Annotated in this window: 53 protein-coding genes, 1 tRNA gene, 1 pseudogene and 1 riboswitch (1 of these 56 running past the window's edge); of the genes and pseudogenes, 30 read left to right on the plus strand and 25 right to left on the minus strand. The window is 55.9% G+C overall.

Features of this window, described 5'->3' with window-relative positions:
- Positions 1-78: 78 nt before the first annotated feature.
- The 7 genes from ACSZO1_RS02655 to ACSZO1_RS02685 all read right to left on the minus strand — a co-directional run bounded on the left by ACSZO1_RS02655 (position 79) and on the right by ACSZO1_RS02685 (position 6,760).
- The gene (locus ACSZO1_RS02655) at positions 79-915 is read right to left on the minus strand and encodes a phosphodiesterase (RefSeq protein ID WP_437609256.1); all 837 of its coding nucleotides are present in this window, start codon (positions 913-915) and stop codon (positions 79-81) included.
- Positions 912-1,931: an ABC transporter ATP-binding protein gene (locus ACSZO1_RS02660; RefSeq protein ID WP_437609259.1), complete on the minus strand. Its 1,020-nt coding sequence runs from the start codon at positions 1,929-1,931 to the stop codon at positions 912-914. Before ACSZO1_RS02660 ends, ACSZO1_RS02655 begins: the two co-directional genes overlap by 4 nt.
- Positions 1,928-2,728, minus strand: coding sequence for an ABC transporter permease (locus tag ACSZO1_RS02665; RefSeq protein WP_437609261.1), 801 nt, complete (start codon positions 2,726-2,728; stop codon positions 1,928-1,930). Before ACSZO1_RS02665 ends, ACSZO1_RS02660 begins: the two co-directional genes overlap by 4 nt.
- Positions 2,725-3,549 (minus strand): ABC transporter permease, encoded by an 825-nt coding sequence (locus ACSZO1_RS02670; protein ID WP_437609387.1) that lies wholly within the window; start codon positions 3,547-3,549, stop codon positions 2,725-2,727. The genes ACSZO1_RS02665 and ACSZO1_RS02670 overlap by 4 nt, the downstream gene beginning before the upstream one ends.
- Before the next feature lie 62 nt (positions 3,550-3,611).
- Entirely contained in the window at positions 3,612-4,631 is a 1,020-nt protein-coding gene (locus tag ACSZO1_RS02675; RefSeq protein WP_437609263.1) for an ABC transporter substrate-binding protein, read from the minus strand.
- A gap of 32 nt (positions 4,632-4,663) precedes the next feature.
- Complete coding sequence (locus ACSZO1_RS02680; protein ID WP_437609265.1) at positions 4,664-5,671, minus strand: LacI family DNA-binding transcriptional regulator; 1,008 nt, start codon at positions 5,669-5,671, stop codon at positions 4,664-4,666.
- A 129-nt stretch (positions 5,672-5,800) separates the two neighbouring features.
- Positions 5,801-6,760, minus strand: coding sequence for a zinc-dependent alcohol dehydrogenase family protein (locus ACSZO1_RS02685; RefSeq protein WP_437609267.1), 960 nt, complete (start codon positions 6,758-6,760; stop codon positions 5,801-5,803).
- A gap of 141 nt (positions 6,761-6,901) precedes the next feature.
- Here ACSZO1_RS02685 and ACSZO1_RS02690 point away from each other — a divergent pair, with 141 nt between their 5' ends.
- From ACSZO1_RS02690 to ACSZO1_RS02700, 3 genes are all read left to right on the plus strand, one after another.
- The gene (locus ACSZO1_RS02690) at positions 6,902-7,909 is read left to right on the plus strand and encodes a substrate-binding domain-containing protein (protein ID WP_437609269.1); all 1,008 of its coding nucleotides are present in this window, start codon (positions 6,902-6,904) and stop codon (positions 7,907-7,909) included.
- A 104-nt stretch (positions 7,910-8,013) separates the two neighbouring features.
- On the plus strand, positions 8,014-10,137 hold the full coding sequence (locus ACSZO1_RS02695) for an alpha-galactosidase (protein ID WP_437609271.1): 2,124 nt from the start codon (positions 8,014-8,016) through the stop codon (positions 10,135-10,137).
- A gap of 57 nt (positions 10,138-10,194) precedes the next feature.
- Positions 10,195-11,460 (plus strand): MFS transporter, encoded by a 1,266-nt coding sequence (locus tag ACSZO1_RS02700; protein ID WP_437609273.1) that lies wholly within the window; start codon positions 10,195-10,197, stop codon positions 11,458-11,460.
- Between the two features lie 48 nt (positions 11,461-11,508).
- Here the strand turns inward: ACSZO1_RS02700 and ACSZO1_RS02705 are convergent, their stop codons facing one another.
- Positions 11,509-12,135 carry a LysE family translocator gene (locus ACSZO1_RS02705; protein ID WP_437609274.1) on the minus strand — a complete coding sequence of 209 codons (627 nt, stop codon included), beginning with the start codon at positions 12,133-12,135 and terminating at the stop codon, positions 11,509-11,511.
- Between the two features lie 351 nt (positions 12,136-12,486).
- On the opposite strand from ACSZO1_RS02705, the gene ACSZO1_RS02710 reads away from it, so the two are divergent.
- The 5 genes from ACSZO1_RS02710 to ACSZO1_RS02730 all read left to right on the plus strand — a co-directional run bounded on the left by ACSZO1_RS02710 (position 12,487) and on the right by ACSZO1_RS02730 (position 17,649).
- Positions 12,487-12,636, plus strand: coding sequence for a Hok/Gef family protein (locus ACSZO1_RS02710; RefSeq protein WP_437609276.1), 150 nt, complete (start codon positions 12,487-12,489; stop codon positions 12,634-12,636).
- Positions 12,637-13,126: 490 nt separating this feature from the next.
- Positions 13,127-14,143: an ABC transporter substrate-binding protein gene (locus ACSZO1_RS02715; protein ID WP_437609278.1), complete on the plus strand. Its 1,017-nt coding sequence runs from the start codon at positions 13,127-13,129 to the stop codon at positions 14,141-14,143.
- Between the two features lie 77 nt (positions 14,144-14,220).
- On the plus strand, positions 14,221-15,219 hold the full coding sequence (locus ACSZO1_RS02720; RefSeq protein ID WP_437609280.1) for an ABC transporter ATP-binding protein: 999 nt from the start codon (positions 14,221-14,223) through the stop codon (positions 15,217-15,219).
- Positions 15,216-16,862 carry an ABC transporter permease subunit gene (locus ACSZO1_RS02725; RefSeq protein ID WP_437609282.1) on the plus strand — a complete coding sequence of 549 codons (1,647 nt, stop codon included), beginning with the start codon at positions 15,216-15,218 and terminating at the stop codon, positions 16,860-16,862. The genes ACSZO1_RS02720 and ACSZO1_RS02725 overlap by 4 nt, the downstream gene beginning before the upstream one ends.
- A gap of 16 nt (positions 16,863-16,878) precedes the next feature.
- Positions 16,879-17,649, plus strand: coding sequence for a DeoR/GlpR family DNA-binding transcription regulator (locus ACSZO1_RS02730; RefSeq protein ID WP_437609284.1), 771 nt, complete (start codon positions 16,879-16,881; stop codon positions 17,647-17,649).
- Positions 17,650-17,782: 133 nt separating this feature from the next.
- On the opposite strand, the gene ACSZO1_RS02735 is transcribed toward ACSZO1_RS02730, so the two are convergent.
- Positions 17,783-17,858 (minus strand) — tRNA-Ile (locus ACSZO1_RS02735).
- Positions 17,859-17,984: 126 nt separating this feature from the next.
- Positions 17,985-18,776, minus strand: a complete 792-nt coding sequence (locus tag ACSZO1_RS02740) for an SDR family NAD(P)-dependent oxidoreductase (protein ID WP_437609286.1) — start codon at positions 18,774-18,776, stop codon at positions 17,985-17,987.
- A 159-nt stretch (positions 18,777-18,935) separates the two neighbouring features.
- Between ACSZO1_RS02740 and ACSZO1_RS02745 the strand changes: the two genes are divergently transcribed.
- Both ACSZO1_RS02745 and mug read left to right on the plus strand, forming a co-directional pair.
- Positions 18,936-19,526 (plus strand): TetR/AcrR family transcriptional regulator, encoded by a 591-nt coding sequence (locus ACSZO1_RS02745; RefSeq protein WP_437609288.1) that lies wholly within the window; start codon positions 18,936-18,938, stop codon positions 19,524-19,526.
- Between the two features lie 12 nt (positions 19,527-19,538).
- Complete coding sequence (gene mug / locus ACSZO1_RS02750; protein WP_437609290.1) at positions 19,539-20,066, plus strand: G/U mismatch-specific DNA glycosylase; 528 nt, start codon at positions 19,539-19,541, stop codon at positions 20,064-20,066.
- 6 nt (positions 20,067-20,072) lie between these two features.
- Here mug and ACSZO1_RS02755 read toward each other — a convergent pair whose 3' ends face one another.
- From ACSZO1_RS02755 to rpsU, 4 genes are all read right to left on the minus strand, one after another.
- Positions 20,073-21,011 carry a glycosyltransferase family 32 protein gene (locus ACSZO1_RS02755; protein WP_437609291.1) on the minus strand — a complete coding sequence of 313 codons (939 nt, stop codon included), beginning with the start codon at positions 21,009-21,011 and terminating at the stop codon, positions 20,073-20,075.
- Positions 21,012-21,222: 211 nt separating this feature from the next.
- Positions 21,223-23,061, minus strand: coding sequence for an RNA polymerase sigma factor RpoD (gene rpoD / locus ACSZO1_RS02760; RefSeq protein WP_437609293.1), 1,839 nt, complete (start codon positions 23,059-23,061; stop codon positions 21,223-21,225).
- Between the two features lie 320 nt (positions 23,062-23,381).
- The gene (gene dnaG / locus ACSZO1_RS02765) at positions 23,382-25,127 is read right to left on the minus strand and encodes a DNA primase (protein WP_437609295.1); all 1,746 of its coding nucleotides are present in this window, start codon (positions 25,125-25,127) and stop codon (positions 23,382-23,384) included.
- 134 nt (positions 25,128-25,261) lie between these two features.
- Positions 25,262-25,477, minus strand: a complete 216-nt coding sequence (gene rpsU, locus ACSZO1_RS02770; RefSeq protein ID WP_001144069.1) for a 30S ribosomal protein S21 — start codon at positions 25,475-25,477, stop codon at positions 25,262-25,264.
- A gap of 304 nt (positions 25,478-25,781) precedes the next feature.
- Between rpsU and tsaD the strand changes: the two genes are divergently transcribed.
- The gene (gene tsaD, locus ACSZO1_RS02775; protein ID WP_437609297.1) at positions 25,782-26,795 is read left to right on the plus strand and encodes a tRNA (adenosine(37)-N6)-threonylcarbamoyltransferase complex transferase subunit TsaD; all 1,014 of its coding nucleotides are present in this window, start codon (positions 25,782-25,784) and stop codon (positions 26,793-26,795) included.
- Between the two features lie 120 nt (positions 26,796-26,915).
- Here the strand turns inward: tsaD and plsY are convergent, their stop codons facing one another.
- Positions 26,916-27,527: a glycerol-3-phosphate 1-O-acyltransferase PlsY gene (gene plsY, locus ACSZO1_RS02780; protein ID WP_437609299.1), complete on the minus strand. Its 612-nt coding sequence runs from the start codon at positions 27,525-27,527 to the stop codon at positions 26,916-26,918.
- Between the two features lie 108 nt (positions 27,528-27,635).
- Between plsY and folB the strand changes: the two genes are divergently transcribed.
- On the plus strand, positions 27,636-27,995 hold the full coding sequence (gene folB / locus ACSZO1_RS02785) for a bifunctional dihydroneopterin aldolase/7,8-dihydroneopterin epimerase (protein ID WP_437609301.1): 360 nt from the start codon (positions 27,636-27,638) through the stop codon (positions 27,993-27,995).
- Between the two features lie 137 nt (positions 27,996-28,132).
- Positions 28,133-28,954, plus strand: a complete 822-nt coding sequence (bacA, locus tag ACSZO1_RS02790; RefSeq protein ID WP_437609303.1) for an undecaprenyl-diphosphate phosphatase — start codon at positions 28,133-28,135, stop codon at positions 28,952-28,954.
- A gap of 33 nt (positions 28,955-28,987) precedes the next feature.
- Here bacA and ACSZO1_RS02795 read toward each other — a convergent pair whose 3' ends face one another.
- Both ACSZO1_RS02795 and ACSZO1_RS02800 read right to left on the minus strand, forming a co-directional pair.
- Positions 28,988-30,214, minus strand: a complete 1,227-nt coding sequence (locus tag ACSZO1_RS02795) for a multifunctional CCA addition/repair protein (RefSeq protein ID WP_437609305.1) — start codon at positions 30,212-30,214, stop codon at positions 28,988-28,990.
- 220 nt (positions 30,215-30,434) lie between these two features.
- Positions 30,435-31,055 (minus strand): TIGR04211 family SH3 domain-containing protein, encoded by a 621-nt coding sequence (locus ACSZO1_RS02800; RefSeq protein ID WP_437609307.1) that lies wholly within the window; start codon positions 31,053-31,055, stop codon positions 30,435-30,437.
- Between the two features lie 36 nt (positions 31,056-31,091).
- Here ACSZO1_RS02800 and ACSZO1_RS02805 point away from each other — a divergent pair, with 36 nt between their 5' ends.
- From ACSZO1_RS02805 to hldE, 4 genes are all read left to right on the plus strand, one after another.
- Positions 31,092-31,271 carry a hypothetical protein gene (locus ACSZO1_RS02805; RefSeq protein WP_437609308.1) on the plus strand — a complete coding sequence of 60 codons (180 nt, stop codon included), beginning with the start codon at positions 31,092-31,094 and terminating at the stop codon, positions 31,269-31,271.
- Between the two features lie 6 nt (positions 31,272-31,277).
- Positions 31,278-32,603, plus strand: a complete 1,326-nt coding sequence (locus tag ACSZO1_RS02810; protein ID WP_437609310.1) for a CYTH domain-containing protein — start codon at positions 31,278-31,280, stop codon at positions 32,601-32,603.
- 43 nt (positions 32,604-32,646) lie between these two features.
- The gene (gene glnE, locus ACSZO1_RS02815; RefSeq protein ID WP_437609312.1) at positions 32,647-35,493 is read left to right on the plus strand and encodes a bifunctional [glutamate--ammonia ligase]-adenylyl-L-tyrosine phosphorylase/[glutamate--ammonia-ligase] adenylyltransferase; all 2,847 of its coding nucleotides are present in this window, start codon (positions 32,647-32,649) and stop codon (positions 35,491-35,493) included.
- A gap of 64 nt (positions 35,494-35,557) precedes the next feature.
- Positions 35,558-36,988: a bifunctional D-glycero-beta-D-manno-heptose-7-phosphate kinase/D-glycero-beta-D-manno-heptose 1-phosphate adenylyltransferase HldE gene (hldE, locus tag ACSZO1_RS02820; protein WP_437609314.1), complete on the plus strand. Its 1,431-nt coding sequence runs from the start codon at positions 35,558-35,560 to the stop codon at positions 36,986-36,988.
- 36 nt (positions 36,989-37,024) lie between these two features.
- On the opposite strand, the gene ubiK is transcribed toward hldE, so the two are convergent.
- A complete protein-coding gene (gene ubiK / locus ACSZO1_RS02825; protein ID WP_437609316.1) occupies positions 37,025-37,312 on the minus strand; it encodes a ubiquinone biosynthesis accessory factor UbiK in 288 nt (95 codons plus the stop codon).
- A gap of 156 nt (positions 37,313-37,468) precedes the next feature.
- Positions 37,469-37,620, plus strand: a riboswitch (FMN riboswitch).
- Between the two features lie 110 nt (positions 37,621-37,730).
- Between ubiK and ribB the strand changes: the two genes are divergently transcribed.
- Positions 37,731-38,369, plus strand: a complete 639-nt coding sequence (gene ribB, locus ACSZO1_RS02830; RefSeq protein WP_437609318.1) for a 3,4-dihydroxy-2-butanone-4-phosphate synthase — start codon at positions 37,731-37,733, stop codon at positions 38,367-38,369.
- Between the two features lie 59 nt (positions 38,370-38,428).
- Here the strand turns inward: ribB and zupT are convergent, their stop codons facing one another.
- Positions 38,429-39,196 carry a zinc transporter ZupT gene (gene zupT / locus ACSZO1_RS02835; RefSeq protein WP_437609320.1) on the minus strand — a complete coding sequence of 256 codons (768 nt, stop codon included), beginning with the start codon at positions 39,194-39,196 and terminating at the stop codon, positions 38,429-38,431.
- A 148-nt stretch (positions 39,197-39,344) separates the two neighbouring features.
- Between zupT and ygiD the strand changes: the two genes are divergently transcribed.
- Positions 39,345-40,130 carry a 4,5-DOPA dioxygenase extradiol gene (ygiD, locus tag ACSZO1_RS02840; protein WP_437609322.1) on the plus strand — a complete coding sequence of 262 codons (786 nt, stop codon included), beginning with the start codon at positions 39,345-39,347 and terminating at the stop codon, positions 40,128-40,130.
- Between the two features lie 43 nt (positions 40,131-40,173).
- Here the strand turns inward: ygiD and ACSZO1_RS02845 are convergent, their stop codons facing one another.
- The 3 genes from ACSZO1_RS02845 to tolC form a co-directional block, all read right to left on the minus strand.
- On the minus strand, positions 40,174-41,334 hold the full coding sequence (locus tag ACSZO1_RS02845; RefSeq protein WP_437609324.1) for a glutathionylspermidine synthase family protein: 1,161 nt from the start codon (positions 41,332-41,334) through the stop codon (positions 40,174-40,176).
- A gap of 8 nt (positions 41,335-41,342) precedes the next feature.
- Positions 41,343-42,011, minus strand: a complete 669-nt coding sequence (locus ACSZO1_RS02850) for a DUF1190 family protein (protein WP_437609326.1) — start codon at positions 42,009-42,011, stop codon at positions 41,343-41,345.
- A 188-nt stretch (positions 42,012-42,199) separates the two neighbouring features.
- Positions 42,200-43,588: an outer membrane channel protein TolC gene (gene tolC, locus ACSZO1_RS02855; RefSeq protein WP_437609328.1), complete on the minus strand. Its 1,389-nt coding sequence runs from the start codon at positions 43,586-43,588 to the stop codon at positions 42,200-42,202.
- 213 nt (positions 43,589-43,801) lie between these two features.
- On the opposite strand from tolC, the gene nudF reads away from it, so the two are divergent.
- The 7 genes from nudF (at position 43,802) to ACSZO1_RS02890 (ending at position 50,796) form a co-directional block, all read left to right on the plus strand.
- Positions 43,802-44,437, plus strand: coding sequence for an ADP-ribose diphosphatase (nudF, locus tag ACSZO1_RS02860; RefSeq protein WP_437609329.1), 636 nt, complete (start codon positions 43,802-43,804; stop codon positions 44,435-44,437).
- On the plus strand, positions 44,434-44,859 hold the full coding sequence (locus ACSZO1_RS02865; protein ID WP_437609331.1) for a DUF1249 family protein: 426 nt from the start codon (positions 44,434-44,436) through the stop codon (positions 44,857-44,859). Before nudF ends, ACSZO1_RS02865 begins: the two co-directional genes overlap by 4 nt.
- A gap of 47 nt (positions 44,860-44,906) precedes the next feature.
- Entirely contained in the window at positions 44,907-45,734 is an 828-nt protein-coding gene (cpdA, locus tag ACSZO1_RS02870) for a 3',5'-cyclic-AMP phosphodiesterase (protein WP_437609333.1), read from the plus strand.
- A gap of 3 nt (positions 45,735-45,737) precedes the next feature.
- Positions 45,738-46,322, plus strand: coding sequence for an esterase YqiA (gene yqiA, locus ACSZO1_RS02875; protein WP_437609335.1), 585 nt, complete (start codon positions 45,738-45,740; stop codon positions 46,320-46,322).
- 54 nt (positions 46,323-46,376) lie between these two features.
- The gene (parE, locus tag ACSZO1_RS02880) at positions 46,377-48,272 is read left to right on the plus strand and encodes a DNA topoisomerase IV subunit B (RefSeq protein ID WP_437609337.1); all 1,896 of its coding nucleotides are present in this window, start codon (positions 46,377-46,379) and stop codon (positions 48,270-48,272) included.
- 249 nt (positions 48,273-48,521) lie between these two features.
- Positions 48,522-49,799 carry an acid phosphatase gene (locus ACSZO1_RS02885; RefSeq protein ID WP_437609339.1) on the plus strand — a complete coding sequence of 426 codons (1,278 nt, stop codon included), beginning with the start codon at positions 48,522-48,524 and terminating at the stop codon, positions 49,797-49,799.
- A 97-nt stretch (positions 49,800-49,896) separates the two neighbouring features.
- Positions 49,897-50,796: a LysR family transcriptional regulator gene (locus ACSZO1_RS02890; RefSeq protein WP_437609341.1), complete on the plus strand. Its 900-nt coding sequence runs from the start codon at positions 49,897-49,899 to the stop codon at positions 50,794-50,796.
- 45 nt (positions 50,797-50,841) lie between these two features.
- Here the strand turns inward: ACSZO1_RS02890 and ACSZO1_RS02895 are convergent, their stop codons facing one another.
- A complete protein-coding gene (locus tag ACSZO1_RS02895) occupies positions 50,842-51,423 on the minus strand; it encodes an NAD(P)H-dependent oxidoreductase (protein WP_437609343.1) in 582 nt (193 codons plus the stop codon).
- A gap of 195 nt (positions 51,424-51,618) precedes the next feature.
- Here ACSZO1_RS02895 and ACSZO1_RS02900 point away from each other — a divergent pair.
- Positions 51,619-51,885: pseudogene (locus ACSZO1_RS02900) on the plus strand (transporter substrate-binding domain-containing protein); the annotation flags it as partial.
- Positions 51,886-51,915: 30 nt separating this feature from the next.
- Here ACSZO1_RS02900 and ACSZO1_RS02905 read toward each other — a convergent pair.
- On the minus strand, positions 51,916-52,782 hold the full coding sequence (locus ACSZO1_RS02905) for a VOC family protein (protein WP_437609345.1): 867 nt from the start codon (positions 52,780-52,782) through the stop codon (positions 51,916-51,918).
- Positions 52,782-53,933 carry an amidohydrolase gene (locus tag ACSZO1_RS02910; protein WP_437609347.1) on the minus strand — a complete coding sequence of 384 codons (1,152 nt, stop codon included), beginning with the start codon at positions 53,931-53,933 and terminating at the stop codon, positions 52,782-52,784. Before ACSZO1_RS02910 ends, ACSZO1_RS02905 begins: the two co-directional genes overlap by 1 nt.
- 206 nt (positions 53,934-54,139) lie before the next feature.
- Between ACSZO1_RS02910 and ACSZO1_RS02915 the strand changes: the two genes are divergently transcribed.
- From ACSZO1_RS02915 to ACSZO1_RS02925, 3 genes are all read left to right on the plus strand, one after another.
- Positions 54,140-55,141 (plus strand): MsnO8 family LLM class oxidoreductase, encoded by a 1,002-nt coding sequence (locus ACSZO1_RS02915; protein ID WP_437609349.1) that lies wholly within the window; start codon positions 54,140-54,142, stop codon positions 55,139-55,141.
- Positions 55,142-55,160: 19 nt separating this feature from the next.
- Positions 55,161-56,318: an amidohydrolase gene (locus ACSZO1_RS02920; protein ID WP_437609352.1), complete on the plus strand. Its 1,158-nt coding sequence runs from the start codon at positions 55,161-55,163 to the stop codon at positions 56,316-56,318.
- An 88-nt stretch (positions 56,319-56,406) separates the two neighbouring features.
- Positions 56,407-56,651 carry the start of an SIR2 family protein gene (locus tag ACSZO1_RS02925; RefSeq protein ID WP_437609354.1) on the plus strand. It continues 550 nt past the right edge of the window, so 245 of the gene's 795 nt are visible here — the first part of the coding sequence; it begins with the start codon at positions 56,407-56,409; the stop codon falls past the right edge of the window.

The raw sequence follows: 56,651 nt of genomic DNA on the forward strand, positions 1-56,651 counted from the left end.
AGCAGGATAGCTTATCGGTAGCTAACCGTCCCTCCATCCACATGACCAAGCGTTGCACTTATTATCTGAATTCGCGACTTAATCTATCAACGTCCCATCAGCATGAAAAAACGGCCACGGCCCAGGGTACTCACCGATTGCGCACTGATGTGTCACCACGCCCTGTTGTGGTGTCCAGCAATGCAGCAGAAAACCGGCGGGTTCCAGACAGAAATGCGCCGGGCCTTCCTCGCGTAAATCCAGCGCCACCTGATGCGATGTGCCTGGTGCGCTGCAGACCAGCGTACCGGCAAAACGCAGCTGTATGCTGCGGTGCAGATGGCCGCACAGTACCCGCTCCACCTGCGGATAGCGCGCAATCACTTGCGCCAGCGCTTCCGGATGACGCAGTGGCTGACGATCCATATGCGCGATGCCACTGGCAAACGGAGGATGGTGCAGCATCACCAGCGTCGGGCGTTCCGGCTGCTGGCTGAGTTCCTGCTCCAGCCAGGCCAGGCTCTCTGCCGCCAGTTCACCGTACGGCTGACCCGGCACGGATGAGTCGAGCGCCAGTAACCGCAACGGGCCACACTCTGCCTGCCACTCCACCCGCTCAGCATGTTGCTGCAGATAAGAATGATCGGCAAAAGCGGCTTTCAGCTGCTGGCGATCATCATGATTACCCGCCATCACATAATAGGGGATCGCCAGCGCCTGCAGTGCATCACGCAGTGTCTGATACTCATCTTCACGACCAAAGTCCACCAGATCGCCGGTGATCACCACTATATCAGGACGCGGATTCAGATTATTCAGCGTAGTGATGGTCTGGCGCAGGGCACCGAGAGTATCCACTTTGCCGTAAGAGAGTTTGCCCCCGGCTTTAATATGCAGGTCGCTAATCTGAGCGACCAGAACGGTGTGTTGTGTCACGGCTGTACGGCTCCCTGAGGGTTCTGCGTTGAGTGAAACTGCATTAATAACTGTGGTGCGATAAACAGGCCGACCTGCTGGCCGTTCTGCCAGTTTTCACGTGCCGGGCGGTCAACCTGCAGAGGCTGGGCGCCACCGGCATCGATCATCAGACGCTGGCTGGCGCCGAGGAAAATCTGCTGCACAATGCGGCCACGGCGTTCAGCATGTTCTGCCGCACCGAGGGTGATATCTTCCGGGCGACAATACAGGCCGGGTTGCTGTGCGGATTCCGCCTCAAGGCAGTTAATCGCGCCGACAAAATCGGCGACAAAGCGTGTGGCAGGCTGCTGATACAGCGTCTGCGGTGTAGCGATCTGCGCGATGCGACCTTTTTCCAGTACGGCAATACGATCGCCAAGCGCCATCGCTTCCTGTTGATCGTGAGTGACATACACCGCGGTGATATGCAGCTGGCGCAGCAGGTTGCCAATGTCTTCGCGCAGTTTTTCGCGCAGTTTGACATCCAGCGCGGCCAGCGGCTCATCGAACAGCAGCACTTTGGGCCGTGCCGCCAGCGCGCGTGCCAGTGATACACGCTGTTTTTGTCCGCCGGACAGGGCAGTAATCGGGCGCTGCGCCAGATGCTGCAAATCGACCATTTCCAGCATTTCATCCACCCGCCGGGTTATCTCGGCGCGCGACAGCCCCTGAATGCGCAGGCCGTAGCCGACGTTCTGTGCCACATTCATATTCGGGAACAGCGCATAGTGCTGGAACACCATGCCGACATTGCGTTTCTCAATCGGCAGCGCGGTGACATTACGATCGCCAAACCAGACTTCACCACCGGCATCCGGCTGTTCCAGCCCGCTGATAATGCGCAGCGTGGTGGTTTTGCCGCAGCCGGAAGGGCCGAGCAGCACCAGCGTTTCGCCCGCGACAATCTCCAGATCGAGCGGATGCAGCGCCACGGCATCATCGCTGAAGCGGCGCGCGCACTGATGTAATCGAATGGCTACAGATTCAGATCTCATTTTGACTCCTGAGACGTGCGCTGGCTGAAACGGGAGATCACGCTCAGCGCCAGCAGCAACGGTAAGATCATGGCGAGGAAGATCAGGGTATAGGCGGAACCCACTTCCAGGCGCATTGAGGCATAGCTGTCCGCCAGGCCTACCGGCAGGGTTTTGGTCAGCGGCGTATGCAGCATCCAGGTAATATTGAATTCGCCAATCGACAGCGTGAGCACCATAAATGCCCCGGCCAGGATGCCGTTACGGCAGTTGGGAATAATCACGGTAAAGAAGCGCTGCCAGAAGCCGGCGCCCAGACTGGCTGCCGCCTCTTCCAGCTGTGGCAACTGGCTGGTGCGCATCACTGACAGGACCGGGCGCACCATAAACGGCAGGGTAAACAGCACATGGCCCAGCAAAATAAACAGCCAGCTGCCACGCAGCCAGTGAAGATGACCATACACCAGCAGCATGCCCAGCGCTGTTGCCAGACCCGGCAGCGCCACGGGCAGCAGCAGGCACTCTTCAATACGGCTGGCCCAGCGACCGGGCATTTTCAGTAATGCCCATGCTGCCGGTACGCCCAGCAGGGTGACCACCAGCAGGCAGCAAATCGCCAGCAGCAACGACAGCCAGACCGTGTCGCTATACATCGACCAGACCTGTTCCAGCCAGCGCAGCGTCAGGCCGCTTTTCAGGCCGATAAAGGCATTGTTGGTGATGCCCGCCAGGCAGGAGAGCAACACTGGCAGCAGCATAAACAGGCTGATCAGCAGGGTGAATCCCAGCTGTAGCCAGAACAGTGTGCGGCGTGTCATAACGTCACCTCGGTTCCTTTGCCTGCCAGACGGCGCGCCAGTACCAGCGCCAGCCAGGCGACGCCGCCCATCACCACGGACAACGCAGCGGCGGTGGCGAAATTGGCGTAGTTGGTGAATTCACCATAAATGGTTAACGGCAGGACGTTGAGATCGGTGCCGAGGGTAAAGGCGGTTCCAAAGGCACCCATACTGGTGGCAAAGCAGAGTGCTCCGCTGGAGATCAGGGCGGGCGCAAGGCCGGGAACAATCACATCGCAAATCACCCGCCACTGACTGGCACCAAGTGAGCGCGCCGCTTCTTCCAGCGTGGGATCGAGTTTTTCGCAGGCGGCGACCAGTGTCATCACCACACGCGGCAGTGAGAAATAGAGATAGCCGAGAAACAGCCCGCTCAGCGAGTAGGCGAACATCCAGCGTTCACCGGTCAGCGCCAGTCCCAGCTGTGCCAGCAGTCCCTGACGGCCCGCCAGCATAATCACCAGAAAACCGACCACCACGCCGGGAAAGGCGAGGGGAAAGGTCATGATCGCCAGCAGCAGCGATTTACCGCGAAACTGATGGCGGGCAAGAAAGCAGGCGACGACCGCAGAAATCGCTACCGCCGCCAGCGCGACCAGCAGCGACAGCACCAGTGTAATACCGAGGCTGGTCAGGTATTGCGGGCGGCTGATCACCGTCCAGTAGCCACTCAGGCCGGTATTGTTATCCGCCTGGCTGCCGATGGTCATTAACGTGGCAAACGGCAGCAGCCAGAAGGCAGCAAAAAACAGTAACGCGGGTAACACCATCCACGCCACCGGACGGCGCAGGCGCGACATCAGGCGGCTGAACAGCGTCCCGTTGCCGGGACGCTGGGTGGGACGCGTTGCAACAACGCTCATTAACGGATCTCGCTCAGGTAACGGTCAGAGAAGGCTTTCTGTACGTCAGCCATCTGCTGATAGTCGACGGTTTTCGCGCGGGCATAGTCGCTGTCCGGCAGGAAGCGTTTTTTCGCCTCGGCAGACATCGCGCTGGCACGTACCGGGCGCAGGAAGGCATTCGCCCAAATCGCCTGGCCTTTATCGGACAGCACATAGTCGATCACTTTTTTGCCGCTATCCGCATGCGGTGCGTTTTTCACCAGGCTGATGGTGTACGGAACGGTAATGGTGCCTTCCTGCGGAATAACGAACACCACATTGGCGTTATCTTTGTACTTCGCGCGGTAAGCATTGAAGTCGTAGTCCTGCATGATGGGGATTTCGCCAGACAGCACACGTGCATAAGCGGTCTGTTTTGGCACAATCGGTTTGTTCGCTGCCAGCTTTTTAAAGTAGCTGATGCCTGGGGTGAAATCGCTCAGCGTGCCGCCCAGCGCCTGGTTGGCCGCCACTGCCGCGACGTAGCCGACAAAGGCGCTGGAAGGATCGAGGAAACCGACCATCCCTTTATATTCCGGCTTCAGCAGGTCCTGCCAGGATTGCGGCACTGGCAGACCGTTCAGAGCATCGACATTGACCATAAAGCCCATGGTGCCGCTGTGCAGCGCGACCCATTTGCCCGCCGGATCTTTCATGCCGTCCGGGATATCTTTCCAGGCCGCCGGTTTATAGTCGGTCACCACATCCGCTTTTGCCGCCTGAATGGCGAAGCTGACACCAAGATAGGCAACATCCGCGACCGGGTTGGCTTTCTCGGCCACCATTTGCGCCAGTGCCTGGCCTGAATTTTTGTTGTCCTGCGGTACGGCGATGCCGGTATCCTGTTTAATCGCCTGCAGCTGCGTGCCCCAGTCAGCCCATTCTGGTGGACAGTTGTAGCAAATCGCTTCTGCTGCGGACGACATCTGACTGACCAGTGCACTGCCTGCCAGCAGAGCCGCCAGCGCCAGTTTTTTACCGATTGTTTGCTGTGACATAAGGTTTCCCTGGTGTTGGTTAAGTGAAGTCATCAAAAAGTTGCCACCGGTGGTGGCGCAATACTTTCTCCGTGCCGGAACTGGTGCACCAGATAACCGGACGGCGGGGTTTCTCCGGCAATTTGCGCCAGCAGATGGGTGATCGCCTGTCTGCCCATCTCTTCCAGTGGCTGAACGACCGAACTGAGAGAAGGAAACTGCATGCGCCCCATCTCGATACCATCAAAGCCGATAACCGACAGCTGGCGCGGTATCTGGTAGCCGCTGCGCATCAGTTCGCCGGTGACGCTCAGCGCCAGCAGATCATTGGTGCACAGCAGGGCGGTGAAGGCGCGTGGTCCAATCAGGTGCGGCAGCAGGGTGGTGAGATCGGACTGAATATGGCTCGGCATCTCCACCACATCCGCCGGAATCAGACCGGCCTGTGTCATGGCGTCGCAGTAACCCTGGTAACGCTGGCGCGCACGGTCTGACTGCAACATCGGGCCGGCAATCATGCCGATATGGCGATGGCCGAGGCCGAGCAGAATGTCGGTGGCCTGCATCACTGCCAGACGGTTGTCGACGCGAATCGCCGGAATTGTCACGCGCTGCGGTGAGTTATGTACCAGCACCAGCGGAATCGCTTCCCGCTGCAGATCCAGCAGTACCGCGCTGTTGTCCGCATCGGCGACGGTCAGCACCAGACCATCGACGCGCTGGCGCAGCATATTTTCCACCACTTCTGCTTCGCGCTGCGGCTGGTAATTGCTGGTGGCGACCAGCAGTGAATAGCCATGCTGCTGTGCCCGTTGCTCCATAGCCTGCAGCTGGGCAGCAAAAATCGGGTTATGCAGTGAGGGCAGCAGCACGCCAATGATGCGTGTCGACTGCGTACGCAGCTGGCGGGCAATGTGATTAGGGCGAAAACCCAGTTGTTCAGATGCGGCAAAGACCTTATTGCGCGTTTCTTCGCGTACCAGATCCGGGGCGGAGAACGCCCGGGCAGCGGTTGCCCGGGAGACGCCCGCCAGTTTTGCCACCTGCAATAAATCACTCATTCGCTGCTCACTTTTACATCATGAGATCGATCTCATTGGCTGGCAAAGTAGCAGTGCTTTGTGACAGTTAAATGATGTTTTTACGCCGGGAAAATGACAATGAAGGGCGCGGATAACGCTGGAAAAAGCTTATCCGCAGTGAATCAGAACCTTACCTGACGGACGTTGCTGCTGGCAGAAATGCAGCGCCTCGCTGATGTCCGCCAGCGGGAAGATGGCGGCAATCGCGGTGCTGGCGACGCCGCGGCGGATCAGGGCAAACACCTCGTCGAGTTTACTGGCGATTTGTGCCCGACTGGCCTGATGCACCCAAAGCCGAAGGTGGAAGTAACTGAAGGCGATATCCGGGCGGTGGCGCCAGAAGTCGGCTGGGATCGCTTCGCCGGAGAGCAGCCCGTAGCTGATAAACGCGCCGCCTGGTTTCAGCGCCTGTGCCAGCGTCAGCGCGCCCTGACCGCCGATGCAATCCAGCACCGCATCCACGCCGCCGCTGGTGCGCAACTGTTGTACCGCCTGCTGATCGTCTGCGTCGCGCATGATCACGATCGGGTAAGCCGTATCCAGTGTTTCCGCAGCCGACTGACGGCGCACCATCGCCACTGCCTCCAGGCCAGTTTGCTGTGCCATTTTTAACAACATCAGCCCAATGGCGGAGTTCGCGGCGTTGATCACCACTCTGGCACCGGCGGGCAGGCGCAGCGCCTCGGTCAGCATCAGCCAGGCCGTCATCGGATTCACATAGCTGGTGGCGGCCTGCTCATCCGACAGCCATGCCGGTAGCGGGAAACACCAGTCTGCATCGCTCTGTTTAATCTGCTGCCATGCGCCCGCACTGCCCAGTGGTAAGACGCGGCTGCCATCCGCCAGCGTACCCACACCTTCAAAACCGGGAATAAACGGCAGGCGGGTGCGTGTCGGGTAAGCACCAGAGATGGTGATCAGATCTGACGGGTTGATGGCGGCCAGTTTCATTTGTACCGCCACGTTACCTGGCTCAGTGATGGGCGGCGCGGCGTGTTCCAGCTCAACGCACTGCGCGGCGATGCCAAACTGACGCACGATGGCGCGTAATACCGGAGCCGGAGACATAGCGATCTCATACCTGGGGGAAAAAGGCATGTTAGCAGAGTTCGCTGGCGCTAACCCAGCGTAGTGCGTTGAAAGTTAATGGACGTCGCGCAGCGGTTGCGGGAAACTAATGTTTTCTGTCGCCATGTGTTGTGGAGTGTTATGTCGTTAAAAGCTATCGCTAAACAGCTCGGTCTGTCCGTTACCACTGTCAGCCGCGCCCTGAATGGCTATGACGATGTGGCGCAGGAGACGCGGGCGCGGGTGGAAGCGGAAGCGCAGCGGCGTGGCTACCGGCCGAATACTTTTGCCCGCCGTCTGAAAATGGGCAAAATCGATGCTGTCGGGCTGGTCTTCCCGGTGCATCCGGTGCCGCTCAGCAACAGCGTATTTATCGATATGGTGGGCGAAATCAGCCGTGAGCTGGCGCGCCATGAGGTGGATTTACTGCTGATTGCCGATGATGATCTTGCCGATAAACATGGCTATATGCGTATGGTGCAGGGGCGGCGGGTCGATGCGCTGATTGTCGCCCATACGCTTGATAATGATCCGCGCCTGCAGCAGCTGCAGGCAACGGGATTCCCCTTCCTGGCGCTGGGGCGCAGTCAGCTGGCGCAGCCTTATGCCTGGTTCGATTTTGATAACTACGCCGGAACGTACCGCGCGACGCAGCAACTGATCGCCCTTGGGCATCAGCGTATTGCTTTCCTTGGTGAAAATAATACCCAGGCATTTATCGCCCAGCGCCGTAATGGCTACCTTGAGGCGCTGGCGCAGCATCAGCTGAGTCATGAATACTGCCGCGATATGCCGCCGTCGCGCCGCGCCGGATACCAGGCGACACTGGAGCTGATGGCGTTACCACAACCGCCAACGGCGATTATTACCGACTGCAACTCGCATGGCGATGGTGCGGCGATGGCACTGCAACAGCTTGGCAAACTGACTGGTGAGCAGGCTGTATCGCTGGTGGTTTACGATGGTTTGCCTGACGACAGTATTGTGACCACTGAAGTGGCGGCGGTGCTCCAGTCCAGCCGCGCAGGCGTGGGTAAGCAAATCACCGATATGGTATTACGCCTGATTGCCGGTGAGCCGGTTGAGCAGTTACAGGTGTTGTGGCAACCCGATTTAACGTCTGGTGAGACTCTGCGGGCACCTGTCTGAATTCACTCAATTTATAAAGCGGATCACATATCCGAAACGTTTTGGTTGTTACTCGAAACGTTTCGGATAGAAACTCAGGTATCACTTTTCGGGAGATATCTGACATGGATAACGCTTTCCACCGCCTGACCAGCGAACACTGTGATCTGGTCATCCGTACTCAGCCGTTCGCTGAGATTGTCTATTTTGGCCCGCATCTGCAGCACTTCTCCGCGCAGGATTGCCAGAGCCTGCTGCGCCCGGTTGCCAACGGCAAGCTGGATGTCGATGCGCCGCTGACGCTGGCAGCTGAGCTGGGACGCGGGCTGTTTGGCTCACCGGGTATTGAAGGCCACCGTAACGGGCTGGATGCGTCGCCGGTGTTCAGTACCCGTCAGGTTGAGCAGAATGGCCACAGCCTGCTAATCACCAGCGAAGATACGCAGGCAGGATTGCGCCTGATCAGCGAAATTCAGCTGTCTGGCAGCGGTGTGCTGCAGATCCGTCATGGGCTGCGCAATCTGCGGGCTGAACCCTGGCAGGTTGATCGGCTGGCGGTTACGCTGCCGGTTGCCGATCGTGCGCGTGAGGTGATGGCGTTCCATGGCCGCTGGATCCGCGAGTTCCAGCCGCACCGTGTCACGCTGGATCACGACAGCTTTGTGATTGAAAACCGTCGTGGCCGTACTTCGCACGAACACTTCCCGGCGCTGATTGCCGGTAGTCATGGCTTTAGCGAGCAGCAGGGCGAGGTGTGGGGCGTGCATCTCGGCTGGAGCGGCAACCACCGTCTGCGTTGTGAGGTCAAAACTGACGGGCGACGTTATCTGCAGGCAGAAGCGCTGTATCTGGCGGGGGAAATGGCACTGGCGGAAGGCGCCACGCTGTGGACACCGTGGCTGTATGCCAGCTACTCCGCCAGCGGACTGAACGGCATGAGCCAGCAGTTCCACCGCTTCCTGCGCGATGAGATAGTTCGCTTCCCGGATAACAAGGCGCGTCCGGTACATCTCAATACCTGGGAAGGCATCTATTTCCAGCATGACCCGGATTACATTATGCAGATGGCCAGCCGTGCGGCGGAACTGGGCGTCGAGCGCTTTATTATTGATGATGGCTGGTTCCGTGGTCGTCATCACGACCGCGCCGCCCTGGGTGACTGGTATCTTGATACGACGAAATACCCCAATGGCCTGACGCCGGTCATCGATCATGTGAAATCCCTCGGCATGGAGTTTGGTATCTGGGTCGAGCCGGAGATGATTAACCCGGATTCTGATCTGTTCCGCGCCCACCCTGACTGGGTGCTGAAACTCCCTGGCTATGAGCAGGCCACCATGCGTTACCAGTGGCTGCTCGATTTAAGCAACCCGCAGGTCTATGACTATCTGCTGGAACGCATGAGCTGGCTGCTGGGCGAACACGCCATCGACTATGTGAAATGGGATATGAACCGCGAGCTGGTGCAGGCGGGACATGAGGGCAAAGCGGCGGCGGATGCGCAGACGCGCCACTATTATCGTCTGCTTGATGAACTTAATCGCCGTTATCCACATATCGAATTTGAATCCTGCGCTTCCGGTGGCGGACGTATCGACTATGAAGTGCTGAAACGCTGTCATCGCTTCTGGGCCTCGGATAACAACGACGCGCTGGAGCGTAATACCATCCAGCGTGGCATGAGCTATTTCTTCCCGCTGGAAGTGATGGGCGCGCATATCGGCAATCGTCACTGCCACGCCACTTTCCGCCAGCACAGCATTGAATTCCGTGGTCTGACGGCGCTGTTTGGTCATATGGGCATCGAACTGGACCCGATCAAAGCGGATGCAGCAGAGGGCTCCGGCTATCAGCGTTATGTGCAGCTGTATAAACAGTGGCGACCCCTGCTGCACAGCGGCGATTTCTGGCGTGTGGATATGCCGGATTCCACCATGCAGGTGCAGGGGGTGGTCAGCCGTGACAAAGCCGCTGCACTGTTCCTGGTCAGCCAGCTGGCGATGCCGGATTACAGCCTGGCGGGGAATCTGCGCTTCCCGGGGCTGGAGCCGGGCGCACGTTATCAGGTGAGTATCGCGGATCATCCGGACATTCAGGTGGTAGGCAAAGGCGGCCATACCATGCGCCAGCTGCCGCCATGGATGAACGAAGGCATTGAGCTGAGTGGCGAATGGCTGGCGCAGGCCGGTCTCGCACTGCCGGTGCTGGACCCTGAAAGCGCTATTTTAATCAGTGTTAAACGTATCTGACCGGGACGGGGCCGGACATCCGGCCCCACAGCATAGTGTCTGTTGAGGATAACGATAATGAGCACCACCTCCTGTACCCATAAAAATAACCCTAACTTCTGGTTCTTTGGCTTATTCATCTTTTTCTACTTCTTTATCATGGCCACCTGTTTTCCGTTTCTGCCTATCTGGCTGTCGGACATCATTGGCCTGAGTAAAACCCATACCGGTATTGTCTTCTCCTGTATTTCTCTGAGCGCCATTGTCTTCCAGCCGATACTGGGGGTGATTTCCGATAAGCTCGGCATCAGGAAACACCTGCTGTGGGTGATTGCCATTCTGCTGTTTCTGTTTGCGCCGTTCTTCCTGTATGTCTTTGCGCCGCTGTTAAAAACCAGCATCTGGCTCGGGGCGTTAAGCGGCGGGATCTATATCGGTTTCGTGTTTTCTGCGGGTTCGGCAGCCATCGAAGCCTACGTTGAACGTGTCAGCCGTAATAACTTTTTTGAGTATGGTAAGGCACGTATGTTTGGCTGCCTCGGCTGGGGGCTGTGTGCCTCAACGGCCGGGATGCTGTTCAGTGTCGATCCGGCGTTTGTCTTCTGGATGGGCTCCGGCGCGGCAGTGGTGCTGATGCTGATCCTGCTGGTGTCACGTCCGCAGATGAATCAGACCGCACAGGTGCTGGACAGCCTAGGCGCGAATCAGCCACAGGTTTCCGCAAAAGGGGCGCTGGCGTTATTTAAGCTGCCAAGAATGTGGATGTTTATTCTCTATGTGATTGGTGTCGCCTGTGTTTATGACGTGTTCGACCAGCAGTTCGCTACCTTCTTTAAATCCTTCTTCGCCACACCGCAGCAGGGCACGCAGGCGTTCGGTTTTGCCACCACCGCGGGCGAACTGTGTAATGCCATTATTATGTTCTGCTCGCCGTGGATTATTAACCGTATTGGCGCGAAGAATACCCTGCTGATTGCCGGTGCGATTATGACCACACGTATTGTTGGTTCCGCCTTTGCCACCAGCATCTATGAAGTGATTGCCCTGAAGATGCTGCATGCGCTGGAAGTGCCGTTCCTGCTGGTGGGCGCGTTTAAATATATTACCGGGGTGTTTGATGTGCGCTTCTCTGCCACTATCTATCTGATTGGCTTTAACTTTGCCAAACAGATGGGGGCGATTTTCCTGTCTGCCTTTGCCGGCAATATGTACGACCGTATTGGTTTCCAGGATACCTATATGATTCTTGGCGGCATCGTGTTCTCAGTGACCGTGATTTCGGCCTTTACGCTGTCGAATCATAAAACGGTGGAAGCGCCGGGCGCGATGGCGCAGACGCATTAATCGGCTACCGTTCACCGTAGTGACTGCCACGGTGAACGGCTGGCGTGGTTAACGTGACGAGAAGATGAGTTTAAGGCCTAACAGGCTCATCACCACACAAGCGGAGCGATCCAGCACCTTGCGAAAGCGCAGATACACGTTGCGCGGTCTTTCGGCGGACAGCACAAAGGCCACGATGCTGTACCAGCCCGCATCAATCAAAAAGCACAGCGCAGGCAGCAGGTAGTAATACTGCGACGGGATCTCTTTCGGTAACAATGCCGTGAACACGCTGGCGAACACCACGGCGGTTTTCGGGTTGCTGATTTGCGTCAGGAAACCATCGCGGAAAGTGGCGAGGTAATGACCCTGTGCAATCACCGCATCGCCCATCACCAGCGGCGTCTTAGAGCCTTTATAGATATTGTACGCCACCCACAACAGATACAAACCCCCCAGCACTTTCAGAAACAGATACGCGGAAGGGACGGCCAGCAGTAATGCCTGCAAGCCACACAGCGCGAGAATGGCAAATACGCCTGCGCCTGCACCGGTTCCCAGTGCGGTGGCAAAGCCGTGGCTGCGCGATTTGGTCATCGCATTTTTTGCCACATAGATAAAGCTGGGGCCGGGACTCATCGCACCGAGCCCGATGGCGGAACTGATGGCCAGTACGGTGGTGATGGTTTCTGTCATGGTGTCCTCGCTGATATTTGATCGCGCTTTGGGAGACAAAACGACCTTCATTGACGAAGAGGTTAACATAACCCGTCAGGTGAAAAATTGCTCTGACGTTGTGCGTTGCAATGCCGTTGCAGAAATCACCGGGCTGTCTCGTGTTTCTGGGATTTGCTGATTTTGTGCGCGGATAACTGCGATAGACTTTGCGGCGGGTGCTCTGGATCTTTTTGTCCTGAGCATGTGTAAGGGACAGAAAGAGAAAGGCCCCACCTGACAGTTATCAAAGTGAGGCCAACCCTTATGCCCTACAACATAAAGGTAGCCTTTTACCTGCTGAAAAGCAACGGAGGAAGGAAGCCAGTGAAGGTGTCAAAACTGTTTTTCCTGAGCCTGCTGATTATCTGTGTGACAGTGCTGCTGTTTACCTGGATAACGCGTGGCTCACTGTGTGAACTGACGATCAGACAGGGGGAAATGGAGGTTGTCGCCAGCCTGGCTTACGAATCCACACGGTAAGGCAACCCAACGGCGGGAGCAATCCCGCCCGTTGGATGTTGGCGGCATAATCCATGAGCACCCGTTCTTCTCCCTGGCCAGCCATCATTTTCACTCTTCAGCTATCCGCCTTCTGTCATCGTTATACCACTGCGAATCATGTCAGTTTTTGATATCTAAAAAGCAAAAAAATACACAAAAGCATTTTAATGCACTTATTTTGTGCGTAATAAATTCCATAAAAGTGCATAAATACACAAAAATACCTTTTTATGTGTTATCTCGATAAGATCGAAAAACAATCTTAATGCATTGTTATTTATCTGTTTTGTTTTGATTTGTCTCTTGTTGTTGAGTTGGCATGATTAGTGCAATAAACAATAGAGTTAAGCCGTTACCACATTTCCTCGTTAATGCACAAAATGCGGTAAAGGTGAAATACACAAAAAAACGCAATGCATAACAATCCGTCATCCAGGCCGGCTTCCACAAGAATTTAAGAGGAACATGTATGAAACGTTTTTCATTTCAGCGCACCAGTCTGATCGCCGCATTCTCATTCGCAACCCTGATGGGGGCTGCACACGCAGGCACCATCACGGTGTACACCTCTCTGGAAGAAGATGAAATCAAGGATTACGTCGCGCAGGCAAAAAAAGACATGCCTGACCTGACAGTGAATGTGCTGCGTTTATCTACCGGTGATCTGGGGCCGCGAATTCTGGCTGAAGCCAAAAATCCACAGCATGATGTGGTCTGGGGATGGGCTCTGACGAATGTGATGGACCCGCGTATCTCTGCTTTGCTGGAACCCTATGCCGCAAAAGGCAGTGAAACGCTGGCGCAAACCTACCGTGCGCCGGATAACAAATGGTTTGCTGCCACCGGTTATATGGCGGCGTTTTGCGTCAATACCGAAGCGCTAAAAGCGAAAAATCTGCCGGTTCCGGCAACTTGGCAAGACCTGACCAACCCGATTTATAAAGGCGAAGTAGTGATGCCTAACCCGGTGTCATCCGGTACAGGCTATCTGCAAATTGCCGCACTGCTACAGTCCAAAGGGAATGAAAAGGGCTGGGAATTTTTAAAAGCCCTGGATGGCAACATCGCACAGTACACCAAATCGGGTTCACGTCCGTGTAAGGCTGCCCGTACTGGTGAATATGCCATTGGCGTATCGCTGGCATTTGCCGCCATGCAATCCATTGAAGAAGGATACCCGGTGAAAATGGTCATCCCTGGTGATGGCGCAGGATACGAACTGGAAGCCTCCGGTTTAATGTCTGCATCAAAAAACAAGGCGGATGCAAAACGTTTCCTCGACTGGACGTTATCCAGCCATGCTGCCGCACTTTATACCCGTTATAAAGAGATCGTCACCATTCCCGGGGTAGAGCAATCTAAAGCTGCCAAAATGGCAGGGCTTCCGGCCGATCTCTCCAGCGTATTGTATCCGGTTGATTTCACCAAAAGCGCCGGTGAACGAGACGGTATTCTGGCGACCTGGCAAAAAGTGATTGGTCGCTGACCTGCTGATTAAATCGCAACATTTTTCGTCAGCTGGCCGGGCGTCAGCGTTAACGCAGCCGTGAAAAGAGGTAAATAATGGCGCTGGTTATTCAGGATCTTCATAAAAGTTTTGACGGCCACGTTGCACTCGATCGCATCAACCTGTCGATCGGGAATGCTGAGTTTGTCTGCCTGTTAGGGCCAAGTGGCTGTGGGAAAACCACCTTACTGCGCATTATCGCCGGACTGCTGGGGAGCGATGGCGGCAAAATCAGCCTTGATGGTCGCGATCTGGTGAACGTGCCAGCCCGTGACCGGGGCTTTGGTATTGTGTTCCAGTCCTATTCGTTATTTCCCCATATGACGATTGCGCAAAACATCGGTTATGGTTTGAAAATTCGCCGTACACCCGATGATGAGATTGCGGAGCGGGTTAACAGCCTGCTGGATGTCGTGCGTCTGAATGGTTTTGGTGAACGCTATCCTAACCAGTTATCTGGCGGGCAGCAGCAGCGCGTGGCGATTGCCCGTGCACTTGCGGTGAATCCTTCCCTGTTGTTGCTGGATGAACCTCTTTCCGCACTGGATGCGAGAGTACGTGCAGGGCTGCGCCAGGAATTACGTGAGGTGCAGCAGCGACTGGGGATCCCAACGCTGATGGTGACACACGATCAGGAAGAAGCCATGAGCATGGCCGATAAGATTGTCTGCATGCATGGCGGACGTATTGTTCAGGAAGGTTCACCACGCGAACTCTATATTGCGCCACGTACCCGCTTTGTCGCTGAGTTTATGGGGCACAGTAATCTGTTATCCAAAACGGTGGTGCAGGCGTGGATGCCTGAATTGTTGCCCGACGCTCATGCTGGCGATGCTGAGCTCTTTATTCGCCCGGAACGTATCACTATGCAGAAAGCGGCTGGTGCGGAAGGGCAGGTAATCAGCACCAGTTTCCTCGGGAGCATCCAGCGGGTTCAGGTATTGTGGAAAGCACAGCCGCTATTGGTTGAAACCAGTACCACCGTTGACTGGACTCCGGGCGACAGGGTTCACCTTTCTATTGCTGCACAAGATTGTGCCTGGGTACAAGCATGAGCCATTCACTTCTCCCACCGCAGGCGGCAGCCGATCGCTGGTTATCGCGGCTTTGCCTTTACCTGCCGCTTAGCGCGTTGCTGGCATTTTTTGGCATCCCGATGCTCAGCATCTTGTGGCACAGCCTGCTTGATGATCAGACGGGTGTTTTCGGCTTATCTAACTATCTGTCATTGATGAACGCGCCCGGTATCTGGCGAGCCATGTTGAACAGTATTATCCTGGGCGTCGCGACCACGCTGGTGACGTTATTCCTGGGGTTTATTGTTGCCTATGGTCTGGAATGTACGGCGATGCCGGCCAAACGTTTCGTCTCTTTTGCGACATCACTGCCTGTGCTGGCGCCATCGTTAGTGCTTGGGTTGGGATTAATTTTCCTGCTGGGGCGTAACGGTATCATCGGCAACTTATTGGGCGTAAGGCTGGATATTTATGGCTTCTGGGGATTGCTGATTGCCAACGTGCTCTATGCTTTGCCGCAAGCCATCCTTATTATTCGTGTTACGTTGCGCCACAGTGATGCCCGCCAGTATGAAGCGGCGAATGTGCTGGGAGCAAGCGACTGGCGTCAGTTTGTCGATATCACGCTACCTGGCGTCCGTTATGGCATTTTGAGTGCAGCCTTCGTCGTTTTTACTATCACTATCACGGATTTTGGTAACGCAATCGTGATCGGCGGCGATTTTTCGGTGCTGGCGACGGAGATTTACAGCCAGGTCAGTGGGCAGATGAAGTTTGGTATGGGCGCGGTGGTCGGAATACTCTTGTTGCTGCCAGCCGCCGCGTCAATATGGATCGAACGGGCGGCATCACGGCGGCATAAAATGATTGGGACGTATTCTGCGATTGTACGGGTTCCCCAGCCACTAAAGCGCCGTGACCTGCCTTTTTATCTGGCGACAATGGCTATCGCGTTGATGATCGTTACCGTGATTGCCACTGTGGTTATTGCCAGCATGATCCGGCTATGGCCTTATCGTCTCGATCTGACCCTGCGACATTACAACATCGACCTCGCCGATGGTTATGCACCGCTCTGGACCTCCATCTGGATTTCCGCGCTGGCGGCGATCATTGGCACTGCGCTGCTGTTCCTGCTGACTTTTGGCATCCATCGGCAGCCGGGAAAAAGCGCCAATATCGCAGCGTTACTCAGTGCATTACCGGTTGGGGTGCCTGGACTGGTATTAGGCCTTTCCTACGTATTCACCTTCAATACTGCCGATATGCCGTGGGGAATACTGTATGGTTCGGCCATTTTAGTGGCGCTGTGTAACTATTTTCATTACCACACCCAGGGCTATACCACGATGATGATGGGGATGCGTAATGTGCCCAATGCTCTGGAAGATGCCACCAGTGTATTGGGTGGTGGTGTGATACGTATTCTGCGTGATGTTTATCTGCCAGCCATGCGTGTGACGTTGATCTCAGTGGCCTTGTTCCTGTTTATGCGCTCAATGGTGACATTATCGGCGGTCATTTTCCTGGTTACACCCGCGCTGCCTCTGGGGGCGGTGACAGTGATGCGGCTGGATGAAGCGGGCTTCACGTCGCAAGCTGCCGCATTTTCGACATGTATCATGGGAATTGTCGCCATAATGTCACTGATTCTGCATCTGCTGACAGGGAAGCGTAAATGATTGCGCTCTGGTATTCATGCTAGAAGAGAGCCGTTTACACCGGATACGTGCTTTGCTGTCGAGCCTGAACCGGGTGAGCAGTGAGCAGGTCAGTCAGCATCTTGGTGTTTCAAGAGAAACGGTACGGCGTGACATATTAAAACTGGAGGCGATGGGCGCGCTACGGCGCGTTCATGGCGGGATTGTTGCCCCTTCATCTGAACCTGAGCCGCCACTGTCTGTGCGTAACCAGGTACGTGAAAAAGAGAAACAGGCGATTGCCCGCAGTGCAGTCCATCAGTTAACCGCGGGGCAGACGCTGTTTATTGATGCGGGCAGTACCACGTCATTGCTGGCGCAAGAGTTACTCTCCATGTCTGGCATGACTGTGATTACGAATAGCCTGGATGTGGCGCTCAGGCTCACCACACCTGAAAGTGCTGTATCGCATGATGTGATTATACTGGGCGGACAGATGAGCGCTTCCGCTCAGTTCACCTGTGGCGATTTCACTATTGCGGAGCTGCTGCGTTACCGGGCGGATGTTGCGCTGCTTTCTCCTGTGGGCATCGCCAGCAGCTGTGGTGCCAGTAGTTTTGCTCACCACGAGGCGGCGATAGCTGCTGCTATGGTGAGAAACGCGAAAACCAGTATTATTCTGGCCGATAGCAGCAAAATCGGGCTCGCCAGTCGCGTGGTATACGCTACGCTACCTGAAATTGACGTGATCATCAGTGACAGCGCTGCCGCCGGGAATCCTGACTGGGCACGATTGCAGACTCAATGCCAGGCAACGGTACTGGCGTAGTTGTCTCTCTTCCTGGTGGCAGAGTGCCGACGAGGTGTGTCTCTGTTGCCGGGAAGTCAGCGGGATGAGAAAGAGCCAACAAAAAAGCCACCTGTCAGAAGGTGGCTTAATTCTATGTTTCTCAACATAAATTTGGTGGCCCCTGCTGGACTTGAACCAGCGACCAAGCGATTATGAGTCGCCTGCTCTAACCACTGAGCTAAGGGGCCTGCGGTGCGGGATTATAAAGTAACTCTGTAATCCAATCCAGCAATACGCATTCAGTTGCCTTTTTTTTCAGCAACTTCAGCGCATTGCAAAGTCTCTGAATCACAAGGTTTTAATCCCGGCGTCTGTCAGCGCTGATAACGTGATGCGGGCTGATTGCGCGACAGTCCGGGGATCATCAGCGCACGCGCCTCGTCATACTGCTGCCACTGCACCATATCCTCCAGCGACGGGATGGTGACGCTTTCTCCCTGGTCGAGACCCGCCAGGCTGGCGTCCACCATATCGCCCACTTCCATCACCATCTGCGGTGGTACGCCATCGAGTGACGCGCCGGAACGCGCAAAGATCTCAGTGCGGGTCAGGCCCGGTAATACCGCCTGCACCCGTACCCCGTCTGGCTGTAGTTCTCTTTCCAGTGCGCGCGTCAGGGTCAGCACAAACGATTTACTGGCGTTATACGCACCATTTGACCTTTCATGCATCAATGCCAGCACGGATGCGACATTGATAATTGTTCCCTGACCACGCGCCCTGAAACTGTTACCTGCTGCATGGGCAAGACGCGTCGGCGCGGTAATATTCAGCGTCAGCATGGTGGTGATGCTATCGATATCCGCCGCCAGAAACTCACCATTAACGCTCATTCCGGCATTATTCAGCAGCAGGGTGATTTGGGTATCTTCCTGTAAGCGATGGACGATGCGAGTGATGTCTGTTTCATTGGTGAGATCCGCGGGTAACACCTCCACCTGTACGCCGAAATCGCTGCTCAGCCGTGCCGCCAGCGCTTCCAGTCGTGCAGCATCGCGTGCCACCAGGATTAAGTTGTAACCACGTTGCGCCAGGCGTTCGGCATAGGTGGCGCCGATACCTGCTGATGCACCGGTAATCAGTGCGGTCTGGGTTGTATGAGACATAGTGAACTTCTGAATATGATGGTCATCATTTGGTTGTCTCTAAATATGACGATCATCATATAAACAGTCAACAGGCTGACGGGTTTGAATATGACGTTTATCATAATTATGATAATAGCCATAAACTATCACGCGGGCGTTACTGAGCCGGAGAGTAAGATGGATAACCTGAGCCACAAAGCGCGAACCCGACTGCGCATTCTTGATGAAGCAGCCAGTGCGATGCGCGTGCTGGGTACGGAAGGCATTGGCGTCGCGACGCTGATGAAGCGCGCCGGGTTAACACACGGCGGTTTTTATGCCCACTTCAGTTCGCGCGATGATCTGGTGGTGCAGACGCTTAACCATATCTTTGAACAGTCACTGACATCGCTGGCGACGATTCTGCATGAACCTGATGCGCAAACTGCACTGTGCGATTTTATCGATGCCTATCTTTCCGATACGGTGCGCAATGCCCCGGAACAGAACTGTCCATTACCGGCACTGTCCGGTGAGGCGGCGCGTCTGCCACAGGAAGCGCGGGCGCGGTTTGATCAGGGTGTGCAGGGGTTGCATCAGTTAATTTGCTCGCGTCTGCAACAGCGCGGGCAGGACGATGCGGAGACGCTGGCGATGTCTGCGCTGGCGGAGATGATTGGCGCCATGTCACTGGCGCGCGCCTGCCCGGATGATGCACGTGCGGCGCAGATACTGGCGATTTCCCGGCATAGTCTGAAACAGCGTCTGCAGTTGCTGCCAGCTCCTTAACTGAGAGAAACCATGAGCGATAGCGAGACTAATCCGATCAGCGATATTCTGGCCCCGGGCCTGCGTGTGGTGTTTTGTGGCATCAATCCGGGGAAATCCTCGGCGCATACGGGTTATCATTTTGCTCATCCCGGCAACCGCTTCTGGAAGACTATCTGGCAGGCCGGGTTTACTGATATCCAGCTGAAGCCGGAACAGGAGCTGAAACTGCTGGATACGCGCTGCGGCATCACCATGCTGGTGGAGCGTCCGACGGTACAGGCGAACGAAGTGTCGGCACTGGAGTTACGTGAAGGCGGCAAGTTGCTGATTGAGAAGATGGTACAGTACCAGCCCGAGGCACTGGCGGTACTGGGCAAAGAGGCCTTTAAACGCGCATTCCGCCAGAGCAAAGTGGAGTGGGGCAGACAGGCGATCACTATTGGCGCAACGGAGGTCTGGGTGCTGCCCAATCCCAGTGGCCTGAATCGCGCCCCGCAGGAGAAGATGGTCGAGGCCTACAAAGAGCTGGATACCGCCCTGGCGCTGCGCGGTTTGTAAGCGTGGTCAATGCGGCGAGTATAAATCGCCAATAATGCTTTTTTTATTCAGCAGTTTTAGCCGCATGATGACTTCAATGGCGCGGCGATTGGCGCTGTTTAATTTAATCAGTGGCGGTGGCGTAGCAGGGGAATGATTCAGGCATAAATAGCGGGCCAGCTGCCACGCATCCCAGTCTGTGCGTTCCTGATACATAAACGCATTGGCTTCACTGCGCTTAACATACAGATTGACGTGGCTTAGCTGGCGCAGAGCAATCTGTTGCGCCAGATACACCAGCAGATAATCGGGTTTATGTATCTTCTGCGCGATGTCAGCGTAGTCATCACGTGCCAGCATCATGCGATAGTATTCGCGCGCGCCCAGCGCTTTCAGTGGCGTCAGAATCTCCAGCCAGCGGGTAATGAACGGATTGGCCGCTGGCGCACAGAGAAACCAGCTTTCAATTACCGGGTAGTGGCGGTTAATGGTGGAGACATCACGATAAAAGCCAATCAGGTCGTAGCATCCCTGCTGCTGGCGCTGGTGCACCCACGACAGGTCCTGCCAGAACAGGGTGGAGGCATCAATCCAGATCCCGCCATGTGCTTTCAGAATTTCCAGGCGGATAATATCGGATTTATTGGCAAGCGGAATGTCGTGGGCGGTAAAGTTCAGCGGTGTGATGTAGTCACTGAGGCTGTGTTCGTTAAGCAGAGTAAGCTGATGATCCGGATTCTGGCTGCTTATCCGTTCCACCATCAGGCGGATATAGTCCGGAATGTTGTTACCTTCCCAGTACATCCATATCTTTTTCGGAATGATCGCGCGCCTGATATCGTCACTGACGATATTAAGATCGTCTTCCTGTTGCGGGTTATAACTCAATAGCGGGGTGCTGTTATGGCGCAGCGCATAGTGCAGTAAATCCAGAACGGTTTTGGCTCGGGCGACGATGTTTTTCATTCGTAACCTCTTTCTGGCGCAGGCGGAAAGGAAATGGGTTCCCATCCTGGCACTGTTTTTCCGCGCTGGCATCCGCGGGAATTCTGATAATCCTGCGTCTGTAATAATGACTGGATCGGTTTTTCAGCAGAATACTCAATAAGATAAGTTGTTTAGCAGGCAATAAAAAACCCCGGTAAACCGGGGTTTTTTTTAACGCTTCAGCGCACGATTAATCGTCGAGGAAGCTGCGCAGCACTTCAGAGCGGCTTGGATGACGCAGTTTACGCAGCGCCTTCGCTTCAATCTGACGAATACGTTCACGGGTCACGTCAAACTGCTTGCCGACTTCTTCCAGCGTGTGGTCGGTATTCATATCGATACCGAAACGCATACGCAGCACTTTCGCTTCACGCGCGGTCAGGCCTGCCAGCACGTCGTGTGTCGCGGAACGCAGGCTTTCAGACGTTGCGGAATCCAGCGGCAGCTCCAGCGTGGTGTCTTCGATAAAGTCGCCCAGATGTGAATCTTCATCATCACCAATTGGCGTCTCCATGGAGATCGGCTCTTTAGCGATTTTCAGCACCTTGCGGATTTTATCTTCCGGCATCAGCATGCGTTCGGCCAGCTCTTCCGGCGTCGGCTCGCGGCCCATCTCCTGCAGCATCTGGCGCGAAATACGGTTGAGCTTGTTAATCGTCTCAATCATATGCACCGGAATACGGATGGTACGCGCCTGGTCGGCGATAGAACGGGTGATAGCCTGACGGATCCACCAGGTGGCATACGTTGAGAACTTATAACCACGGCGATATTCAAACTTATCTACCGCTTTCATCAGACCGATGTTGCCTTCCTGGATCAGATCGAGGAACTGCAGACCACGGTTGGTGTATTTCTTGGCGATAGAAATCACCAGACGCAGGTTAGCTTCCACCATCTCTTTCTTCGCACGACGCGCTTTCGCTTCGCCGATAGACATGCGACGGTTGATGTCTTTTACCTGCTCAATGGTCAGGCCGGTTTCATCTTCAATCTGTCCCAGTTTCTGCAGGCTGCGCTGAACGTCTTCCGTCACATCATGCAGTTTTTCTGACCACGGCTTGTTCATTGCCAGTGCGGCGTTGAACCAGGTTTCGCTGGTTTCGTTGCCGGTGAACAGGGTGATGAAGTTCTTCTTCGGCATTTTGCACTGCTCAACGCACAGCTTCATGATGATGCGTTCTTGCGTGCGCACGCGATCCATCATGTCGCGCATGCTGTTGACGAGGAAGTCGAACTGCTTCGGCACCAGACGGAACTGCTTGAACACGTCAGACAGGTTCTGGATCTCAGCCGTGGCTTTCGCGTGGCTGCGGCCGTTGGATTTGATCACTGTGCGCGTGATTTCATACTGATTACGCAGCTCAGTGAATTTCTCGCGCGCCAGTTCCGGGTCGATGCTGTTGTCATCGTCGGAGCTGTCGCTGTCGTCGTCTTCATCTTCGTCATCATCGCGATCTTCTTCAGAAAGCTCAGAGCCGACGTGTGTTGCCGTAGGGGCGAGATCTTCCTCGGCGTTCGGATCGACGAAGCCGGTGATCAGGTCAGACAGGCGTGCTTCGCCTGCTTCAACGCGGTCATACTGCTCAAGCAGATAAGTAATCGCTTCCGGGTATTCGGCAACGGAGCACTGTACCTGGTTGATACCATCTTCGATGCGCTTGGCGATGTCGATTTCGCCTTCGCGTGTCAGCAGCTCTACGGTACCCATTTCACGCATATACATGCGTACCGGGTCCGTGGTGCGTCCGATTTCAGATTCTACGCTGGACAGCACCTGAGCAGCCGCTTCTGCAGCATCTTCGTCGGTATCGGAACTGTTTTCGTTCAGCATCAGATCATCGGCATCAGGGGCTTCTTCTACCACCTGAATACCCATGTCGTTGATCATTTGGATGATGTCTTCGATCTGATCGGAGTCGACGATATCTTCCGGCAGATGGTCATTGACCTCAGCATAGGTCAAAAAGCCCTGCTCCTTACCACGGGTGACAAGAAGCTTAAGCTGTGACTGCGGGTTTTGCTCCATAAGACGGTATCCACACTTCTGTTAAGTAAGATTGGTGTCGGTCGGCCATGCAGCCAACAATAACAGTTGAAGGCTTTTAGATTATTGCCGCTGCCCTCGTGGCGGCTGCCGGGCGCTGGGCCCGAGCTATAAATCGGCACTTAAGCCGCTCGTGTTCTATGTTTCAGGCTACCTTACTTGCCATTTTGGGCCCGGGCAGTGCTCACAATCCTCACGTACTTTAGTACGCTCCGGTTGTTGCGCGCTGGCCGTGCCCAAACTGGCTGCGCCGGTTACGCCTGAATTTCGTTGTCTTTAGTGCTTATCGGGCACGTAATTCGTTACTTCCGCGCCAGCGCCTGGTTGAGTGACCACAGTTCGCGGCGCTCTTCTGCGCTCAGGCCCTGCGTGCGGTCGCGAGCAATAAGCTCTTCTACCCGCTGCTCTAAGGCCGAGTTATACATACTCGCCAGCGAGTCCTGAAACATGGTTTCCACTTCATCATCTACGATCATGTGGTTCCACGTTGCCAGGGTTTCAAGGTGCTGGCTAAAATTTGTGCCGCGATATAACTCTAGTAGCTGTCCGGTGGTCAGGCCAGGGTGCGCTGTGCAAGTATTTACTAACTCCACAAAAAGCGGCAAGCCTGCCATCTTTGACTGCTCCAGCCCCTGCAACGATGGCACCATCGCAGCAAGATGCGGGTTCTGCACCAGCAGTCCAATAAGTATACGCATGGTTGTGCGTTTTAGCTGTGGCGCCTGCGGCGGTGTCTCACCTTCCACTTTCTTCGGCAACAGCTTTTCCAGCTGGCTGTCATCAAAGATACCCAGCTTCTGGCCCAGAGCCTGGCGCAGGTAAATGCGCAGCGTCTCTCCTGGTACCTGGCTAATCAGCGGCAGCGCCAGCGCACTCAGGCGCGCACGGCCATCTGGTGACGACAGATCCACCTGCGGCAGCAGAGTGTCAAACAGGAAGCCGGAGAGCGGTGTTGCCTGCTCCATCCGCGCTTCAAACGCCGCTTTACCCTCTTTACGCACCAGCGTATCCGGGTCTTCGCCGTCAGGCAGAAACATAAAGCGTAGCTGACGACCGTCGCTCATGTAAGGCAGCGCGGTCTCTAATGCACGCCAGGCAGCTTCGCGACCCGCGCGATCGCCGTCATAACAACAAATTACGTTATCGGTCGAGCGAAAAAGAAGTTGAATATGGTCGGCGGTTGTCGAGGTGCCGAGCGATGCCACAGCATAGTCGATACCAAATTGCGCCAGCGCCACCACATCCATATAACCTTCCACAACCAGCAAACGTGCAGGCTCTGGATGGTTTTTTTGCGCTTCGTACAGGCCATACAACTGGCGGCCTTTATGGAAAATCTCGGTTTCCGGTGAGTTCAGGTATTTTGGCGTACCCTCGCCCAACACTCGTCCACCAAAGCCAATTACGCGCCCGCGTTTATCGTGAATCGGAAACATCACGCGTTCACGGAAGCGGTCGTAACTGCGACCTTTATCATTGGTCACCAGCATGCCGGCATCGATCAGCGACTGGCGGTTTTCCGGCTCACGACCAAAGCGTTTCAGCACGTTGTCCCAGCCTGGTGGGGCAAAGCCAATGGCAAAATGCTTAATGACGTCTGCACTCAGTCCACGTTGTGCCAGATAATCACGTGCCGGCGCGGCATTTGCCTCTGGCAGTGACTGCTGATAGAACGCGCTCAGACCTTCCATTAACTGGTACAGGCTTTGCCGCTGATGACGCTCCAGCTGGCTAGGGCCGCTGCCCGCTTCATAGGGCACTTCCAGTCCATGCTGGGTGGCAAGCTCTTCAATGCTTTCGACAAATTCCAGACGGTCATAGTTCATCAGGAAATCGATAGCATTGCCGTGTGCGCCACAGCCAAAGCAGTGGTAAAACTGTTTTTCACCGTTTACGGTGAAGGACGGAGTTTTTTCGTTATGGAAAGGACAACACGCATGGTAGTTCTTTCCCTGCTTTTTGAGCTTTACGCGCACATCGATCAGGTCGACGATGTCCGTGCGAGCCAGCAGGTCATTGATAAAAACGCGTGGTATACGTCCAGCCATAAGCCCCGATTGTTCCGCCTGTGAATTGGTTCAGCTCATAAACGAGAACAAGCCGCGCTTCCTTTCGGAAAGCACGGCCTCTTATATGACTCTGTCTGCGTGTAATACGCGATGGAGGTTACCCTCCGAAGAAATTAGTACAGACGAGTGCGGCGTGCGTTTTCGCGAGCCAGTTTCTTCGCGTGGCGTTTCACTGCAGAAGCTTTAGCGCGCTTACGCTCGGTCGTTGGTTTTTCATAAAACTCACGACGACGAACTTCAGCCAGAACGCCTGCTTTCTCACAAGAACGCTTGAAGCGACGCAGTGCTACGTCGAACGGCTCGTTTTCACGTACTTTAATTACCGGCATGTAACTCTCACCTCGATAAATTCGGTATTTGCTGCTGGCGTCAGCGCCAGCTCATTTCAAAATGGTGCGGAATTTTACTCCAACACGACCCGTGTTGTAAAGCACCATGAGCTAATGTAACCAACAGATGCCGCCTGTGCGGCTGCCGGTTTTTTTCAGGGGGCTGATTATACATCAATCAATTTCCCGGCGGGAAACTATTTTCCGTTTTTGGCGGCACTCTCACCGATTCGTCGGCAAAATAAGCGCCGGGGCCGCGGTGCTTATGGTAAACTGCGCGCCGCGATAAAGAGGTAAACAACAGATGCGTGTACTGGGTATTGAAACATCCTGCGATGAAACTGGCATCGCGATTTATGACGATGTCAGCGGCCTGCTGGCTAACCAACTGTATAGTCAGGTAAAACTGCATGCGGATTACGGTGGTGTGGTGCCGGAACTGGCGTCGCGCGATCATGTACGTAAGACCGTACCGCTGATTCAGGCGGCGTTAAAGCAGGCAGGCTTATCTGCGCAAGATATCGATGGCGTCGCCTATACCGCAGGTCCTGGCCTAGTCGGCGCGTTGCTGGTTGGCGCAACGGTAGGACGCGCGCTGGCTTTCGCGTGGGGCGTACCTGCTGTTCCTGTACACCATATGGAAGGGCATCTGCTGGCGCCGATGCTGGAAGAAAATCCACCCGAATTTCCGTTCGTGGCACTGCTGGTCTCTGGTGGTCATACCCAGCTGATTAGCGTGACGGGCATCGGTGAATATACGCTGCTGGGCGAATCTATTGATGATGCCGCTGGCGAAGCCTTCGATAAAACCGCGAAACTGCTGGGGCTGGATTATCCTGGCGGGCCGCTGTTGTCGAAAATGGCGCAGCAGGGGCAGGCTAGACGTTTCACCTTCCCGCGTCCGATGACCGATCGTCCGGGAATGGATTTTAGTTTCTCCGGGCTGAAGACGTTTGCAGCCAACACCATCCGTGAAAATGACGATGATGCGCAAACCCATGCGGATATCGCGCGTGCTTTTGAAGATGCGGTGGTGGATACGCTGGCGATCAAATGCCGTCGTGCCCTGGATCATACCGGCTTTAAGCGGCTAGTGATTGCCGGTGGTGTTAGTGCGAACCGTACTCTGCGCAGCCAGCTGGCGACAATGATGCAGGCGCGTGGCGGCGAAGTTTTTTATGCCCGTCCGGAGTTCTGCACCGATAATGGTGCGATGATTGCCTACGCAGGTATGGTGCGGCTGAAAGGCGGTACACGCGGTGAATTAAGTGTTACCGTGCGGCCGCGCTGGCCGCTGGCAGAATTGCCGGCAATCTGATCACGGCACAACATTTCCCCTGACAGGCTGCGAACTGGTCAGATGTTCAGGGGAAACGCGGCGATGGCGCGGCTTCACCGCGCCGTGGTCACTCCGCGGATCTGGAGCAGCCTTGCCACTTTATCCTTCCTGTTTTTTCTTGCCTTTTCTCTTCCACAAACGGGTTTCCTGGCCACGCCACAGGCGCTGGATATTGTCATGATGACGCAGCAGGATCAGGCAGGAGAGCATCGCCACCGGAAAGGTGAACTGAGGTTTAAACCACCAGACATAAAAGGGTGCAATCAGGGCGCTGACAATCGCCCCCAGCGATGAGTAGCCGCTCAGCAGCACCGTCAGCAGCCAGGTGCCGGTCATCAGTCCGGTCAAATCCCAGCCAATCGGTGCAATCGCGCCAAACGCTGTTGCGACACCTTTTCCCCCTTTAAAGCGGAAGAAAACCGGGTAGATATGGCCGAGACAGGCGGCAATGGCCGTGAGTCCGAGATAAACCGGGGAAATGCCGAGGTAATACGCCAGCCAGACGGGCAACATGCCTTTCAGTACATCAAACACCAGCACTGCTGCGGCCGCGCCTTTGCCGCCAATACGCAGCACATTGGTGGCACCGGGATTGCCGGAACCACTCTGACGGGGATCGGGTAAACCTGTGAGACGACAAACCAAAATTGCGCTGGAAATGGAGCCGCACAGATACGCGAAAATGATCATACCAAGCGCGATTGCACTCATAACACCGTTCCGTTTCGTAAGGGTCGTTTTCTTCTCATCATCTGTGGATAATACGCATAAACGGCCGGAAGTGGTATCCGGCTGGTGTAAAAACAGGAAATCGATCCCATGGATATCGTATTTATTGAGCAGCTTAGCGTGATCACCACCATTGGTGTTTACGACTGGGAACAGACCATTCAGCAGAAATTAGTGTTCGATGTCGAAATGGCGTGGGACAACCGTAACGCGGCGGCCAGTGATGATGTGAATGACTGCCTGAGCTACGCCGATGTATCAGAAGCGATTATCGCGCATGTTGGCGAAGGGAAATTCGCACTGGTGGAGCGGGTGGCGGAAGAGGTGGCGACCTTACTTATGACGCGTTTCCCTTCTCCGTGGGTGCGTATCAAAGTGAGTAAGCCGGGGGCTGTGGCGCAGGCGGCGCAGGTCGGCGTAATTATTGAACGCGGGACTAATCCGAAATAAATCCAATGTGATTGCCATCACAATGAAACCAAACCACATTATGGTGTGTCAAAAGCCCGTTATTGACTATTTTTCTGGCGGTTACGTATAAAACGTCCGCCTTTTAGCGGTTTAACATTGAGGTTAGAGGATTCTTGATGGCAGATATTCATCAGCTTTGGGTGGCGGTCATCCTGGGCATTGTCGAGGGGCTAACTGAGTTTCTTCCCGTTTCGTCCACCGGTCATATGATCATTGTCGGCCATCTGCTGGGATTTGAAGGTAATAAAGCGGAAACCTTTGAAGTGGTTATCCAGCTGGGTTCGATTCTGGCCGTGGTGGTGATGTTCTGGCGTCGCCTGTTTGGCCTGATTGGCATTCGTTTCGGTGAAGTGAAACATGAAGGGACGGGCAGTGGCCACCTGACGCTGATTCATATTCTGCTGGGGATGATCCCGGCGGTGGTGATTGGTCTGGTGCTGCACGATCAAATCAAATCGCTGTTTAATCCGGTCAACGTGATGTATGCGCTGGTTGTCGGTGGTGTGCTGCTGCTGGCGGCGGAGTTGCTGAAGCCGAAAAAACCAAAAGCAGAAGGGATTGACGATATCACCTATCGCCAGGCCTTTATGATCGGTTGTTTCCAGTGTCTGGCATTGTGGCCGGGCTTCTCCCGTTCGGGCGCGACCATTTCCGGCGGTATGCTGATGGGCGTCAGCCGTTATGCGGCTTCCGAGTTCTCCTTTATCCTTGCCGTGCCGATGATGATGGGCGCAACGGTTCTTGACCTGTACAAGAGCTGGGGCTTCCTGAGCATGGCGGATTTCCCGATGTTTGCCGTCGGTTTTGTCACCGCCTTTATCGTGGCGCTGATTGCGATCAAAACCTTCCTGCAGATCATCAAACGTATTTCGTTTATTCCGTTCGCCATCTACCGCTTTATTGTGGCGGCAGCGGTCTATGCCGTGTTTGTGCTGTAAAACACAGAGGCCAGCAATGCTGGCCTCTGATGACTATTTCTGACCGCGCCAGGCATCCAGCGCCGCGATTCTGCGGCGCGTTAACTCTTCCCGCACCGCCGGACCGCTAAAGCCCGCTTCCACCACCGCTTTTGTCGCAACACCAGACGCAATACGGAACGCTTCACGCAGATAATCGCCCTGCGGATAAGGATTGCTTTCGAAGCCAGCACGTCCACGCGCATCCGCTTCGCTGGTTAAGGCGATTTGCTCCACGCGTTGCGGCTTGCGCCAGGCATCAAGGCGATCAAACAGCTGGATCAGTGTCGTGGCGGAATGCTGCTGGATGCCATGTACCAGATCGTGAAACTCCGCGACCAGCAGCGCCAGATCGCGCGCCGAGTTAGGGATGCGCAGTCGCTGGCACAGCCCGGCAACCAGCGGGACGCCCGCCAGTCCGTGGCCGTGATGGCTGGGCCATTTCTCCGGCGGCGTCAGTGCTTTACCAACGTCATGGCACAGCGTGGCAAAACGAATATCCACTTCCGGGCTGAGCTGAGCCGCAATCGCCAGGGTCATCAGGGTATGTACGCCGCTGTCGATTTCCGGATGCCATTTTGCCGGAGCGGGTACGCCATACAGATTATCGATTTCCGGGAACAGCACCGCCAGCGCCTGGCAGTCGCGCAGCACCTGGAAGTAAACCTGCGGATTCGCCGATTTCAGCGCGTTTTCCGTCTCTTTCCATACCCGTTCGGCGGTTAATTCCGCCAGTTCACCGCTGGCGACCATTTGTTGCATCAGCTGCATGGTTTCATCAGCGATGCGAAAACCAAGATGAGCAAAGCGCGCGGCAAAACGCGCCACGCGCAACACGCGCAGCGGATCTTCATTAAAAGCGGCGGAAACATGGCGCAGCAGGCGTTGTTCGAGATCTGCACGGCCATTGTAAGGATCGATAATCTCGCCACTCTCTTCATCACGCGCAATGGCGTTGATGGTCAGGTCGCGGCGCAGCAGATCCTGTTCCAGCGTGACATCGGCGGCAAAATCGGTGACAAAACCGGTGTAACCTTTGCCCGATTTACGCTCGGTACGCGCCAGCGCATACTCTTCGCGGCTGTGCGGGTGCAGGAAAACCGGGAAGTCGCGTCCTACCTGTTGATAGCCCTGCGCCAGCATGCTTTCTGGCGTGGTGCCGACCACCACCCAGTCTTTGTCTTTGATCGGCAACTTCAGCAGGCTATCGCGCACTGCGCCGCCGACAAGATACGTCTTCACTCACTACTCTCCACAACTGCGGGAAATTTACGTCAATGAGAATAATTGTCGCATAAATAACGTGCACAACAAAAAGGGCATCGGAAATGCCCTATGCGGGGTAACGTTACAGGCGGGTGAAACGAGAAATGTGCTGCCGCCACCGTAACGGGATCATCGGCAGCGTTGCCAGCAACTTGATGCTGCCAGCAGACGAGGGCTGTTCACGCCGCCTGAGCGATCAGCTCATCCAGAGATCGTTTTTTTTGCGGCGTGGGATCATATGTGGCAGCAACAGACCCAGCAGCAGTCCCACGCCTGCCACACCGCCGCCATACATAAACCACTGCATAATGATGGTACGCTGCTTGTCATCCAGCTGCACATTGGCGGCACTCACTTTTTTCTGTGCCACGATCAGCTCATTTTTCAGCTTCTGGTTCTCTTCCTGCAGTGCGCTGATCGCACTGTCGCTGCCCGCCACTTTCTTCTGCATATCCGCAGTGCGCTGGTTCCAGCTGTTGTCGATATTGTTCAGTTTGGCGGTCAGATCATTCACCTGTTTTTCCAGTTCCGGTACGCGGGTGCGCAGGCTGGGCTGGTCACTGAGCTGCGCCAGCGGTATCCAGGTGGTGCGGCCATTAGCATCGCGGATCTGGCCATATTTGCTGTTCTCATTGCTCTGCAACAGGGTGACTTCTTCACCCGCATTGACGGTGCCGATCAGACGGTAATCATTACCCGGGCCACTGCGTACCCAGGTTGACAGTTCATCGGAAATGTAGCGCTTCTCTTCGGCATGAGCGGAGAAGGCAACGGTGCAGGTGAGTAACAGCAGGCAAGGGAGCGATGATTTCTTCATTAGATGTCGTGTTTGTCTCAGTTCCGGGAACAGTAAATGGCACAGTCTGGAGAGACGCCGCAAAAATCTGAATGGGAACTTTCCTGTTCTCATCCGGCTGCTAATGCGCTCGCGAAAATAGAAGAAAGCCGAGACAGCAGCGCTTTTTCTGCATTACTCTTCACACTTAATCTTTCGCTAAATGTCCGCTGCCTGTGCCAGCGAGTATCTGAATAAGAAAATATGACCATCGAAATTGAATTAAAGTTCATTGTGAAGCCGGAAGCCGCGGCAAAACTTACTGCACAACTCGCGGTATGGCCGCATCAGCACACGCCAGCAGTGGTGCTGACCAATATCTACTTTGAAACCCCCGATAACCAGCTGCGCCGCTGGGATATGGGCCTGCGTATTCGTGGTTTTGGCGAACACTATGAGATGACATTAAAAACCGCCGGACAAACCGTCGGCGGGCTGCATCAGCGCCCGGAATACAATGTCGACCTGACAAAACCGGAACTGGATATTCAGTTGTTACCCGCGGAAATCTGGCCTGCTGAGTGTGATGTGGCGGCGCTGCAGCAGCAACTGCGTCCTCTGTTCAGCACCCATTTCCAGCGTGAGAAGTGGCTGGTGAGCTATCAGAACAGTGAAATCGAAGTGGCGTTTGATCAGGGAGAAGTCAGTGCGGTTGAACTGAGTGAGCCGCTGCATGAGATTGAACTGGAGCTGAAAATAGGCGATCGCGACGATTTGCTGGCCTTTGCCGCCGAACTGGCGCATAACGGCGGACTTCGTCTGGGCAGTCTGAGCAAAGCTGCGCGGGGTTATGCGCTGGCGCAGGGTAAACCGCAGCAGGCATTGCGCCCGCTGCCGGTGATGCGTCTGAAGGCGAAAGCGACGGTGGAAGAGGGCATGCGCGCTGCGCTGCTGCTGGCGCTGAACCAGTGGCAATACCACGAAGAGCTGTGGCTGCGGGGTGATGCGGCGGCGCAGGGTGGGGTACAGGAAGCGCTGGATACCGTACGCGAGGCATTTTCCCTGTTTGGTGCGCTGGTGCCGCGTAAAGCGAACAGTGAATTACGCCAGCATCTGACTGCGCTGGAAGAGACGCTGGCAGAGGCTGAAACAGATGCGCAGCAGCTTTGTTACAGCCCGGTTTCACTGACTACCCAGTTAGCACTTACTCACTGGCTGGTCACCGAACACTGGCGGCAGTTTATCGATGCCAAAGCCGATGCCCGGCTGCAGGGATCGTTTAAACGCTTTGCGGATATTATGCTCGGCCGGATTGGCGCCGATCTGCGTGAGACGTTTTCCCGCATTCATCAGAACAATGAATATCAGGATAAAGCGACGCGTCTGTCGCGCCAGTTGATTGCGGTACGTTTGTTATCTGGCTCTTACGATGTGCAGGCAGTAGATGCCTGGCTGGAAAACTGGCAGCAGCTGCAGCAGGCCATCCGCGATCAGCAGCAGAGCTGGCTGGATACCTGGTGCCGTAAATCATTGAAACAGCCAGCATTCTGGCTAAACAGTGGCAGTAAAACGCGCGCAGAAAGCGAATAATCATGGTTTGCCACCACTCATCAGCATCGATCAGGGAGTGTGTATGTTGCCTTCGTTGTTAGCACCGTTGCCGGCACTGCTGCTGGCGCAAGCCGAAAAATCCGCCGGGCGTCTGGCATCACCGCTCGGTGCTCTGAGCGCGCCGCAGCAGGCGGTGATGGCGTTCAGTGAATTTGTCACCGACAACCTTGCCCAGCATCCGGAGTGGTGGCAACAGCTGCAACAGTCGGCACCAGTGGCAGATGAATGGCAACACTACGGCACGTGGCTGAGTGCGCAGCTGGCTGCAACCAGTGACGAAAACAGCCTGATGCGTGAGCTGCGCCTGTTCCGCCGTCATATGCTGGTGCGTATTGCCTGGATGCAAACCCTGGCAACCGCCACCACGGAGCAGTCGCTGCAGCAGCTTAGCGTGCTGGCGGAGACGCTGATTGTGGCGGCGCGCGACTGGCTGTATCAGGCCTGCTGCCGCGATTTCGGCACACCCTGCAATGCGGAAGGTGAAGCACAGCCGCTGTTGATTCTCGGCATGGGGAAACTGGGCGGCGGAGAGCTGAACTTCTCTTCTGATATCGACCTGATCTTCTGCTGGCCGGAAAATGGCGTGACGCGAGGTGGCCGCCGTGAACTGGATAACGCGCAGTTCTTTACCCGGCTGGGCCAGCGACTGATTAAAGTGCTCGACCAGCCGACGGTTGATGGTTTTGTTTATCGCGTGGATATGCGCCTGCGGCCATTTGGCGATAGCGGGCCGCTGGTGCTGAGCTTTGCTGCGCTGGAGGATTATTACCAGGAGCAGGGGCGCGACTGGGAGCGCTATGCGATGGTGAAAGCGCGGCTGATGGGCGCAGGAGACGATCGCTGGAGCCAGGAACTGCATCAGATGCTGCGTCCGTTTGTCTTCCGGCGTTATATCGATTTCAGCGTGATTCAGTCACTGCGTAATATGAAAAGCATGATTGCGCGTGAAGTGCGCCGCCGCGGTCTGACCGACAATATTAAGCTGGGCGCGGGCGGTATTCGTGAAACCGAATTTATTGTCCAGGTATTCCAGTTAATCCGTGGCGGACGTGAGCGCTCGCTACAGCTGCGTTCCCTGCTGCCAACGCTGCAGTCGATTGCGGAATTGCATCTGTTAACGTCAGAACAGACCAGCCAGTTGCATGATGGCTATCTGTTTTTGCGTCGTCTGGAAAATCTGCTGCAAAGTATTGCCGACGAACAGACCCAGACATTGCCAGCGGATGAACTGAATCGTGCGCGACTGGCATGGGCGATGGGTTTTGCTGACTGGCAGGCGCTGCATCTGCAGCTGGATCGACATATGGCGGCGATCCGCGCGATTTTTGACGAGTTAATTGGTGATGATTCACCTGATGAGCATGATCAGCAGGATACTTCCGGTTACGGTGTGCTGTGGCAGGATGCGCTGGAAGAGACGGAGTTAGCGCCACTGGTGCCGCATCTGGACGATTTGGCGCGCCACAGTCTGCTGCGCGAGATCACCGAATTTCGCCATGATGTAGATAAACGTACCATCGGGCCGCGCGGTCGTCTGGCGCTGGATCAGCTAATGCCGCGTTTGCTCAGTGAAGTGTGCCCGCGCGATGACGCCGCCATCACGCTCAGCCGCTTAACGCCGTTGCTGCTGGGTGTGGTGACGCGCAGTACCTATCTGGAATTGCTGACTGAGTTCCATGGCGCGTTACGTCATCTGATCCGCCTTTGCGCTGCTTCCCCCATGATCGCCAGCCAGCTGGCGCGTCATCCGCTGCTGCTGGATGAGCTGCTTGACCCAGCCACGCTCTATCAGCCGACCGCCACCGATGCCTATCGTGATGAGCTGCGCCAGTATCTGTTGCGTGTGCCCGAAGGGGATGAGGAGCAGCAACTGGAAGCGCTGCGTCAGTTTAAACAGGCACAGCATCTGCGTATTGCTGCTGCCGATATCGCGGAAACGCTGCCGGTGATGAAAGTCAGTGATCATCTGACCTGGCTGGCGGAAGCGATTATCGAATCCGTCGTACAGCAGGCGTGGCACATGATGGTGCAGCGCTATGGTCAGCCGTCACATCTTACCCATGAGGGCGAACGTGGGTTTGCGGTGGTGGGGTACGGCAAGCTGGGGGGCTGGGAACTGGGATACAGCTCGGATCTCGACCTGGTGTTCCTGCACGACTGCCCGGCGGACGCGGTGACTGACGGTGAGCGCAGCATTGATGGCCGCCAGTTCTACCTGCGGCTGGCGCAGCGCATTATGCATCTGTTCAGCACCCGTACCTCCTCCGGCATTCTGTATGAAGTCGATGCGCGTCTGCGTCCGTCTGGCGCGGCCGGGATGCTGGTCAGTACCTTCGAGGCGTTCGATGATTACCAGCGCAATGAAGCCTGGACCTGGGAGCATCAGGCGCTGGTACGGGCGCGGATTGTCTATGGTGCTCCGGAGCTTAGCCGCCGTTTTGACGATATTCGCCGCGGTATTCTCTGCCTGCCGCGTGAGCCGCAGCAACTGCAAACCGAAGTGCGTGAAATGCGTGAGAAAATGCGGGCGCATCTGGGTAATAAACATAAAGGACGCTGGGATATCAAAGCTGATGCCGGTGGTATTACCGATATCGAATTTATTACGCAGTATCTGGTGCTGCGCTATGCCGCGCAGGAACCGAAGCTGACGCGCTGGTCGGATAATGTGCGCATTCTCGAACTGCTGGCGAACCATGACCGCATGGATGAAGCAGAAACCCAGGCGCTGACTGCCGCCTATGTCACATTGCGCGATGAACTGCATCATCTGGCGTTGCAGGAATTGCCGGGGCACGTTGAGGATGACGCCTTTGCCGCTGTGCGTACGCAAGTGAGCAGCAGCTGGCAGCGCTGGCTAGAGTCTTAAGTGTTATCTCGCGGGCTGTGGTATCATCCCGCGCAATATTTTTCCGCAGTCTGGAGTATCAGGAATGAAAGTATCACTGCCCGATTTTAACCGTGCAGCAGTGCTGGTGGTTGGCGATGTGATGTTGGATCGCTACTGGTATGGCCCAACCAGCCGTATCTCACCGGAAGCGCCAGTCCCGGTCGTCAAGGTTGACAATGTGGAAGAGCGCCCGGGTGGCGCAGCTAACGTGGCGATGAACATTGCTTCGCTGGGTGCTGAATCACGCCTGGTAGGCCTGACCGGTCTGGATGATGCAGCGCGTGCGCTGAGCGCCACGCTGAACAACGTCAATGTACAGTGTGACTTTGTGGCGGTGCCGACTCACCCGACCATCACCAAATTACGTATCCTGTCGCGTAACCAGCAGCTGATTCGCCTCGATTTTGAAGAGGGATTTGACGGCGTGGACGCACAGCCGCTGCACGATCGCATCACAGTGGCGTTACCGAAAATTGGCGCGCTGGTGCTGTCTGACTACGCCAAAGGCGCACTGGCCAGCGTGGAAACCATGATCACCCTGGCGCGCGCTGCAGGCGTACCGGTGCTGGTCGATCCGAAAGGCACCGATTTTGCGCGTTATCGCGGTGCGACCCTGCTGACACCAAACCTCTCAGAATTTGAGGCGGTGGTGGGTAAATGTAAGGATGAAGCGCAGATTGTTGAGCGCGGCATGAAACTGATTGCCGATTTCGACCTGTCCGCATTACTGGTCACCCGTTCAGAAAATGGGATGACGCTGCTGCAGCCGGGTAAAGCGCCGCTGCACCTGCCGACTCAGGCGCAGGAAGTGTTCGATGTGACCGGTGCTGGCGATACGGTGATTGGTGTGCTGGCGGCGACGCTGGCGGCAGGGGATTCGCTGGAAGAAGCCTGCTTTATGGCTAACGCTGCGGCGGGTGTCGTGGTGGGCAAACTGGGGACGTCTACTGTCAGCACCGTAGAACTGGAAAATGCCATTCGCGCTCGTCCGGAAACCGGCTTTGGCGTGATGAACGAAGCGCAGCTGAAAGAGGCGGTCGCACAGGCGCGTAAACGCGGTGAGAAAGTGGTGATGACCAACGGTTGTTTCGACATTCTGCATGCCGGTCACGTCTCTTATCTTTCTAATGCGCGTAAGCTGGGCGACCGTCTGATTGTGGCGGTGAACAGTGATGCTTCCACTAAACGCCTGAAAGGCGAAAGCCGTCCGGTGAACCCGCTGATCAACCGCATGATCGTGCTGGGTGCGCTGGAAGCCGTGGACTGGGTCGTGTCGTTTGAAGAGGATACGCCTCAACGTTTAATCGCTGAAGTGCTGCCGGATCTGCTGGTAAAAGGCGGTGATTATAAGCCGGAAGATATCGCCGGGAGCAAAGAAGTGTGGGCGAACGGTGGTGATGTGCGGGTACTGAATTTCGAAGATGGTATTTCTACTACCAATATCATCAAGAGTATTCGCGGCGACAAGGCCTGAACCTGACAGGGACGGGGTAACCCGTCCCTGATGTCATTACTGCGGATCTTCCGTCTGAATGACTTCTTTTACTGCCGCTTCCGGCGCACGGCTTTCCAGTGCGGCCAGACGTTGCTCCAGCGCCGCCAGCTTTTCACGCGTGCGCAGCAGCACCTGGGTTTGCACGTCAAACTCTTCGCGATTGACCAGATCCATACGGGTTAACTGCGCCTGCAGTGTCTGACGGATTTTCTTTTCAACGTCTTCGCCCAGATCACGAATCCCTTTTGGCAGAGATTCATGAACCTGACGCGCAAGTTGTTCAATTTTTTTCGTGTCGATCATGGTGGTTTCCCGGTTCAGAACTTGTATCTGCTAAGTGTAAACCCAGAAAGCAAAAGGTTAAACCTGAAAACCTGAAAACGCGATTGCCTGACAATGCACATTGCTTTGCCGTTTTTGTTCGTTGCTCTGTTTTTTTATTGGCGCTATAGTGAGCATGCTTATTCTCAGGGCGGGGCGAAATTCCCCACCGGCGGTAAATCAGCTTCGGCTGAAAGCCCGCGAGCGCTTCCGGCCACCCGGCCAGAAGGTCAGCAGATCCGGTGTAATTCCGGGGCCGACGGTTAGAGTCCGGATGGGAGAGAGTAACGGCTTCAGTCGGGCTTCGGCTCGTCTCGCGTTATCCTTATTGTCATTGTATGACACTCCTCAAGATCGCCCTGATTCTGGTAACCCATAAATTTATAAAGGTTTTTTTACCATGAATCAGACGCTACTTTCTGAATTTGGCACGCCGGAACAGCGTGTAGAACGTGCAATCGAAGCACTGCGTGACGGACGCGGTATTATGGTGCTGGACGATGAAAATCGTGAAAACGAAGGTGATATGATCTTCGCCGCAGAAACCATGACCGTCGAACAAATGTCCCTGACGATTCGTCACGGCAGCGGTATTGTCTGCCTGTGTCTGACGGAAGATCGTCGCCAGCAGCTGGATCTGCCGATGATGGTGGAGAACAACACCAGTTCTTACGGCACTGGCTTTACCGTGACCATTGAAGCGGCAAAAGGCGTCACCACCGGGGTATCTGCTCAGGACCGTATCACCACTATCCGCACCGCGATTGCTGATGATGCGAAACCTTCCGATCTGAACCGCCCTGGCCATGTATTCCCACTGCGCGCTCATCCTGGCGGTGTGCTGTCTCGTGGCGGTCATACCGAAGCGGGCATCGATTTAGTCACTCTGGCCGGTCTGAAACCTGTCAGCGTACTGTGTGAGCTGACCAATGATGATGGTTCTATGGCTCATGCGCCGGAAGCGATTGTGTTTGCTAAACAGCACAACATGCCTGTCGTGACCATCGAAGATTTGATCGCGTATCGCCGTAGCCGTTAACTGGCACGCGCACGCGTAATAACAGAGGCCGGGCAATTGCCCGGCCTTTTTGTTGCCCGTTAACCTGCACCTGTGCTTTGCAACAGGGCCAGGCTAAACCCCATAACTGTCATCCCGCAGAGTACGCCGTAGCTGGGGTTGTTATGTGGATCGATCTCTTTTGCCAGTGGCATCAGCTCGTCGACAGACAACGCCACCATAATACCGGCCACCGCCGCCATAATGGCCGCCATGACGACCGGTGAGACCATCGGCCCGAACAGCAGGAAGGCCAGCAGACCGCCGAGGATCTCCGCCATACCGGACGCACAGGCCCAGAAAATGGCTTTCGTTTTGGAACCGGTCGCGGCATACATTGGCCCGGCGACGGCCAGTCCTTCAGGAATATTGTGCAGCGCAACCGCCAGTGCGATGCCTAAACCCAGCTCAAAGTCACTGCTGGCGGTCACAAAGGTGGCGATGCCTTCCGGAAAGTTGTGCAGGCTGATACCCAGTGTCAGCAGGATCGCGGTACGTCTCAGGTTGTGTGGCGGGTTCTTGAGGCTCATCAGATCCTGCGGATGCTGATGTGGCACCAGGCGATCCAGCGCAAAATAACCCAGCAGACCCAGTATAAACATGCCATAGCCGAGCATCGGTGGCATCCCGGTGGTATGCAGTGCGGCAGGTAACATTTCCATCAGTGAAATCAGCAACATAATACCTGCGGCAAAGCCGAGGGAAAACGCCAGTAAACGGTTGGACGGTTTCTGGCCGATCACGCCCAGCAGTGCGCCAATGAAGGTGGCGGCGCCTGCGAGAATGGTCAAAAGCAAAGGGACTGACATTTCACTCTCCATATTGATTGATTATTTTCTGCGCCAGGTTCCGTTCAAATTTATTGATAATCTTCATCACTGTTATCCGGGTTCATCTGCCCGGTAAAGAGCGTAAGGTAACCATTATCAACCATATCACTCTTTCCGGGGATGTATCATGAGTCAAATTCGTATGCCGGCTCTTTTCCTGGGTCACGGCAGCCCAATGAATGTACTGGAAGACAATATCTACACTGAAGCCTGGCGTAAGCTGGGTGAGACCCTGCCGCGTCCGAAAGCGATCCTTGCGGTTTCTGCTCACTGGTACACCCGTGGCACCGCAGTGACAGCGATGGAAAAACCGCGCACCATTCACGATTTTGGTGGCTTCCCGCAGGCGTTGTTCGACACCCATTACCCTGCGCTTGGTTCACCCGCACTGGCGCAACAGGTGGCGGAACTGCTGGCACCTGTTGAGGTCCGGCTCGATCAGGAGTGGGGCTTCGACCATGGCTCCTGGGGAGTGGTGATCAAAATGTATCCGGATGCCGATATCCCGATGATTCAGCTGAGTGTCGATGGTACTAAACCACCGGCTTACCATTTCGAGCTTGGCCGTAAGCTGGCCGCGCTGCGTGAACAGGGCGTCATGATTATCGCCAGCGGTAACGTGGTGCATAACCTGCGTATGGTGCGCTGGCAGGGTTCTGCCGAGGCGTATCCGTGGGCGACATCCTTTAACCAGTACGTGCGCGATAATCTTAGCTGGCAGGGACCGACCGAAGAGCATCCGCTGGTGAACTTTATGGATCACGAGGGCGCGGAGCTGTCGAACCCGACGCCAGAGCACTACCTGCCGCTGCTGTACATCCTTGGCAGCCGAGCTGCGGATGAAGCAGTATCGATTCCGGTCGATGGTATTGAAATGGCATCACTGAGTATGCTGTCGGTGCAGGTGGGTTAAACGTAAAACGGGAGCCGTTTACGGCTCCCGTATTCAGACACGGCTATTCCATAAAGGAGTGCGGATAGAAGCGTGACAGATCCTGGGTGATCAGCGCGCGATCTTCACGCAAACCGATACCTGCCGGTTGATCGTCAATCAGCCAGCTGCCGATCAGCGTATAGCTGTCGCCAAACTTCGGCAGCGGATGGAATTGCTGCACGATCATGCCTTCTTCACCGTAAGGTCCGTCGGCCCGCGCGATCTCCTGACCATTTTCCACGATGCGAATATTGGCGCCTTCCCGGGAAAACAGCGGCTTCACCACATATTTATCCATCGCCGGGACATCGTCTTCGGCAAAATAAGCAGGCAGCAGATTCGGGTGGTTCGGGAACATCTGCCACAGCAGCGGCAGCAGTGCCTTGTTGGAGATAATGCTTTTCCAGGCCGGTTCCAGCCAGCGCACGCCCGCGTCTTCCAGCTTGGTGGAAAACATTTCGCGCAGCATAAATTCCCACGGATAGAGCTTAAACAGATTACCAATCACCTGATCGTGAATATCGGTAAACTGCCCTTTCTCGCCGAGGCCGATTTCATCGATATACAGGAACTCGCTGGGCAGACCGGCTTCGGTGGCGCAATCCTGCAGATATTGCACTGTAGCGCGATCTTCTTCGGTATCACGACAGCAGGAGAAATGCAGCCAGCTAAAGCCATGCTGCTGATGAAGCGTGGCGAAGCGCTCGATCAGCTTTTCCTGCAGGCTGTTGAACTGGTCGCTGCCTGCGGGCAGGTTGCCGGCATTGACCTGATCTTCCAGCCAGATCCACTGGAAAAAGGCCGCTTCATACAGCGAGGTGGGTGTATCGGCGTTATTTTCCAGTAACTTCGCATCACCCTGGCCATCCCACGCCAAATCGAGGCGCGAGTAGAGCGAAGGCTGTGAGGTTTTCCACGACTGGCGGACAAAATCCCAGGTGTGTTTTGGGATGCGGAATTTGGTCAGCAGCGCTTCGCTGTTGACCACTTTTTCCACCACCTGCAAACACATCTGGTGCAGTTCGCGGGTGGTGTCTTCCAGATAATCGATCTGTGGCAGGGTGAACTGGTAATACGCGTCTTCACACCAGTAGGGCTCGCCATGCATGGTGTGAAAACGGAAACCGTACTCGGTGGCTTTGGCACGCCAGTCAGGTCGTTCGCTAATTGCAATGCGCTTCATCTGACCGGTTAGCCTCCGTAAGTACGGCTGGTGCCTGACGTTGCGCTGCTGGTGCTGCGCGTCATGCTGGTCTGTTTAGCGACCGTTTCACCGAAGCCGCCGCGTGTGACGGTGCTGGTGGTGGCCGGTTTTGGTGCCAGTGCGGTTTTTGGCACGGTCATGGTGCGACCTGGCGTGGCAGCGCCATAGTTACGGCCAGAGGCATCGACAAACTTGCCGTTCGCCGGGCTGTTTGGTGCACGTGAGCTGAACAGCGGCTGCGAAGCGCCACCGCTCATCATACGGCCCATCATATAACCCGCCATCAGCGGCATCCAGAAGCTGCCGCTCTGCTGCGCTTCCGCGTTATTGCTGGTGCCCACGCCTGCCTGTGCTGGCGTCTGCTGGCACTGATTTTCACCGAATTCTGCGACGCAGTCTTCACGCGTGGCGTATTTCGGCGCAGTTTTCTCTGCTTCTTTCAGCGCGTTATTGTAAGCCGTGGTGCATTGTGCGCTCTGGCTCGGATTGGCTTTTGAGCAGTCGTCCGCATTCTGATACAGCGAAACGGTCTCATCGGATTGTTCACAACCTGCCAGCATCAGTACACCGGCAACCGCCAGTGCAACTGGCGTTAAGTGACGTGCGCCCCAGCTCTTACGGAAGGAGGCATGATTAATATTTTTAGTCCGTTTCATGGCATTCAGTCCTGTTCCCAAAGGTAGCGCACAGAATAAGGGATATGTGGTGGTTTTTGAAGCGATGGCCGGGGGCGGGAGGGGGATCTTTACGTAGCTATACGTTTGATTGTGAAAGGGGCAGCGATCGCTGCCCCTGAAGCCGTTTAGTTTGCTGTACGGCGTATCACTGAAGGGTTCTGACGGCGTTATTTACCCGCTGCATTCGGCTGGGCATTTTCCGGCGCAACGCTTTCTGGCGACGTGGAAATGTCTTTACCCAGGCTGGCGTTCAGCGCGGTCAGATCCTGCTCGTTCAGCGTACCCAGTGCTGATTTGATATTCAGCTGGTTGATCAGGTAGTTATAACGCGCATCGGAAAGCTGCTGCTTCGCATTATACAGCGTGGTGGTGGCATCCAGCACATCCACAATGGTGCGTGTACCGACCTGATAACCGGCTTCCATCGCATCCAGTGAGCTTTGCGCAGACACCACGGCCTGTTTGTAAGCATTGATGCTGCTGATGGAGGCGTTGACGTTGTTAAACGAGGAACGCACGGTCTGCACGGCGGTACGGTGTGCGCTTTCCAGCTGCTCACTGGCGCTGACGTAAGCGTACTGTGCCTGTTTCACCTGAGAAGTGACAGAGCCGCCGCTATACAGTGGCAGAGAGAAGCTCAGACCCACCTGATTGCTGCCAGAAATATTGTCAGAGGACGAAGAACTCTGACCGGCGCGTTCGCCACTATAGCGGTTGTTCGACAGGCCGGTGGAGGCGGTCAGGCCAACCGTTGGCATATGGCCGGTTTCCGCTGAGCGGATCTGCTCGCGCGCCAGATCCTGTGACAGACGGGCGGACAACAGGCTCAGGTTGCGGCTTTCCGCTTCTTTCAGCAGCGCGTTCACTGGCTGGGTTTTTTCGGTCTGGAAGCGGTCAATATTCAGCGATGCCAGGGATGGGTAGTAGTTGCCGGTTACCTGGCGCAGAGATTCCAGCGCGTTATCCAGTTCGTTACGCGCGGAGACTTCACTTGCCAGCACGCTGTCGTACTGAGCGCGGGCGTTCTGCACATCGGTAATCGCCACTAAGCCGACATTAAAGCGCTGCGTGGTCTGGTCCAGCTGGCGGTAAATTGACTGTTTCTGTGCTTCGGTATAGGAAAGCGAGTCAATGGCGCGTAATACGTTAAAATAGGCGGTGGCGGTGTTCAGCATCAGCGTTTGCTGTGCAGTCTGATAAGTCACATCCTGGATGCCGGCTGTCTTTTCCTGCAGCGTCAGTGCGCGCCATTTCGACATATCAAACAGGACCTGGGTCAGCTGCAGGCTGCCGCTGGTGGTGGTGGTGCGCAGACCGCTGTTGTCACGGTAGCCACTGTTCCAGCTATAATCAGCGCCTAAACCTAACTGCGGTAACAGCGGGCTACGGGCTTCATTAATTTTTTCGAATGCAGCATCACGGTCGGCTGCTGAGCTACGCAGGTCAGGGTTGGAGATGCGAGCCTGCTGATAGACCTGCAGCAGGTTCTCTGCCTGACTCGCGACGCTGAAGCCAGCCAGGCTCAGGCCGATAAGTAGTGGGAGCAGTTTCTTCATTTGCATTCCTTGTAGTGCAGCGATGTTGCTATGGTAGCGCTGAGATCAGTCAAAAAATAATCGCCGATTCTAGCAGAGTCTGCCGTGGGGTTAAGTTGGCTGAACGTGCCATCTTTCCTTAATTTACGTAAATAATTCAGAAAGAACCATACTTCCGCCAGATTGAGATTTGTTATCCTCAATTCAGCCCCAGTTTGCCAGGAGAGCGTGACGATGAGTGATAAAAAAAAATACCCTGTGACTTTCACACAAAACGATGTAGAAATTATTGCACGTGACTCGCTGTATCGCGGTTTTTTTTCCATCGATCGTTACCGTTTCCGCCATCGTCTGTTTAATGGTCAAATGAGCGGCGAAGTGGTGCGTGAAATTTTTGAGCGCGGCCATGCCGCGGTGCTGCTACCCTATGATCCGCGCCGTGATGAAGTGGTGTTGATTGAGCAGATTCGTATCGCTTCGTTTGATACCAGCGAGACGCCCTGGTTGCTGGAAATGGTGGCCGGTATTATTGAAGCGGGCGAAAGTGTCGAAGATGTCGCGCGGCGTGAAGCGAAGGAAGAAGCGGGCGTTGACGTCGGCCGTATCAAACCGGTGATCAACTACCTTGCCAGCCCTGGCGGCACCAGTGAACGTCTGTCGATTGTGGTGGGGGAAGTGGATGCCAGCGTGGCGCACGGAAACCACGGGCTGGAGGAAGAGAATGAGGATATTCTCGTGCATGTGGTCAGCCGTCAGCAGGCTTACCAGTGGGTGGAAGAGGGGAAAATAGATAACGCGGCTTCTGTCATCGCCCTGCAATGGCTGGAGCTGCACCATGAGAGACTACGCGAAGAGTGGAATGCGAAATGAGCAAGCGCTACACCCCTGACTTTCCCGAGATGATGCGCCTGTGCGAAACCAACTTCGCCCAGCTGCGCCGCCTGCTGCCGCGCAATGATGAAGCGGGGGAAGCGGTGACATATCAGGTCAACAGCGCCAGTTACCGCATTACTATTCTGGAGTCGACCCGTTACACCACGCTGGTGGAGATAAAACAAACCGCACCGGCGGTAAGTTACTGGAGCCTGCCAGCGATGTCTGTCAGACTCTACCACGATGCAATGGTTGCGGAAGTGTGTTCGACGCAGCAGATCTTTCGTTTTAAAGCACGCTATGATTATCCGAACAAAAAGTTGCATCAGCGTGATGAAAAGCATCAGATTAACCAGTTCCTTGCTGACTGGTTGCGCTACTGTTTAGCGCATGGCGCAATGGCGGTGCCGGCCTGTTAACCGTGCGATAAAAGACGCTGAGATGGCGTGGAGACTAAGGATACTCTTTGGATAGCCTGCTAAAACTTCCTGTGTTGCGTGGGGACAAAATCAGGATTTTACAGATAACGGATACCCACCTTTTCGCAGGTAAAAATGAAACGCTGTTGGGTGTGAATACCTGGGCCAGTTTTGATGCCGTACTGAACGCGATTGAGGCGCAGGGGCGTGACATCGATTTGATCGTCGCAACGGGCGATCTGGCGCAGGATCATACAGTTGAAGCCTATCAGAATTTCGCTGAGGGTATTACGCGTCTGCCTGTTCCGTGTGCCTGGCTACCGGGCAACCATGATTTCCAGCCATCCATGTTTACGACCTTGTGCGAGGCAGAAATCGCCGATGCCAAACATGTGCTGTTAGGCGAACAGTGGCAGGTGGTGTTGCTGGATAGTCAGGTGTTTGGTGTGCCGCACGGCATGCTCAGCGAATATCAGATCGAATGGCTGGAGAAGACGCTGGCGCTGTATCCGCAACGTCATACTCTGGTTCTGCTGCATCACCATCCGCTGCCTTCGGGTTGTACCTGGCTCGACCAGCACAGCCTGCGCAATCCCCATATGCTGGATGCTGTTCTGCAAAATTACCCACTGGCGCGCACCCTGATCTGCGGCCATATCCATCAGGAACTGGATCTGCAGTGGAACGGACGGCGGGTGCTGGCATCCCCGTCCACCTGCGTGCAGTTCAAACCGCACTGCACCAATTTTACCATCGATTCTGTCGCGCCGGGCTGGCGCTGGCTGGAACTGCACAGCGATGGCCGGGTGGAAACGGATGTTCAGCGTCTGCAAACGCAGGCGTTTCGTCCTGACCTCGATTCCGACGGTTACTGAGCCATGGCGACATTACTCTACCTGCACGGTTTTAACAGTTCACCGCAATCCGCCAAAGCGACGCAGCTAGGTGCGTGGCTGGCGCAACACGCGCCAGAGATTGAGATGCTGGTGCCGCAGCTGCCTGCCTTCCCCGACCAGGCGGCCACGCTGCTGGAAAACCTGGTGATGGCGCGCGCAGGTGAGCCGCTGGGCGTGGTGGGCTCGTCATTAGGCGGCTACTACGCCACCTGGCTGTCGCAATGTTTTCTGCTGCCGGCGGTAGTGGTCAATCCGGCGGTACGGCCATTTGAGCTGCTGGTTAACTACCTGGGCGCGAACGAGAACCCATACACCGGTCAGCAATATGTGTTAGAGTCTTGCCACATTCACGATCTGAAAGTCATGCAGGTTGACCCGCTGGAGTCGCCGGATTTGATCTGGTTACTGCAACAGACGGGCGATGAAGTCCTCGATTACCGTCAGGCGCTGAGCTACTACAGTGCCTGCCGCCAGACGGTGGAAGAGGGCGGAAACCATGCCTTTATCGGATTCGAACGTCATTTTCCGCAGATCCTCGACTTTATTGGCCTGAATCATCCGGCCTGAAGCGCACTGCGGAAGCATGGCTAACCGTTTTCAGCCACCAATCAGATTTATACGATGACTCAATCCAGCTACAACGCTGATGCCATTGAGGTACTCAGCGGTCTTGAACCCGTTCGTCGTCGTCCGGGGATGTACACCGATACTGCGCGCCCAAACCATTTGGGCCAGGAAGTAATAGATAACAGCGTCGATGAGGCGTTAGCCGGCCATGCGAAGCGGGTGGAAGTGATTCTGCACGCCGATCAGTCGCTGGAAGTCATCGACGATGGCCGCGGTATGCCGGTGGATATCCACCCGGAAGAGGGGGTTCCGGCGGTTGAGCTGATCCTCTGTCGTCTGCATGCCGGTGGCAAATTCTCCAACAAAAACTACCAGTTCTCCGGCGGTCTGCACGGCGTGGGGATCTCGGTGGTGAATGCGCTGTCGAAGCGTGTGGAAGTCACCGTGCGCCGTAATGGCGAAGTGTATGACATCGCCTTTGAAAACGGCGACAAAGTCCAGGATCTGACGGTGACCGGCACGGTCGGTAAACGTAATACCGGTACTCGTGTACATTTCTGGCCGGATGAATCGTTCTTCGACAGCCCGCGTTTCTCGGTGTCACGTCTGACCCATGTGCTGAAAGCCAAGGCAGTTCTGTGCCCGGGCGTGGAAATCGTCTTTAAAGATCACGTCAACAATACTGAGCAGCGCTGGCTGTATGAAGATGGTCTGAATGACTATCTGGCCGCAGCGGTGAACGGTCTGATCACCCTGCCGGAAAAACCGTTTATCGGTTCGTATTCCGGTGATACTGAAGCGGTGGACTGGGCGCTGCTGTGGCTGCCGGAAGGCGGTGAGCTGCTGACGGAAAGCTACGTCAACCTGATCCCGACCATGCAGGGCGGTACGCATGTCAACGGTCTGCGTCAGGGACTGCTCGATGCGATGCGCGAATTCTGCGAATACCGCAATATTCTGCCGCGCGGCGTCAAACTGTCGGCGGAAGATATCTGGGATCGCTGCGCCTATGTGCTGTCAGTAAAAATGCAGGATCCGCAGTTTGCCGGTCAGACCAAAGAGCGCCTGTCGTCACGTCAGTGCGCGGCGTTTGTCTCTGGCGTGGTGAAAGATGCCTTCAGCCTGTGGCTGAACCAGAATATCCAGATTGCTGAACAACTGGCGGAACTGGCCATTTCCAGCGCCCAGCGTCGGATGCGTGCGGCGAAAAAAGTGGTGCGTAAGAAACTGACCAGCGGTCCGGCACTGCCGGGGAAACTGGCGGATTGTACTGCACAGGATCTCAGCCGTACCGAACTGTTCCTGGTGGAAGGTGACTCCGCAGGTGGATCGGCAAAACAGGCGCGCGATCGTGAATATCAGGCGATCATGCCGCTGAAAGGCAAGATCCTGAATACCTGGGAAGTCTCGTCCGATGAAGTGCTGGCGTCGCAGGAAGTGCATGATATTTCCGTGGCGATCGGCATCGATCCTGACAGCGAGGATCTGAGCCAGCTGCGTTATGGCAAAGTTTGTATCCTCGCGGATGCGGACTCCGATGGTCTGCATATCGCCACGCTGTTGTGTGCGCTGTTTGTGCGTCACTTCCGTTCACTGGTGAAAGGCGGCCACGTCTATGTGGCGATGCCGCCGCTGTACCGTATCGACCTCGGCAAAGAGGTGTATTACGCCCTCGATGAAGAGGAAAAAGCGGGCATCCTTGAGCAGCTGAAACGCAAGAAAGGCAAACCGGGCGTGCAGCGCTTTAAAGGTCTGGGTGAGATGAACCCGATGCAGCTGCGCGAAACCACCCTTGATCCGAATACCCGCCGTCTGGTGCAGCTGACCATCGATGATGACGATGTGAATCAGACGCTGGCGGTGATGGATATGCTGCTGGCGAAGAAGCGCTCGGAAGATCGCCGCAACTGGCTGCAGGAGAAAGGTGATACGGCGGAGATTGAGGTTTAATTTTCCTTCTTCCGCTTTCCCGCAAACCCGCCCTCCGGCGGGTTTGTTGTTTTGACAGGCTGGAAGCCGCACGCCGCCAGTAACCCGACATTCCCATCTTAATAACCGGTTTCATTCCGGCTGAAGCGTAGAAACTTGCACAGTCTGAGCAAAGCCGTATCAAAACATTACATTGCAATAAAACTGTCATCCTGCGCTGCCAGATTCGCAGACAGGCAAGGTAATCGTTTTATTATAAAGGATAAAAAGATGAACATTCGCTTCACGGTCGTGGCGGCGGCACTGCTGCTCGCGCAACAGGTACAGGCACAATCCCTCTCTCTGTCACAGGCTGGCGCGCTGGCGAACAACACGTCACCGGCATCAGCCAGTCAGCCATTCAATGCGCTGCATACGCAGGCGCTACAGGCGCAGCTGAACGCGTTAAAAGGCGGAGCAGAGACGCTGACACGCGACCAGCTGGAAAAGGCGAAGCAGAGTGATACGCAGGCCGACCGCGCCTGGCTGCAGGCCAGCGGTTATGACTTCCAGAGCAAGGCGAACCAGCAGGCGGGTATTGCGCTGTTGTCCGCGTTCAGTTCACTGCCGGACAACATTCTGCAGGCCAGTCGCGACACCGTGACGGCGATTAACCGTGATGCCACGGCGGGAGCACGTCATCAGGCGCTGGCGGATGCGGAAGGGATTTCTTATCTCTATTTCCTGGCTGATGCGCTGGGGCCACGTCTGGGGCAGGCATTTATTACTGCCTATGACAAAGGTGAACTGGGTAAAGCGGCGGCGCTGATCAAAGCCAGTGAAATCAGCACCAGCGCGGCGAAAAAGCACTTTAACTATCCGCGTCCTTTCCTGGTGCAGGGGAACAGTATTCATCTGGTGCCGGATGATGTGATTGTCAAAGACAACAAGCCGTACACTGCTGGGGGTGGATCGTTCCCGAGCGGTCATACCAACACCGGATATACCGATGCTCTGCTGCTGGCGGAGATGATCCCGGAGCGCTTTGATGCGCTGGTGGCGCGCGGTGCGCGTTATGGCTATTCACGTATTGTGCTGGGGGTGCATTATCCGCTGGACGTGATGGGATCGCGGATGATCGCCCAGCGTAATGTGGCGCACGATCTTAATGACAGCCGCTACCGCGCACTGTTCAGTGAAGCGCGCGATCAGCTGCGCAGCGCACTGGAAAAAGAGTGTGGCGTATCGCTGGCCGAATGCGCCAGAACGGCGGGTAAAGACGATCCGTACCGCGATCCGGCGATGAAGGATTTCTATCGCTTTACCATGACCTATCACCTGCCGCAGCAGAAAGGTGCCGCGGCGAAAGTGGTGGTGCCGGAAGGCGCGGAAGTGCTGCTGGAAACGGCGCTGCCACAGCTTTCTGCCGCGCAGCGTCGCGCATTGATGGTGAAGAGTGCATTACCGGCAGGCTATGCGCTGTCCGGCGTGTCGACGGATCAGGCTTTCTGGCAGCGGCTTGATCTGTCGGCAGTATTTGCACAGGCAAAAGCGTCGCCCGCCCGCTGAACAGCAGGCTTGTATAAGCCTTTCATTAACTCCATAATTTAACCACTTCAGGGCGGCGCCACGTCGCCCTTCCTGTTTCCTGTCATCAGGACTGCCTGTGAAAATCACCCTTGAAGAACTCCGCGCCTGGGTGGCTGTGGTCGACACGGGGTCGATTACCGCCGCAGCCGATCAACTGAGCCAGACCAGCTCGGGGATCAGCCGTGCCTTAAGCCGCCTGGAACAGAAGCTGCAAACCACCTTACTGCACCGCACCACGCGGCGGCTGGCGCTGACCGAGGAAGGGCAGATCTTCCTTGATCATGCACGTCAGATCCTGGCTTCTGTGGAAGCCGCAGAGGAACAGATCGCGTTACGCCGCGAAACGCCTGCGGGCCGTCTGCGGGTCAATTCCGCCACGCCCTTTATGCTGCATGTGATTGTTCCGCTGGTGGCGGAGTTCAGTGCTCGCTACCCGCAGATCCAGCTGGAACTGAATACCGACGAAGTGCTGATTGACCTGCTGGAGCAGCAGACCGATGTCGCTATCCGGGTCGGCGATTTGCGCGATTCGACTATTCATGCACGGCTGCTGGGTAAAAGTAAGCTGCGGCTGATGGCCAGCCCGGACTATCTGGCGAAATATGGTCATCCTGCCAGTGTGGCGGATCTGGCGAACCATCGGCTGATCGGCTTCAGTTATCCGGAAAAACATAACCGCTGGCCGTTATGGGACAGTGAGGGGGAATTTCTGCTGATTAAGCCCGATGTGGCGACCTCTAACGGCGAGATCATTCGTCAGCTGGCAATCTGCGGTCAGGGGATCGGGCGCATTTCAGGATTTCTGGGGCGTGATGATGTGGCTGCCGGGCGTCTGGTGCCGGTACTGGAGCAGGAAACTCGCGAAATGAGTCATGAGATTAACGCAGTGTACTATCGCAACACGACGCTGGCCGCGGGGATTACCTGTTTCCTGGATTTTCTTAGTGAGCAGATTGCCAGTAAACCATTGCTGTAGAGGCGAAAATCGCGCCGTCCATAAGGCGAACGGCGCACAACACTTTTACGCAAACACCTGCGCCAGATGTTCACGATAGCGCGCAATATCACGCGGTACATCCGGCTGTTTAATCACATCATTACAGATAAAGGTCGGCAGGCCTGTCATTCCCAGGAACTGGTTCGCTTTATGGAAGTGCAGATAGACACCATCAACGCCGACGCCTTCAAAGAACTGCTCAGGATCGGTAAAGGCTTCCAGCGGCGCATTCCAGGTCAGTGACAGCATATAGGTTTTACCCTGAATCAGACCGCCGGAACCGTATTTCTTCGCCGCGTCTGCGCGGGTGCGGCCATCGCTGGCATACAGCTTACCGTGGCCTTCGGTAAACACTTCATCGATATACTTTTTCAGAATCCACGGTTCGCCCATCCACCAGCCAGGCATCTGATAGATGATGCTGTCAGCGGCCAGGTATTTTTCAATCTCCTGCGCCACGTCGTAGCCTTCATCCACGCGGGTAATCTCTACCTGGTGACCGTTATCCCGCAGGAAAGTGGCGGCGACATCAGTCAGGGTATGATTCAGTTCACCTTTGGAATGGGCAAACACTTTGCCCGCATCAATAATAAAAATCTTGCTCATCTGCCCGGATTCTCCTGTTTATGCAATGGCGTCAGTGTACGCGTGCAACGCTGCGGGAAAAATGTGTTGTGGATCACAACACTCTTGCCTGGGACGCAATAATCGATGGTGCCAGGGTAAGGTTGACGCCCGGATAAAAAATGAGAAGTGTAATAATGAAAATCGTATGGGCATTGGCATTAATGGCGGTGGCAGGAAGCGCGAGTGCGCAGTCACTTGCCACAGGGCAACCTGACACTGTTCCACGATAACGTCACTATCTTCCAGCAGCTGGTGGATAACAAAGCGGACGTGATGATAACTGATGCGTCGGAAGCGCTGTATCAGCAGAAACGCTACCCGCAGCTGTGCGTGGTGAATCCCGAGCAGCCAATGCAGTACGGTGAAAAAGCGTATATGTTGCCGCGTGATGATATCAGCTGGAAACTGTACGTCGATCAGTGGCTGGCGGCCAGCCATTAAACGTTACCGTGCCCCTGCCGGGGCACGGATTCAGTGATGAAAACGCAGCGCCAGATGAAAACCGTGGCTGGCGTCCACCACCAGCGCGTCGGCTTCTTCACGAAACGGCACATCGCCGCTTAACAGGCTGGCGCGGGTTTTACTCAGATCATCGGTCTGCAGTCCCAGCGCCACCATGCGCGGCTCGCCCTGGTAATCCTCCGGCAGTGCGCCATAACGCTGCTCAGCCCAGGCGGCGGAAGCAAAACGCACGGTCGCCACACCCGCCTGCAACAGAAATGCGCCATCATCGCGCGCCAGAATCCGTTCGCTGCCAAACAGCTGGCTGTAGACGCGTGTTGCTGCCGCTGGGTCCTGCGCCACGATAACGAATTCAGTGATATCGCGTACCCCGTTGGGGTGCTGCTGCCACGCGTCTTGCCAGACTGCGTGCGGCGTCAGATGCTGACAGAAAAAGCTGCGGCCATTGGCCACCCGTGACGGACGCAGGCGCACGGTGCGGAAGCTGGCTTGTTCTTCCTTGCCATCCGGCAGCGTGACGGGGCGCGAGAAAGAAGCCGGGGCATCGCCATCCAGATCCTGCTGCTGCAGGTGCCGGAAGACCTCATCGGCATCACGGGTTTTCCACACCAGGCCGCTGAGACCTGGCGGTGACTGCCACACCTCCGGACGCAGCTGCGCGCGTCCGGCCTCGAAGCCGAGCAGTTCCAGATAGTTGTGCTGAAATATCGCCAGGTGATTGCTGGAGCCCAGCGTATGGTGGCCGCGCGGACTGACCTGAAAACCGAGCCGACGATACAGTGCACTGGCGCTGTCCAGCTGTTCACCGACATTGATCACCACATGATCGAGGGCGGGTTCAGGGATTGCCACGGATTCTCTCCTTGTTTTACTCATCAGGATGCCAGACTCTCGGTTTGTGTTACGGCCAGCAGGGCACGTGGCGCCAGCGCCGTAAAGTAGTCCACGGCCGGGCCAATCAGGGCTTCGGCCGGGTCGAATGCGGGATGGTGCAGGCCAAATTCGCTGGCGCTGCCAATCGAAACGAACGCCCCTGGCACATGGTGCAGATAGAAGGCGAAATCCTCACCGCCCATTTGTGGCGTTGCGACTTCAGTGCGGTAACCGGACTCCTGCGCCAGCTGCAGCGCGAAATCGGCCCAGCCGGGGGTATTGACCAGCGCGGGTGGACCCGGCTGCCAGTCAAGCTGCGCCTGAGCACCAAACCCGGCGGCGATGCCCTGAATAATGGCGTCGATGCGCTGCGGGATCTGCTCGCGAATGGCGTTGTTGTGGGTGCGCACGGTGCCTTCCAGCTCTACCGTCTGTGGCAGCACATTCCAGGTATTACCGGCAGTGAAACGTGTGACGCTGACCACTACCGATTCCAGTGAACTGAATACGCGGCTCGGCAACGCCTGCAGCGCGGTGACGATTTGGCTGCCAAGCACAATGCTGTCGATACCTTCATGCGGCCGCGCGGCATGCGCCCCTTTACCGTGCAGGCGGATGACGAAGCGATCGACATTGGCATACAGCGCGCCGCCTTTGGTTTTTAGCGTGCCGAGTGGCAGATCCGGCGCGTTATGCATGCCAAAAATCGCCTGCACGCCTTTTAATGCGCCGGCGGCAATCAGCTGTTGTGCGCCCTTGAACGTCTCTTCAGCGGGCTGAAACAGAATGCGTACCCGTCCTGGCAGCGATTTTTCCTGTTGTTGCAGGCGATGCGCGACCCCCAGCATCACCGACGTATGCACGTCGTGACCGCAGGCATGCATTACGCCGCGGTGTTGCGATTTCCACGGATGCGCTGTCTCTTCCTCAATCGGCAGGGCATCGATATCGGCACGCAGCGCAATCAGCGGCTCGCCGTGACCGATTTCTGCTACCACGCCGGTTTTCAGCCCTAACGGCAGCAGGCGAATGCCCGCCTGTTGCAACCAGCCCGTAATACGTTGTGTGGTAGCGAATTCCTGATTCGACAGTTCCGGATACTGATGCAGCTCGCGCCGCCAGCGTACCAGTTGTTCAGTGGACATTTCCGACATGCTGATCCTCAGAGGTGTAAAGGCGAAAGGTCATCATCAGTGGGCAGACGAGTGAGGTGAACCAAGGATTTGCACTAAGCTTTTGCGAAAAAAACAAATACGGCTTATGCCATTTTTTAGCTTCACTTGCGCAGATTTGTTGTTTTACCAAATAAGCACGCCGTCCCACTATTAATGCCATTGGTGCATTAACAAGGAATTGGCTGATGTCATATCGACTGAGTTTGCTGGATAAATCCCCGCTTGCTGACGGTGAAAGCGCGTTTGAGGCGCTGCATCGCACCCTGTTTCTGGCGCAGCAGGCCGAGAAGTGGGGGTATCACCGTTTCTGGCTGGCGGAACACCACAACACCGCGCAACTGGCGAGTCCGTCTCCGGAAGTGCTGATTGCCTGGATTATTGCGCAGACACGCCATATCCGCGTGGGTTCTGGCGGTGTGATGCTGCAGCACTACAGCCCGTATAAAGTAGCGGAGAACTTTAACCTGCTGGCAGCACTGGCACCGGGCCGTATTGATCTCGGCATCGGCAAAGCGCCGGGTGGCCTGCCGCTCTCCACTCGTGCTCTGCAGCAGGGATTACATCAGGACGAGAAAGGTTCTTTTGCCGAACAGCTGGCGCTGCTTGATGGCTGGCTGCAGCCCGCTAATGGCGCGGTGGTGGACGGTGAATCACTATTCGCCACACCGTTACCGGCACGTCCTGCGAACCGTTTCCTGCTTGGCGCCAGCGAAGAGAGCGCCAGACTGGCTGCCAGCCTTGGCTGGCAGTTTGTATTTGCCGCGCATATCAACGGCGATCATACCCTGCTGGAACAGGTACTGAAGACCTATCACGCTGCGAGCGGCGGACAACGTGCGCTGGTGGCGGTGCAGGTGGTGGTCGCGGAATCAGCGGCGCAGGCCGATCGGCTGGTCAGCGATTTGCGTCACTACCATGTGCGGGTAGCCGGTGGTCAGGGCGTCAATGTCGCCACGCTGGAGCAGGCTGAACGTTATGTGCGGCAGGGCGGTTATACCGATTATGTGATTGAACCGCGTGTCCCGTCACTGCTGAAAGGCACGGCGGCGCAGGTGCATGCACGGCTGGACGCATTGCAGCACGAGTTTGGTATTGAAGAGTTTGTTGTCGATACCCCGCTGGTTGCCGCTGAGCAGCGACTGAGATCCCTTGAGCTACTGGCGACTCATCACTTCGAGACCGCCTGATTCACGCAGGAGACGTATCATGAGCGAAAGCCTGGAAGCCCAACTGATCGCTTGGCGGCGCGAGCTGCATCAGTATCCCGAACTGTCGAATAAGGAACAGGCCACCAGTGAACGTATTCGCGGCTGGCTTGATGCGGCGGGTATCCATCGGCCGCATTACGCCATCGAGACCGGGGTGATCGCGGAAATTGGCCGTGGCGACAACCTGATTGCGCTGCGCGCTGATATTGATGCGTTGCCGATCCATGAAGCCACCGGGTTGCCATGGCGTTCCCGCCATGCGGGCGTGATGCACGCCTGCGGTCATGATATTCATACCAGTGTGATGCTGGGCGCGGCGCGGCTGCTGAAAGCACAGGAAGCGACCCTGCCTGGCCGGGTCAGGCTGCTGTTCCAGCCTGGCGAAGAGAACTGTACCGGCGCGCGTCAGCTGATTAAGGCCGGCGCGCTGCAGGACGTGCAGGCGATTTTTGGTATGCATAATGAACCTGGCCTGCCAACGGGCGTCTTCGCCACCCGCCCCGGCGCATTCTATGCCAATGCCGATCGCTTTGTGATTCGGGTCGAGGGCAAGGGGGCGCACGCGGCACACCCGGAACAGGGCACCGACGCCATTCTGGTGGCCAGCCAGATTATTCAGGCGTTGCAGGCGCTGACCAGCCGCAGCTTTAATACTCTCGACAGCCTGGTGTTAAGCATTACCCGTATCGATGCCGGGAAAACCTGGAATGTGTTACCGGCGGTCGCCGAGTTTGGCGGCACCGCGCGCACCCACGATATGCAGGTGCGCGAACAACTGGAAGCACGAGTGCGTCAGGTGGTGGAAAGCGTGGCGCAGGGGCTGGGTGTGCGCGCCACACTGAGCTGGTATGCTGGTCCGCCAGTGCTGATTAACGATGACTACTGGGCCAGCTTCAGCGCCGATGTGGCGCAGCAAAGTGGCTATCAGGTACAAACCGCTGACCTGCATCTGGGCGGCGAAGATTTCGCGATTTATCTGCAGCAACTGCCCGGCGCGTTTGTATCGATTGGCAGCGCCAGCGAGTATGGTCTGCATCATGCCGCGTTCAGCCCCGATGAAGCGCTGATCGCCCCGGCAGCGCACTATTTCGCCCGTCTTGCCCGTCAGGCGCTGTTACAGCTGAAGGCGCGTGAGCGCACTGCCGTCGCCAGCTGAACACGATTTATCCTGTCCTCTCCGTCATATCGGGTTTATCCTGCGGTGATAAATAAAACATTACAGCAGGTTGTTTACTGGAGAGAGCATGAAACCCGAACTGAAGCGCGCTTACGATGCCGGTAAGCTGATTTTGTTTGCCGGTGCTGGCATTTCCCGCAATCTTGGCCTGCCGGAATGGCACGAGCTGATTTCTCATCTGGCGCATGAACTGGGTTACGACCCTGACGAGTTCAATTCTTATGGCACCCACCTGGCGCTGGCGGAATATTATAAAAAGCGCACCGGTTCGCTCGGGCCGCTGCGCAGCTGGATGGATCGCGAATGGCATCG

The sequence above is a fragment of the Erwinia sp. V71 genome (assembly GCF_965644245.1).
In the GTDB taxonomy this organism is placed as follows: Bacteria; Pseudomonadota; Gammaproteobacteria; order Enterobacterales; family Enterobacteriaceae; genus Erwinia.

Excerpts from the sequence above, each read along its gene's own strand:
- ACSZO1_RS02885 (WP_437609339.1), top strand. The coding sequence starts at position 48,522 with ATGAACATTCGCTTCACGGTCGTGGCGGCGGCACTGCTGCTCGCGCAA.
- ACSZO1_RS02755 (WP_437609291.1), bottom strand. The coding sequence starts at position 21,011 with ATGAAAAACATCGTCGCCCGAGCCAAAACCGTTCTGGATTTACTGCAC.
- plsY (WP_437609299.1), bottom strand. The coding sequence starts at position 27,527 with ATGAGTGCAATCGCGCTTGGTATGATCATTTTCGCGTATCTGTGCGGC.
- nudF (WP_437609329.1), top strand. The coding sequence starts at position 43,802 with ATGAGTGATAAAAAAAAATACCCTGTGACTTTCACACAAAACGATGTA.
- folB (WP_437609301.1), top strand. The coding sequence starts at position 27,636 with ATGGATATCGTATTTATTGAGCAGCTTAGCGTGATCACCACCATTGGT.
- ubiK (WP_437609316.1), bottom strand. The coding sequence starts at position 37,312 with ATGATCGACACGAAAAAAATTGAACAACTTGCGCGTCAGGTTCATGAA.
- parE (WP_437609337.1), top strand. The coding sequence starts at position 46,377 with ATGACTCAATCCAGCTACAACGCTGATGCCATTGAGGTACTCAGCGGT.
- ACSZO1_RS02685 (WP_437609267.1), bottom strand. The coding sequence starts at position 6,760 with ATGTCTCCGGCTCCGGTATTACGCGCCATCGTGCGTCAGTTTGGCATC.
- ACSZO1_RS02850 (WP_437609326.1), bottom strand. The coding sequence starts at position 42,011 with ATGAAACGGACTAAAAATATTAATCATGCCTCCTTCCGTAAGAGCTGG.
- ACSZO1_RS02665 (WP_437609261.1), bottom strand. The coding sequence starts at position 2,728 with ATGACACGCCGCACACTGTTCTGGCTACAGCTGGGATTCACCCTGCTG.
- rpsU (WP_001144069.1), bottom strand. The coding sequence starts at position 25,477 with ATGCCGGTAATTAAAGTACGTGAAAACGAGCCGTTCGACGTAGCACTG.
- ACSZO1_RS02680 (WP_437609265.1), bottom strand. The coding sequence starts at position 5,671 with ATGAGTGATTTATTGCAGGTGGCAAAACTGGCGGGCGTCTCCCGGGCA.
- ACSZO1_RS02715 (WP_437609278.1), top strand. The coding sequence starts at position 13,127 with ATGAAACGTTTTTCATTTCAGCGCACCAGTCTGATCGCCGCATTCTCA.
- ACSZO1_RS02905 (WP_437609345.1), bottom strand. The coding sequence starts at position 52,782 with ATGAGTAAAACAAGGAGAGAATCCGTGGCAATCCCTGAACCCGCCCTC.
- ACSZO1_RS02695 (WP_437609271.1), top strand. The coding sequence starts at position 8,014 with ATGGATAACGCTTTCCACCGCCTGACCAGCGAACACTGTGATCTGGTC.
- tsaD (WP_437609297.1), top strand. The coding sequence starts at position 25,782 with ATGCGTGTACTGGGTATTGAAACATCCTGCGATGAAACTGGCATCGCG.
- ACSZO1_RS02865 (WP_437609331.1), top strand. The coding sequence starts at position 44,434 with ATGAGCAAGCGCTACACCCCTGACTTTCCCGAGATGATGCGCCTGTGC.
- bacA (WP_437609303.1), top strand. The coding sequence starts at position 28,133 with ATGGCAGATATTCATCAGCTTTGGGTGGCGGTCATCCTGGGCATTGTC.
- ACSZO1_RS02700 (WP_437609273.1), top strand. The coding sequence starts at position 10,195 with ATGAGCACCACCTCCTGTACCCATAAAAATAACCCTAACTTCTGGTTC.
- ACSZO1_RS02730 (WP_437609284.1), top strand. The coding sequence starts at position 16,879 with ATGCTAGAAGAGAGCCGTTTACACCGGATACGTGCTTTGCTGTCGAGC.
- ACSZO1_RS02740 (WP_437609286.1), bottom strand. The coding sequence starts at position 18,776 with ATGTCTCATACAACCCAGACCGCACTGATTACCGGTGCATCAGCAGGT.
- ACSZO1_RS02805 (WP_437609308.1), top strand. The coding sequence starts at position 31,092 with ATGGCACAGTCTGGAGAGACGCCGCAAAAATCTGAATGGGAACTTTCC.
- ACSZO1_RS02915 (WP_437609349.1), top strand. The coding sequence starts at position 54,140 with ATGTCATATCGACTGAGTTTGCTGGATAAATCCCCGCTTGCTGACGGT.
- ACSZO1_RS02705 (WP_437609274.1), bottom strand. The coding sequence starts at position 12,135 with ATGACAGAAACCATCACCACCGTACTGGCCATCAGTTCCGCCATCGGG.
- ACSZO1_RS02670 (WP_437609387.1), bottom strand. The coding sequence starts at position 3,549 with ATGTCGCGCCTGCGCCGTCCGGTGGCGTGGATGGTGTTACCCGCGTTA.
- glnE (WP_437609312.1), top strand. The coding sequence starts at position 32,647 with ATGTTGCCTTCGTTGTTAGCACCGTTGCCGGCACTGCTGCTGGCGCAA.
- rpoD (WP_437609293.1), bottom strand. The coding sequence starts at position 23,061 with ATGGAGCAAAACCCGCAGTCACAGCTTAAGCTTCTTGTCACCCGTGGT.
- yqiA (WP_437609335.1), top strand. The coding sequence starts at position 45,738 with ATGGCGACATTACTCTACCTGCACGGTTTTAACAGTTCACCGCAATCC.
- ACSZO1_RS02800 (WP_437609307.1), bottom strand. The coding sequence starts at position 31,055 with ATGAAGAAATCATCGCTCCCTTGCCTGCTGTTACTCACCTGCACCGTT.
- ACSZO1_RS02845 (WP_437609324.1), bottom strand. The coding sequence starts at position 41,334 with ATGAAGCGCATTGCAATTAGCGAACGACCTGACTGGCGTGCCAAAGCC.
- ribB (WP_437609318.1), top strand. The coding sequence starts at position 37,731 with ATGAATCAGACGCTACTTTCTGAATTTGGCACGCCGGAACAGCGTGTA.
- ACSZO1_RS02690 (WP_437609269.1), top strand. The coding sequence starts at position 6,902 with ATGTCGTTAAAAGCTATCGCTAAACAGCTCGGTCTGTCCGTTACCACT.
- dnaG (WP_437609295.1), bottom strand. The coding sequence starts at position 25,127 with ATGGCTGGACGTATACCACGCGTTTTTATCAATGACCTGCTGGCTCGC.
- mug (WP_437609290.1), top strand. The coding sequence starts at position 19,539 with ATGAGCGATAGCGAGACTAATCCGATCAGCGATATTCTGGCCCCGGGC.
- tolC (WP_437609328.1), bottom strand. The coding sequence starts at position 43,588 with ATGAAGAAACTGCTCCCACTACTTATCGGCCTGAGCCTGGCTGGCTTC.
- ACSZO1_RS02660 (WP_437609259.1), bottom strand. The coding sequence starts at position 1,931 with ATGAGATCTGAATCTGTAGCCATTCGATTACATCAGTGCGCGCGCCGC.
- ACSZO1_RS02910 (WP_437609347.1), bottom strand. The coding sequence starts at position 53,933 with ATGTCGGAAATGTCCACTGAACAACTGGTACGCTGGCGGCGCGAGCTG.
- ACSZO1_RS02675 (WP_437609263.1), bottom strand. The coding sequence starts at position 4,631 with ATGTCACAGCAAACAATCGGTAAAAAACTGGCGCTGGCGGCTCTGCTG.
- ACSZO1_RS02920 (WP_437609352.1), top strand. The coding sequence starts at position 55,161 with ATGAGCGAAAGCCTGGAAGCCCAACTGATCGCTTGGCGGCGCGAGCTG.
- ygiD (WP_437609322.1), top strand. The coding sequence starts at position 39,345 with ATGAGTCAAATTCGTATGCCGGCTCTTTTCCTGGGTCACGGCAGCCCA.
- zupT (WP_437609320.1), bottom strand. The coding sequence starts at position 39,196 with ATGTCAGTCCCTTTGCTTTTGACCATTCTCGCAGGCGCCGCCACCTTC.
- hldE (WP_437609314.1), top strand. The coding sequence starts at position 35,558 with ATGAAAGTATCACTGCCCGATTTTAACCGTGCAGCAGTGCTGGTGGTT.
- ACSZO1_RS02895 (WP_437609343.1), bottom strand. The coding sequence starts at position 51,423 with ATGAGCAAGATTTTTATTATTGATGCGGGCAAAGTGTTTGCCCATTCC.
- ACSZO1_RS02720 (WP_437609280.1), top strand. The coding sequence starts at position 14,221 with ATGGCGCTGGTTATTCAGGATCTTCATAAAAGTTTTGACGGCCACGTT.
- ACSZO1_RS02810 (WP_437609310.1), top strand. The coding sequence starts at position 31,278 with ATGACCATCGAAATTGAATTAAAGTTCATTGTGAAGCCGGAAGCCGCG.
- ACSZO1_RS02745 (WP_437609288.1), top strand. The coding sequence starts at position 18,936 with ATGGATAACCTGAGCCACAAAGCGCGAACCCGACTGCGCATTCTTGAT.
- ACSZO1_RS02725 (WP_437609282.1), top strand. The coding sequence starts at position 15,216 with ATGAGCCATTCACTTCTCCCACCGCAGGCGGCAGCCGATCGCTGGTTA.